68 protein-coding genes (2 of these 68 running past the window's edge) are annotated in these 55,833 nt (G+C 37.7%); 60 read left to right on the forward strand and 8 right to left on the reverse strand.

Annotation, left to right across the window (positions count from 1 at the left end):
* Nucleotides 1–502, forward strand: the 3' portion of a protein-coding gene (locus tag MBEAL2_RS09995) for a hypothetical protein (protein ID WP_047152141.1). The gene continues 14 nt to the left of window position 1, outside the view; the window shows 502 of its 516 coding nt (coding positions 15–516); its start codon lies off the left edge, out of view; its stop codon occupies nucleotides 500–502.
* Nucleotides 503–970: 468 nt separating this feature from the next.
* On the opposite strand, the gene MBEAL2_RS10000 is transcribed toward MBEAL2_RS09995, so the two are convergent.
* The 4 genes from MBEAL2_RS10000 to sleB form a co-directional block, all read right to left on the reverse strand.
* The gene (locus tag MBEAL2_RS10000) at nucleotides 971–2,563 is read right to left on the reverse strand and encodes a long-chain-fatty-acid--CoA ligase (RefSeq protein ID WP_047152142.1); all 1,593 of its coding nucleotides are present in this window, start codon (nucleotides 2,561–2,563) and stop codon (nucleotides 971–973) included.
* A gap of 322 nt (nucleotides 2,564–2,885) precedes the next feature.
* Nucleotides 2,886–3,380, reverse strand: coding sequence for a hypothetical protein (locus tag MBEAL2_RS10005; protein WP_047152143.1), 495 nt, complete (start codon nucleotides 3,378–3,380; stop codon nucleotides 2,886–2,888).
* Between the two features lie 18 nt (nucleotides 3,381–3,398).
* Nucleotides 3,399–4,454 carry a calcium/proton exchanger gene (gene cax / locus MBEAL2_RS10010; RefSeq protein ID WP_173427703.1) on the reverse strand — a complete coding sequence of 352 codons (1,056 nt, stop codon included), beginning with the start codon at nucleotides 4,452–4,454 and terminating at the stop codon, nucleotides 3,399–3,401.
* Nucleotides 4,455–4,693: 239 nt separating this feature from the next.
* Nucleotides 4,694–5,551 (reverse strand): spore cortex-lytic enzyme, encoded by an 858-nt coding sequence (sleB, locus tag MBEAL2_RS10015; RefSeq protein ID WP_047152145.1) that lies wholly within the window; start codon nucleotides 5,549–5,551, stop codon nucleotides 4,694–4,696.
* A gap of 113 nt (nucleotides 5,552–5,664) precedes the next feature.
* Here sleB and MBEAL2_RS10020 point away from each other — a divergent pair, with 113 nt between their 5' ends.
* From MBEAL2_RS10020 to MBEAL2_RS10030, 3 genes are all read left to right on the forward strand, one after another.
* Nucleotides 5,665–5,937, forward strand: coding sequence for an ArsR/SmtB family transcription factor (locus MBEAL2_RS10020; protein ID WP_052947640.1), 273 nt, complete (start codon nucleotides 5,665–5,667; stop codon nucleotides 5,935–5,937).
* An 89-nt stretch (nucleotides 5,938–6,026) separates the two neighbouring features.
* Nucleotides 6,027–6,413: an Asp23/Gls24 family envelope stress response protein gene (locus MBEAL2_RS10025; protein WP_047152146.1), complete on the forward strand. Its 387-nt coding sequence runs from the start codon at nucleotides 6,027–6,029 to the stop codon at nucleotides 6,411–6,413.
* Nucleotides 6,414–6,533: 120 nt separating this feature from the next.
* A complete protein-coding gene (locus MBEAL2_RS10030; RefSeq protein WP_047152147.1) occupies nucleotides 6,534–6,983 on the forward strand; it encodes a CBS domain-containing protein in 450 nt (149 codons plus the stop codon).
* Between the two features lie 258 nt (nucleotides 6,984–7,241).
* Here the strand turns inward: MBEAL2_RS10030 and MBEAL2_RS10035 are convergent, their stop codons facing one another.
* Nucleotides 7,242–7,730: a PaaI family thioesterase gene (locus MBEAL2_RS10035; protein WP_047152148.1), complete on the reverse strand. Its 489-nt coding sequence runs from the start codon at nucleotides 7,728–7,730 to the stop codon at nucleotides 7,242–7,244.
* Nucleotides 7,731–7,812: 82 nt separating this feature from the next.
* On the opposite strand from MBEAL2_RS10035, the gene MBEAL2_RS10040 reads away from it, so the two are divergent.
* The 5 genes from MBEAL2_RS10040 to MBEAL2_RS10060 are packed head-to-tail and all read left to right on the forward strand — an operon-like array spanning nucleotide 7,813 to nucleotide 12,021.
* Nucleotides 7,813–8,433, forward strand: a complete 621-nt coding sequence (locus tag MBEAL2_RS10040; RefSeq protein ID WP_052947641.1) for a hypothetical protein — start codon at nucleotides 7,813–7,815, stop codon at nucleotides 8,431–8,433.
* A 9-nt stretch (nucleotides 8,434–8,442) separates the two neighbouring features.
* Complete coding sequence (locus MBEAL2_RS10045; RefSeq protein ID WP_047152149.1) at nucleotides 8,443–8,640, forward strand: DUF3006 domain-containing protein; 198 nt, start codon at nucleotides 8,443–8,445, stop codon at nucleotides 8,638–8,640.
* Entirely contained in the window at nucleotides 8,624–9,505 is an 882-nt protein-coding gene (locus tag MBEAL2_RS10050) for a ComEC/Rec2 family competence protein (protein ID WP_047152150.1), read from the forward strand. Before MBEAL2_RS10045 ends, MBEAL2_RS10050 begins: the two co-directional genes overlap by 17 nt.
* Nucleotides 9,506–9,551: 46 nt before the next feature.
* Nucleotides 9,552–11,495, forward strand: coding sequence for a hypothetical protein (locus tag MBEAL2_RS10055; RefSeq protein WP_047152151.1), 1,944 nt, complete (start codon nucleotides 9,552–9,554; stop codon nucleotides 11,493–11,495).
* A gap of 55 nt (nucleotides 11,496–11,550) precedes the next feature.
* A complete protein-coding gene (locus MBEAL2_RS10060) occupies nucleotides 11,551–12,021 on the forward strand; it encodes a YlbF/YmcA family competence regulator (RefSeq protein ID WP_047152152.1) in 471 nt (156 codons plus the stop codon).
* 145 nt (nucleotides 12,022–12,166) lie between these two features.
* Here MBEAL2_RS10060 and MBEAL2_RS10065 read toward each other — a convergent pair whose 3' ends face one another.
* Complete coding sequence (locus MBEAL2_RS10065) at nucleotides 12,167–12,352, reverse strand: hypothetical protein (RefSeq protein WP_047152153.1); 186 nt, start codon at nucleotides 12,350–12,352, stop codon at nucleotides 12,167–12,169.
* Nucleotides 12,353–12,474: 122 nt separating this feature from the next.
* Here MBEAL2_RS10065 and MBEAL2_RS10070 point away from each other — a divergent pair, with 122 nt between their 5' ends.
* The 13 genes from MBEAL2_RS10070 (at nucleotide 12,475) to MBEAL2_RS10125 (ending at nucleotide 20,964) form a co-directional block, all read left to right on the forward strand.
* Nucleotides 12,475–12,795, forward strand: a complete 321-nt coding sequence (locus tag MBEAL2_RS10070; protein ID WP_047152154.1) for a YlbG family protein — start codon at nucleotides 12,475–12,477, stop codon at nucleotides 12,793–12,795.
* 190 nt (nucleotides 12,796–12,985) lie between these two features.
* Nucleotides 12,986–14,173 carry an HD-GYP domain-containing protein gene (locus tag MBEAL2_RS29180; RefSeq protein WP_052947642.1) on the forward strand — a complete coding sequence of 396 codons (1,188 nt, stop codon included), beginning with the start codon at nucleotides 12,986–12,988 and terminating at the stop codon, nucleotides 14,171–14,173.
* Between the two features lie 99 nt (nucleotides 14,174–14,272).
* A complete protein-coding gene (locus tag MBEAL2_RS10080; protein ID WP_047152155.1) occupies nucleotides 14,273–14,719 on the forward strand; it encodes a universal stress protein in 447 nt (148 codons plus the stop codon).
* 137 nt (nucleotides 14,720–14,856) lie between these two features.
* Nucleotides 14,857–15,687: a GspE/PulE family protein gene (locus tag MBEAL2_RS10085; protein WP_052947643.1), complete on the forward strand. Its 831-nt coding sequence runs from the start codon at nucleotides 14,857–14,859 to the stop codon at nucleotides 15,685–15,687.
* Nucleotides 15,688–15,779: 92 nt separating this feature from the next.
* A complete protein-coding gene (locus MBEAL2_RS29185; protein WP_052947644.1) occupies nucleotides 15,780–16,667 on the forward strand; it encodes a helix-turn-helix domain-containing protein in 888 nt (295 codons plus the stop codon).
* 204 nt (nucleotides 16,668–16,871) lie between these two features.
* Nucleotides 16,872–17,084, forward strand: coding sequence for a hypothetical protein (locus tag MBEAL2_RS10095; protein WP_047152156.1), 213 nt, complete (start codon nucleotides 16,872–16,874; stop codon nucleotides 17,082–17,084).
* A gap of 71 nt (nucleotides 17,085–17,155) precedes the next feature.
* Nucleotides 17,156–17,362: a helix-turn-helix transcriptional regulator gene (locus MBEAL2_RS10100; protein WP_047152157.1), complete on the forward strand. Its 207-nt coding sequence runs from the start codon at nucleotides 17,156–17,158 to the stop codon at nucleotides 17,360–17,362.
* Between the two features lie 347 nt (nucleotides 17,363–17,709).
* Nucleotides 17,710–19,047, forward strand: a complete 1,338-nt coding sequence (locus MBEAL2_RS10105) for an FtsK/SpoIIIE domain-containing protein (protein ID WP_047152158.1) — start codon at nucleotides 17,710–17,712, stop codon at nucleotides 19,045–19,047.
* On the forward strand, nucleotides 19,016–19,573 hold the full coding sequence (locus MBEAL2_RS10110; protein WP_161798198.1) for a replication-relaxation family protein: 558 nt from the start codon (nucleotides 19,016–19,018) through the stop codon (nucleotides 19,571–19,573). The genes MBEAL2_RS10105 and MBEAL2_RS10110 overlap by 32 nt, the downstream gene beginning before the upstream one ends.
* A 14-nt stretch (nucleotides 19,574–19,587) precedes the next feature.
* Nucleotides 19,588–20,031 (forward strand): hypothetical protein, encoded by a 444-nt coding sequence (locus MBEAL2_RS29190; protein WP_052947646.1) that lies wholly within the window; start codon nucleotides 19,588–19,590, stop codon nucleotides 20,029–20,031.
* A 2-nt stretch (nucleotides 20,032–20,033) separates the two neighbouring features.
* A complete protein-coding gene (locus tag MBEAL2_RS33565) occupies nucleotides 20,034–20,165 on the forward strand; it encodes a hypothetical protein (protein ID WP_269082459.1) in 132 nt (43 codons plus the stop codon).
* A gap of 13 nt (nucleotides 20,166–20,178) precedes the next feature.
* Complete coding sequence (locus tag MBEAL2_RS10120; RefSeq protein ID WP_047152160.1) at nucleotides 20,179–20,394, forward strand: DUF7678 domain-containing protein; 216 nt, start codon at nucleotides 20,179–20,181, stop codon at nucleotides 20,392–20,394.
* Between the two features lie 186 nt (nucleotides 20,395–20,580).
* Nucleotides 20,581–20,964, forward strand: coding sequence for a hypothetical protein (locus MBEAL2_RS10125; RefSeq protein ID WP_047152161.1), 384 nt, complete (start codon nucleotides 20,581–20,583; stop codon nucleotides 20,962–20,964).
* Nucleotides 20,965–21,549: 585 nt separating this feature from the next.
* On the opposite strand, the gene MBEAL2_RS10135 is transcribed toward MBEAL2_RS10125, so the two are convergent.
* Complete coding sequence (locus MBEAL2_RS10135) at nucleotides 21,550–21,819, reverse strand: helix-turn-helix domain-containing protein (protein WP_047152163.1); 270 nt, start codon at nucleotides 21,817–21,819, stop codon at nucleotides 21,550–21,552.
* 205 nt (nucleotides 21,820–22,024) lie between these two features.
* Between MBEAL2_RS10135 and MBEAL2_RS10140 the strand changes: the two genes are divergently transcribed.
* From MBEAL2_RS10140 to MBEAL2_RS10265, 26 genes are all read left to right on the forward strand, one after another.
* Nucleotides 22,025–22,234, forward strand: a complete 210-nt coding sequence (locus tag MBEAL2_RS10140; protein ID WP_047152164.1) for a hypothetical protein — start codon at nucleotides 22,025–22,027, stop codon at nucleotides 22,232–22,234.
* A 23-nt stretch (nucleotides 22,235–22,257) separates the two neighbouring features.
* Nucleotides 22,258–22,557, forward strand: a complete 300-nt coding sequence (locus tag MBEAL2_RS10145; protein ID WP_047152165.1) for a hypothetical protein — start codon at nucleotides 22,258–22,260, stop codon at nucleotides 22,555–22,557.
* A 29-nt stretch (nucleotides 22,558–22,586) separates the two neighbouring features.
* A complete protein-coding gene (locus tag MBEAL2_RS10150) occupies nucleotides 22,587–23,033 on the forward strand; it encodes a hypothetical protein (protein ID WP_047152166.1) in 447 nt (148 codons plus the stop codon).
* Nucleotides 23,033–23,353 (forward strand): hypothetical protein, encoded by a 321-nt coding sequence (locus MBEAL2_RS10155; RefSeq protein ID WP_047152167.1) that lies wholly within the window; start codon nucleotides 23,033–23,035, stop codon nucleotides 23,351–23,353. The genes MBEAL2_RS10150 and MBEAL2_RS10155 overlap by 1 nt, the downstream gene beginning before the upstream one ends.
* A gap of 1,972 nt (nucleotides 23,354–25,325) precedes the next feature.
* The gene (locus MBEAL2_RS10160) at nucleotides 25,326–28,817 is read left to right on the forward strand and encodes a hypothetical protein (protein ID WP_047152168.1); all 3,492 of its coding nucleotides are present in this window, start codon (nucleotides 25,326–25,328) and stop codon (nucleotides 28,815–28,817) included.
* Between the two features lie 63 nt (nucleotides 28,818–28,880).
* Entirely contained in the window at nucleotides 28,881–29,075 is a 195-nt protein-coding gene (locus tag MBEAL2_RS10165; protein WP_047152169.1) for a DUF5659 domain-containing protein, read from the forward strand.
* Nucleotides 29,076–29,097: 22 nt separating this feature from the next.
* Complete coding sequence (locus MBEAL2_RS10170; protein WP_047152170.1) at nucleotides 29,098–31,230, forward strand: hypothetical protein; 2,133 nt, start codon at nucleotides 29,098–29,100, stop codon at nucleotides 31,228–31,230.
* Nucleotides 31,231–31,578: 348 nt separating this feature from the next.
* Entirely contained in the window at nucleotides 31,579–32,010 is a 432-nt protein-coding gene (locus MBEAL2_RS10175; protein ID WP_047152171.1) for a GNAT family N-acetyltransferase, read from the forward strand.
* Nucleotides 32,011–32,398: 388 nt separating this feature from the next.
* Nucleotides 32,399–32,836, forward strand: coding sequence for a hypothetical protein (locus MBEAL2_RS10180; protein WP_047152172.1), 438 nt, complete (start codon nucleotides 32,399–32,401; stop codon nucleotides 32,834–32,836).
* 889 nt (nucleotides 32,837–33,725) lie between these two features.
* Nucleotides 33,726–34,457 carry a hypothetical protein gene (locus MBEAL2_RS10185; RefSeq protein WP_047152173.1) on the forward strand — a complete coding sequence of 244 codons (732 nt, stop codon included), beginning with the start codon at nucleotides 33,726–33,728 and terminating at the stop codon, nucleotides 34,455–34,457.
* Complete coding sequence (locus tag MBEAL2_RS10190) at nucleotides 34,450–34,704, forward strand: hypothetical protein (RefSeq protein ID WP_047152174.1); 255 nt, start codon at nucleotides 34,450–34,452, stop codon at nucleotides 34,702–34,704. The genes MBEAL2_RS10185 and MBEAL2_RS10190 overlap by 8 nt, the downstream gene beginning before the upstream one ends.
* 23 nt (nucleotides 34,705–34,727) lie before the next feature.
* Nucleotides 34,728–34,964 carry a hypothetical protein gene (locus MBEAL2_RS10195; RefSeq protein WP_047152175.1) on the forward strand — a complete coding sequence of 79 codons (237 nt, stop codon included), beginning with the start codon at nucleotides 34,728–34,730 and terminating at the stop codon, nucleotides 34,962–34,964.
* A complete protein-coding gene (locus MBEAL2_RS10200) occupies nucleotides 34,964–35,539 on the forward strand; it encodes a kinetochore Spc7 family protein (RefSeq protein WP_047152176.1) in 576 nt (191 codons plus the stop codon). Before MBEAL2_RS10195 ends, MBEAL2_RS10200 begins: the two co-directional genes overlap by 1 nt.
* A gap of 56 nt (nucleotides 35,540–35,595) precedes the next feature.
* Entirely contained in the window at nucleotides 35,596–36,456 is an 861-nt protein-coding gene (locus MBEAL2_RS10205) for an SU10 major capsid protein (protein WP_047152177.1), read from the forward strand.
* Nucleotides 36,457–36,714: 258 nt separating this feature from the next.
* Nucleotides 36,715–36,927: a helix-turn-helix domain-containing protein gene (locus tag MBEAL2_RS10210; protein ID WP_052947647.1), complete on the forward strand. Its 213-nt coding sequence runs from the start codon at nucleotides 36,715–36,717 to the stop codon at nucleotides 36,925–36,927.
* Nucleotides 36,928–37,086: 159 nt separating this feature from the next.
* A complete protein-coding gene (locus MBEAL2_RS10215) occupies nucleotides 37,087–38,046 on the forward strand; it encodes a hypothetical protein (RefSeq protein ID WP_047152178.1) in 960 nt (319 codons plus the stop codon).
* A gap of 20 nt (nucleotides 38,047–38,066) precedes the next feature.
* Complete coding sequence (locus tag MBEAL2_RS10220) at nucleotides 38,067–38,897, forward strand: hypothetical protein (RefSeq protein WP_047152179.1); 831 nt, start codon at nucleotides 38,067–38,069, stop codon at nucleotides 38,895–38,897.
* Nucleotides 38,898–38,959: 62 nt separating this feature from the next.
* Entirely contained in the window at nucleotides 38,960–39,154 is a 195-nt protein-coding gene (locus MBEAL2_RS10225; RefSeq protein ID WP_152667748.1) for a hypothetical protein, read from the forward strand.
* Between the two features lie 24 nt (nucleotides 39,155–39,178).
* Nucleotides 39,179–39,505: a hypothetical protein gene (locus MBEAL2_RS10230; RefSeq protein ID WP_047152181.1), complete on the forward strand. Its 327-nt coding sequence runs from the start codon at nucleotides 39,179–39,181 to the stop codon at nucleotides 39,503–39,505.
* Nucleotides 39,502–40,290: a hypothetical protein gene (locus tag MBEAL2_RS10235; RefSeq protein WP_047152182.1), complete on the forward strand. Its 789-nt coding sequence runs from the start codon at nucleotides 39,502–39,504 to the stop codon at nucleotides 40,288–40,290. Before MBEAL2_RS10230 ends, MBEAL2_RS10235 begins: the two co-directional genes overlap by 4 nt.
* Before the next feature lie 5 nt (nucleotides 40,291–40,295).
* Nucleotides 40,296–40,571 carry a hypothetical protein gene (locus MBEAL2_RS10240; protein WP_152667749.1) on the forward strand — a complete coding sequence of 92 codons (276 nt, stop codon included), beginning with the start codon at nucleotides 40,296–40,298 and terminating at the stop codon, nucleotides 40,569–40,571.
* Complete coding sequence (locus tag MBEAL2_RS10245) at nucleotides 40,564–41,334, forward strand: hypothetical protein (RefSeq protein WP_047152184.1); 771 nt, start codon at nucleotides 40,564–40,566, stop codon at nucleotides 41,332–41,334. Before MBEAL2_RS10240 ends, MBEAL2_RS10245 begins: the two co-directional genes overlap by 8 nt.
* Before the next feature lies 1 nt (nucleotide 41,335).
* Complete coding sequence (locus tag MBEAL2_RS10250) at nucleotides 41,336–41,593, forward strand: hypothetical protein (RefSeq protein ID WP_047152185.1); 258 nt, start codon at nucleotides 41,336–41,338, stop codon at nucleotides 41,591–41,593.
* Between the two features lie 69 nt (nucleotides 41,594–41,662).
* The gene (locus MBEAL2_RS10255; RefSeq protein ID WP_052947648.1) at nucleotides 41,663–42,067 is read left to right on the forward strand and encodes a hypothetical protein; all 405 of its coding nucleotides are present in this window, start codon (nucleotides 41,663–41,665) and stop codon (nucleotides 42,065–42,067) included.
* A gap of 128 nt (nucleotides 42,068–42,195) precedes the next feature.
* The gene (locus MBEAL2_RS10260; protein WP_047152186.1) at nucleotides 42,196–43,827 is read left to right on the forward strand and encodes a phage terminase large subunit family protein; all 1,632 of its coding nucleotides are present in this window, start codon (nucleotides 42,196–42,198) and stop codon (nucleotides 43,825–43,827) included.
* Complete coding sequence (locus tag MBEAL2_RS10265) at nucleotides 43,820–45,283, forward strand: phage portal protein (protein WP_052947649.1); 1,464 nt, start codon at nucleotides 43,820–43,822, stop codon at nucleotides 45,281–45,283. The genes MBEAL2_RS10260 and MBEAL2_RS10265 overlap by 8 nt, the downstream gene beginning before the upstream one ends.
* Nucleotides 45,284–45,791: 508 nt before the next feature.
* Here MBEAL2_RS10265 and MBEAL2_RS10270 read toward each other — a convergent pair.
* Entirely contained in the window at nucleotides 45,792–46,334 is a 543-nt protein-coding gene (locus MBEAL2_RS10270) for a site-specific integrase (protein ID WP_047152187.1), read from the reverse strand.
* Between the two features lie 1,117 nt (nucleotides 46,335–47,451).
* Between MBEAL2_RS10270 and MBEAL2_RS29195 the strand changes: the two genes are divergently transcribed.
* The 12 genes from MBEAL2_RS29195 to MBEAL2_RS10335 all read left to right on the forward strand — a co-directional run.
* On the forward strand, nucleotides 47,452–48,411 hold the full coding sequence (locus MBEAL2_RS29195) for a hypothetical protein (RefSeq protein ID WP_052947650.1): 960 nt from the start codon (nucleotides 47,452–47,454) through the stop codon (nucleotides 48,409–48,411).
* Nucleotides 48,412–48,449: 38 nt separating this feature from the next.
* Nucleotides 48,450–48,752 carry a hypothetical protein gene (locus MBEAL2_RS10285; protein WP_047152189.1) on the forward strand — a complete coding sequence of 101 codons (303 nt, stop codon included), beginning with the start codon at nucleotides 48,450–48,452 and terminating at the stop codon, nucleotides 48,750–48,752.
* 50 nt (nucleotides 48,753–48,802) lie between these two features.
* Nucleotides 48,803–49,006: a hypothetical protein gene (locus MBEAL2_RS10290; protein WP_047152190.1), complete on the forward strand. Its 204-nt coding sequence runs from the start codon at nucleotides 48,803–48,805 to the stop codon at nucleotides 49,004–49,006.
* On the forward strand, nucleotides 49,006–49,356 hold the full coding sequence (locus tag MBEAL2_RS10295) for a hypothetical protein (protein WP_052947651.1): 351 nt from the start codon (nucleotides 49,006–49,008) through the stop codon (nucleotides 49,354–49,356). The genes MBEAL2_RS10290 and MBEAL2_RS10295 overlap by 1 nt, the downstream gene beginning before the upstream one ends.
* Nucleotides 49,357–49,370: 14 nt before the next feature.
* Nucleotides 49,371–50,540: an Ig-like domain-containing protein gene (locus MBEAL2_RS10300; protein ID WP_047152191.1), complete on the forward strand. Its 1,170-nt coding sequence runs from the start codon at nucleotides 49,371–49,373 to the stop codon at nucleotides 50,538–50,540.
* A gap of 190 nt (nucleotides 50,541–50,730) precedes the next feature.
* The gene (locus MBEAL2_RS10305) at nucleotides 50,731–51,042 is read left to right on the forward strand and encodes a hypothetical protein (protein WP_047152192.1); all 312 of its coding nucleotides are present in this window, start codon (nucleotides 50,731–50,733) and stop codon (nucleotides 51,040–51,042) included.
* Between the two features lie 114 nt (nucleotides 51,043–51,156).
* The gene (locus tag MBEAL2_RS10310) at nucleotides 51,157–51,714 is read left to right on the forward strand and encodes a hypothetical protein (protein ID WP_047152193.1); all 558 of its coding nucleotides are present in this window, start codon (nucleotides 51,157–51,159) and stop codon (nucleotides 51,712–51,714) included.
* Nucleotides 51,715–51,808: 94 nt separating this feature from the next.
* On the forward strand, nucleotides 51,809–52,582 hold the full coding sequence (locus MBEAL2_RS10315; protein WP_047152194.1) for a hypothetical protein: 774 nt from the start codon (nucleotides 51,809–51,811) through the stop codon (nucleotides 52,580–52,582).
* 26 nt (nucleotides 52,583–52,608) lie between these two features.
* A complete protein-coding gene (locus tag MBEAL2_RS10320) occupies nucleotides 52,609–52,983 on the forward strand; it encodes a hypothetical protein (RefSeq protein ID WP_152667750.1) in 375 nt (124 codons plus the stop codon).
* Nucleotides 52,984–53,142: 159 nt separating this feature from the next.
* Entirely contained in the window at nucleotides 53,143–54,870 is a 1,728-nt protein-coding gene (locus tag MBEAL2_RS10325) for a recombinase family protein (RefSeq protein ID WP_047152196.1), read from the forward strand.
* An 11-nt stretch (nucleotides 54,871–54,881) separates the two neighbouring features.
* A complete protein-coding gene (locus MBEAL2_RS10330) occupies nucleotides 54,882–55,301 on the forward strand; it encodes an ATPase, T2SS/T4P/T4SS family (RefSeq protein ID WP_047152197.1) in 420 nt (139 codons plus the stop codon).
* Nucleotides 55,252–55,833, forward strand: the 5' portion of a protein-coding gene (locus MBEAL2_RS10335; RefSeq protein ID WP_082129880.1) for a type II secretion system F family protein. Its footprint extends 483 nt past the window's final position; only the first 582 of its 1,065 coding nucleotides appear in the window; its start codon is at nucleotides 55,252–55,254; its stop codon lies beyond the right edge, outside the window. The genes MBEAL2_RS10330 and MBEAL2_RS10335 overlap by 50 nt, the downstream gene beginning before the upstream one ends.

The following is a 55,833-nucleotide window of genomic DNA, read 5'->3' on the forward strand; positions in this document are numbered from 1 at the left end:
TCTGCACCGCATAAATGATTCTTCTCTTCAGGCGATTCGATATGTGTACCGGTTTGATGATCACGCCCTCTCCCCGGGCAACCTGGTCATTAGAAATCTTTTTTACGCGATGCTGGAAGCGGTAAAGGCAAGACTGGATCGCGTTGAGATCGAATATAGTGACATCGAGATGGTAAAGCGGATGGGGATGGAGCCGGCCGTTTCTTTTCTGAAAAAAATGGGAGCCGATCAGGTCAAACAGGAGGAGCGCAGGAAAGACGGAGTTTTATTGAGCCGGGTTTTTACGGCTCCGCTTACTCCTGAACGTCTGGACTACTTTTTTGGCATGAGGGAATTGGATGACGTATACCGCCTTCGCTTTCTTGCACAAGGGGAGGAGAAGGTCCACCTCTATTTTGCGGAGACGCTTTCTGCCCAGGTTCAACCGGATGAGGAAGAGGTTTTTCTCCAAAAATTACTTGAAAACCATGTGCCACACAAAATTTTGCAACAAAACGGGTGATTTTGTCGACATTTGTTTGAAAAACGACCATTTTCCTAAAAATTTCTATTGTCTATTGTCAGGTTTTATATTATTCTTTTTATGACAACTTATTCAATAGGTTGAGAGTTGTTGTTTTCATTGGCCCCGATTATCTCGGGGTCTTTTTTTATTTGCCGGTAAAGCGATGTTTAAAAAAGAGCAAACGTGGGTAGATTCGTGAAAGATAAGGGGAAACTTTTTGTTTTGCTTTTACGTATAGATATATAAATAGGCTGATAAACTATCCGAATGATCATATCTGTTAAGGGAGGAATTGGAAAATGGAGCAGCAGGCACGGCGCGCCCTTGGCCTGTTTTTATCTGCAGGCTTTGTAGTAGCTACGCTCGTAGTGATTACAGGAATTATTAAAGTGTCATTATAAAAGAGACCGGTACAAATACATATACCCCTGCGCGGATTTGGCGCAGGGGTATTTTAGTGGGGTCTTAGTTCACCCGGCGGCCGGCCTGCTTCCAGAACGGTTCCCGCAGGACAACCTTTTGTATTTTACCGGAAGCGGTCTTTGGAAGCTCCCGGACAAACTGTACGGATTTCGGGCATTTGAAATGGGCGATTTTCTCGCGGCAGAAGGCGGTGATATCTGCCTCTGTTGCTGTATGGCCTTCACGCAAAACGCAGACGGCGTGGGGGACCTCGCCCCATTTCTCATGGGGAATTGCGATAATGGCAGCTTCAAGAATGGACGGATGCTCATATAGCGCCCCTTCGATCTCAATGGAAGAGATATTCTCTCCGCCGCTAATAATAATGTCCTTCTTCCGGTCCACGATATCAACGTAGCCATCCTGGTCAATCGTTCCCATGTCTCCGGTGTGGTACCAGCCGTTTACAATGGAACGGGCCGTTTCTTCCGGCTGCTGCCAGTATCCATCCATTACGGAGTTAGAGCGGCAAATGATCTCCCCTGATTCCACGCCGTTTGGCTCGACATCTTCACCATCTTCATTGACAACCCGCACTTCCATGTTAAGCATGCTAATGCCTGCTTTCGCTTTGAGGCGGTGGATGCGGTCCGCGTTCCCTTCCTCCTGGATTTCTTTTTTAATATGGGAAACCGTCAGGAATGGGGAAACCTCGGTCATGCCGTATACTTGTGTAAATGTCCAGCCAAGCTCTTTTTCCACTGCTTTGACAAAGGATGGCGGCGGTGCGGATCCGGCGATAACCACACGGACGGGCTGTGCTATCTGCATATCCTTTGCAGCCGGCTCGTTCAAAATCATATTCAGCACGGTGGGCGCCATGCAGGCAACGGTTACCCCTTCAGCCTGGACGAGGTGTACAATGTGGGCGGCATCGATTTTCCGCAGCATAACGTGGGTAGCTCCCATGCCTGTAAAAGAAAACGGCGTACCCCAGCCGTTAACATGAAACATCGGAAGGGTGTGCAGCAATACGTCCGTATCGTCCGCACGCAAGTGAATAATTGTGTTCAGCGCATTCATATATAGGCTGCGGTGAGTCTGGATTACACCTTTCGGGCGGCCGGTTGTGCCGCTCGTGTAAAGAATGGTGGCCATATCTGTCTCTTCCATATGTACCGAAACAGGCTGATCAGAAGCAGAGCTTGTCCACTCATCGTACGCGAGCCACCCTTCCTGTACATCATGTCCGGGTACAGGTAATGAAACATAGGACTCAACGGTTTCTAACTGATGAAGCACCGGCATAATCAGCGGCGCAAGCTCCGCGTCAACGAGGAAGAGCTTGGCGCCGGAGTGGTTCACAATATAATCGTAATCGGAAGGCACGAGGCGCGTATTCAGAGGAACAAGTACGGCTCCCAGCGTAAAAGCGGCATAGAACGCCTCATACATCTCAAGGCGGTTAGGAGACAGGATCGCAATTCGATCTCCTTTTTCGATCCCTTTGTTACGGAAAGCGTTTGCAAGGCGATTTACACGCCTGCCGATTTCCGCATAGGTAAAGCGTCGGTCCCCATCCACTATAGCTGTTTTCTCCGGATAATGATAAACAGCTCTCTTTAGAAAATCATGCAATAACAAAGGTACGTGCATCCCATTCCACTCCTTTTTTTGTCTGTACAAAACTAAAATACCACAAAGGGAAAGGTTTGTGGTTATTTTGACAAAATTGTCGGAAGAATTCGAGATGAGAAAAAAGAAAGTTCATTCCACTTGCCTTTCCCTTCCGCGAGGGAGAGGGTACTGTCCGCTCCACCTCCCTGCGAGCAGCGCCCACCAAACATCTGGGTAACTCAGTGATGGAGACAATGGTGGGCTTCTTCTGCTCTCCGGCAGGTTCCGCTGGGTCAGGAAGGCCGGTCAGCGTGGACTGCCCTTCCTTTTTACAATCACCTGTTTGTAGTAAAATGCAGCTCTAACGGACAAAAAAGGACTGGATTCCGCGAATCGGGTGATCCAGGTTTCTGCCGTCACCATAGTAGAGAAACACAGGTCCATTCTCACGAATCGGCTTTCCATCAATGGCGAAACAAAGAACGGCATCTTTTGCATCTTCCAGCGCAATTTCTTCTTCCCCGTCCCCGGTCCGGCAAACAAGTGTTGTTGCTTCGCTTTCAGGTTCCGCGTTTGTGATGAAAGGCCAGAGGGCAATGCCGTAATCTCCGGCAATTTTCTTCTTTTCCACGAACAGCATTTCACTCTTCGCTGTTGGCGTAACCCCGTGCTTTAGCTCCTTGTCCCACTGCTCGCTAATCGACTTAATCGATGTATCTTCCGCCTCCTCGGCTTCTTTCCCGATGTTCGCAACGAAGTCCTCCATCTTGAATTTCCGGTCATCAAAAATCCAGACACCCGGATCGAGGGTGATTCCATATTTTACCTTCCCGTTGATTGTGATGACATCTGCCATGTTTTTCTCCCCTTTAGGCTAAATAAAATAAAACGCTGATCCAAGTATAATATAAACGACAAGAAGAAGAACTCCTTCATACCAGTTTGTGCTTCCATCCCTTGAAATGGAGGAGGCAATAAAGGCGCCGACTGCGATGGCGGCAAGCTCGACTGTCGAAAATACGAGGTTCATCTGCTTGCCGAAAAGCAAGCTGATAAATACGAGGGTAGGAGCCACAAACAGTGCGATTTGCAGGCTGCTTCCGACCGCGATTTCGACCGAGGTCCCGATTTTGTTTTTTAGAGCCATAAGGATAGCGGCACTGTGTTCGGCGGCATTACCGACGATCGCGATGACGAAAGCCCCGACAAAAATCTCCGACCAGCCGAGGCTGTGTGCGACTGCCTCGATGCTATGTACAAGCCATTCACTCGTAATAGCCACGAATCCCGTTGCCACAACGAGAATGAGAACAGATAAGCCTTTGCTCCACTGGTGCCCGGCCTCTTCGTCTTCTACAGCCGCCTGGTCTGCAAGTTCTGTTTTATGGGTAATCATAGAGAAGACGAGCCATAGAATGTAGGCGATAATAAGAAGGCCGGAAATAATCAGGCTCAATTCGTTATTTTGTGCCGGCTCCAGGTTTTTTAGAAAAACCGCCGGAACGAACAGGGAAATGACGGCAAGCAGCATAAGGGACGAGTTATGGCCGGCAAGCAGCGGATTAAACCTCTGTTGTTTAAACTTCAGCCCTCCCGCAATGACACTAAGGCCGAGGACAAGGAGAAGATTGCCGATGATAGAGCCGGTTATACTCGCTTTTACCATATCAAATAATCCTTCTTTAATTAGAAAGATGGCGATAATAAGTTCCGCTGCATTTCCGAAAGTGGCGTTTAAGAAGCCGCCGATTCTCTCACCCGCATAATGCGCCACGCTTTCGGTGGCTCTGCCAAGCAATGCGGCGAGCATAACGATGGCCGCCGCCGCCGTTACGAACTGCAGACCGGCAGAATGGGTGAAATAGTGGGCCCATGCACTAAGCGCTGTCAGTACAATGATGATTGTAAAAAAGAATTTTTGGTTCAACATTTCCACCTCTGTCTGGATAATTTATACTGTCCTCAAATAGTGTAAAGCATTGGCAAAGAAAAAAGCAAAAAATTCCTAAGATAAGGGTTCGTTCTCTATTATTCTATACCCATTTTGCTAAAGAAAACCCGGCTGGGAGCAGAGCGGAGGCGCTGGGGCTCGCCTTATCTACCAAAAAAAGCGCTGCTCCAACGTGAAGAGCGCGCTTTTTTCCTTCCTTACCGTATCATGCTTTCGTTCTATCTGCAGAAAATATGCCTGCCAATTTGTTTAATTTGCGGGCGTGTCCATATCCAGGGGGACGTTGCGGTTTCGGGGTTAAAGTAATAAAGCGCGCCGTTGGTCGGATCCCAGCCGTTCAGGGCATCCTGCACCGCTTTTCTTGCCGATGGATCTGGCTCGAGCCAGATTTGCCCGTCGGCTACCGCGGTAAAAGCACCAGGCTCAAAAATAACCCCCGTTGGAGAACTGGGGAAGGAACCGCTTCTTGTGCGATTTAGAATGACCGCGGCTACGGCTACCTGTCCAATATACGGCTCTCCGCGTGATTCACCGTACACGGCATTGGCCATCATCCGCAGTTCATTGTCGCTCAAAGAAGAGTTCGTTCTTGGGATCGCCCTTGTGGTTGGTGCGGCCGGGGCTGTTTCTTCGCCGGCCGTTCCCCCACCAGCCGCTTCTTCCCCGGTTGTACCTCCGGCAGCCGCTCCTTCGTTAGTAGTTCCTGTACCCCGGGCAGCGGCTTCTTCCGGACCTGGCCGGTAATTCTTAGTCGCTTCCCATAATTTAAGTTTTGTCTCTGGTCCCAGTACCCCGTCTATGTCCATGCCAAACTCATACTGGAAAAGCCGCAGGGCCCTATATGTACTCTCGCCAAAGACTCCATCGATGTCTCCATTGTAAAATCCGAGCAGCTTTAGGCGTCCCTGCGCTTCAATGACATCATCCCCGATGGCGCCCTTTGTCACAACCCAATCGCTGAAAGCATGACTGATTTGAGCAGGGACCCACGGGATGAAAAAACTGCCCGCAGTGAGAGTGCCGAACAACAGAGCCATAAGAATTCTTCTTTTTCTGTTTCTTTTTTTCCTGTTCATGGTGACCTCCATTTAAAATTTCAGGGTGGTTATCCATATTTTGAACGAGAACGCATAAAATCATGTGTATAATTAAAAATGATAAAGAAGGAAATGATTGGAGAACGATTTGTATGGAAAAACACATTGAACAAATGGCAGCTGTCCATAAAGCGCTCGGGCATCCGGTTCGTTTGCAGATTCTCTCATTGCTGGCGCGGCAGGAAGAATATTATTGCGGAGACCTTGTCGGCCTTGTCGGCCTGGCCCAATCCACTGTTTCCCACCATTTAAAAATATTGAAGGATGCACAGCTAGTCGTAACGGAAGAAAGAGGGACGTTCGTTTGTTACCGTGTTCAACGGGAAAAATTGAAGGAAGCAGCGGACATGCTCCTTTCCTTCTAGAAAAAATTCCGAGTTTGCAGGAAACAAGTTGCCAGAGCCAGATGAAAGAATAAAATGAAAACTAAACAGATATATAAGGAGGAATTCCGATGGCTGATGTAAAAGAAAACGGAGTTGTACGCATTGCCGATGATGTTGTTGCTGTTATTGCGGGTATTGCAGCAAGTGAAACAGAAGGGATTGCGGGGATGTCAGGAGGAATTACCGAGGGGTTAGCCCGCAGGGTGAGCGGTAAGAACGTCCAGAAAGGCGTTTCAGTTGAAGTAGGAGAATTCGAAGCAGCCATCGATTTAAGGATCATTGTGGCGTACGGTTCCAAAATTGATGAAGCGTGCCGCAGGCTCCAGCAAACTGTGAAAGATGCAGTAGAGTCCATGACAGGGCTTCGTGTCGTGGAAGTTAACGTAAAGGTAGAAGGCGTGGAGTTTCCGAAGGAAGAGAAAGAACTCCTTCCTGAGGTTCAGCGCGTAAAATAAAATGTGGCAGAGAAAGGCTGTTGACAAGAGATGTCGGCAGTCTTTTTTGAATGGAAGCGTGCATTATCTCCTCCCTGGAAGGAAAAACTAATATCGTATTCCAACAAGGAGGCACAGATAATGGCGAAAAAGCTTCGTGATATTATGACGTCTAACATTGCAACGGTTACGCAGAAAGATAACCTGTATGAAGCCGCAGTGAAAATGAAAGAACACAACGTAGGCATTATTCCTGTCGTTGACGAGCAGAACAAGTGTATAGGCCTGATTACCGATCGGGATATCGTTATCCGGGCAATAGCGGACAAAAACCCTCCGTCCACCTCCGTAGTTGACATTATGAGCGAGAGGCTTATCAGCGGAGAGCCGGACATGTCCGTTTCCCGTGCGGCTGAAATCATGGCGAAGGAAAAAGTCCGCCGCCTGCCCGTTCTTGAAAACGGCACGCTCGTCGGCATGGTCGCGATGGCAGACCTTACCCGGAACAAAGAAACGCAGGATGAAGCCGCCTTTGCTATTGAAGAAGTGTCGGAACCGACAACGATTCACAGCCAGGGATATATGCAATAAATAGGCGTTTGTCCCATTTCCTCCGCTCCTTCTCTTACATAGGATGATACAAGAGTGAATGGAAAGGGGGAGAGACGCGTGGGAGCTTTTGACGGTTTCTTCGATAGTGATACCGGACAGATCTTCGCGATTATTCTCATCATCCTGTTGCTTGTGTTTGTGTTTTCAGGATTCGATTGGTAGTATAAAGCAAAGAAGGGGAATGCAGTGCAGCTGCATATCCCTTTTTTTTCATACGGATGGAAATGGAAAATGCGGTTATTTCGGCTCCAGAAGAAAGAAATTTCCGCTTCCGGCGAGCACCAGCCGACCTTCTTCGTTATGTATTTTGCATTGGCACACGCACAGGTGGCTTCCTTTACGCAGGAGCTCGGCCGTTGCGATGAGCCGATCGCCGGTACCGGGAGACAGGTAGTGCACATTCATTTCCGTTGTCACTACTTTATGCCCGGAAACACGGCTGGCAAGCGAACCCATGACAGAATCGGCGAGAGAAGCTGTAATCCCCCCGTGAACGGTGCGGTGCCTGTTTAACATAAAAGGCGTGATTGGAACTTCGAAGCGGTACGTGCCGTCTTCGAGATATTCTCCCCGCAGACCCATAAATCCGGATAGATAGGAGCTTTTTCTATCCCTCATGTGCTCGATTGCCTGCCTTGTTAAGTAGAGCATTTGCTGCTCTTCCTCGTTTTCTCCGTTTATGATCTCATTGAAAAAGCCGAGCAAAGCCTCCTGATCTTTTCGCATATTCAGACACTCCTTTTTCTTTGTAGTATTCACGTCTCTCTATTATACTAAATAAAAGGAATGAAAAAGGAGACACGAAAACTTGGGGATGGAAGATAAGCAGAGTAGGAAAGGGAAGAGGCACCGCAGGGAAAAGGAGAAAAACCGGTTTGTTTCGCGCTGGAACTTCATTATTGCGTTGTGGACGTTTTGCACAGCCACTTCCATTAGTTTAATCAGCGATATTTTGCTTAGGGATTCCACTCTTCTCATTTCACTTTTAACGCTGTTCTCGATTATTGTGGTCGGTGCGACGGCAGATATTGTTGCGGTTGCAATTACGGCGGCCTCATCCGAAATGAGCCCGTTCAATTCTATGGCTGCACGTAAAGTGTACGGTGCGAAGCAGTGCATCCAGATATTGAAAAATGCGGCGAAATACAACACGTTCTTCGCTGATGTCGTTGGGGATGTTCTTGGCTATTTGTCCGGTTTTGCGGGGGCCCTCATCGTCGGCAGGCTTATTTTTATGAGCAATGCTTTATCGCCCTATGAGCGTGCTGTTTCCGTACTGGTGGCGGGCCTGACGAGCGCATCCGTCGTTTTCAGTAAATCGATAGGTAAAAATATCGCCCTTCATTACCGGATCGAAATCGTTCTGCTCATCGGGCGCGTGCTAACCTTTATAAAAGAGCCGGTTTCTCTTAAGAAGATAAAAGGATAAGGAGGCAGCATGTACATAATTGACAGCTTCGAGGAGGAGTGGGCGGTAATTGAAACGAAGAAAGGCCCGTTCCGCCTGCCCAGGGCATTGCTCCCGGTGAACGCAAGGGAAGGGGATGTTCTTCGCATTACTATTGAAAAGGACACAGATGAAACACAGAAAAGAAAAAACACCATGGAGAAGAGAATGAATGACTTATTTGAATAGACTCCGGCAGGTTTTTTTTGTTTTCCTGTGCGTTTTTTTTATGGCAGCCTGTACGGCTCAGCCTCCTTCTTCTCCACGTCCGAATTCTAAGCAAGCCCCGGCAGATTCAGGAAGCACACTGCTTGAGGTTCATTACCTGGATGTAGGGCAGGGGGACAGTACGCTCGTTCGCTTCCCCGGCGGGTTTACAATGCTTATCGACGGGGGGAACAATGCGGCCGGCCCAACGGTTGTAGAGGACATACGCAGACTCGGCATTGCCCGGCTGGATGCTGTCGTTGCGACCCACCCGGATGCCGATCATATCGGAGGCTTAGACGACGTGCTGCGAGCATTCGAAGTAAAGTCTTTCTATATGCCGCGCAAGAGCCACACTACGAAAACATTTGAGGACTTGCTGGACGCGGTTGCACAGGAAGGGCTGAAAATAAAGGAAGCGAAGGCCGGTGTGGCCATTCCGGGCGGCGGTGGCACGAAGACTTATTTTATTGCGCCTGTTAAGGCCTATGACGATAACAACAATATGTCGGCTGTCATAAAGCTGGCCTATAAGGAAAAAACATTTCTTTTTATGGGAGATGCGGAAAAAAAATCCGAAGCGGACATACTTAAAGAAGGGGAAGATGTCCAGGCAGATGTGCTAAAATTGGGGCACCACGGAAGCCGCTCTTCAACGTCGTCCGCATTTCTCGCCCGTGTTCATCCGCAGTATGCGATCGTATCAGCCGGAAAAAATAACGATTATGGCCATCCCCATGCGGAAGTAGTCCAGCGGGTGAAAAAGCAGGGGATTAAACTGCTTCGCACGGACCAGTTGGGGAGCATTGCAGTTGAAACAGACGGGCATACGCTTACGTTTTCGTAGTGATACGGAAATGAACAAAGTTACTTTATAAAAACGGAGTACAAACATGAAAGTAAAAGAGATGGTTAAACAGTTAAATATAAGGGTAGTGCAGCAGCTTATCCGGGAGAACGGATGGAAAATCCCGGCTGAAGCGGATGAAACAGCCGCAAAAGAAATGTTATCACGCGCTCTGCTTGACGAACCATCCATCCGGACAACGTGGGAATCACTTACCGCCCAGGAGAAAAATGTGCTGCTTTATTTTTTGTTTGCTGTAGGGCACGATATTGTCACCTACCGGCAGATGGAAGCTTTTGCTTATGCCTCCTCCCCGATTGAAGTATATGCGGGGCTGACAGGCATCAGGAGAAAAGGCATCGTGTATACGCTGCGCAGATTGTGGGGTGAAATGGCGTATTGCATACCGTATGATTTGCAGGCTGTCTGGCGTTCTTTTCTTCGCAATACGATAGCAGGCACGGATCCGGAAGAGAGCACAGCGCCATTCGCTCCCCCGCCGGCGTATTTTTCCGGACAGAGGGCAGCGGTGGTGCTGTTCCGCCTCCTTCAGCAGCACCGCCGCCAGGGCATTCCTCTCACAAAACGGGGGTTTCCAACTGCCAGAGTAAGGCGCCAATGGCAGGAACATATTCCTTACGACGAAGCTTTATTCCGGCCATTGTACAGTGAAACCGCCGGAGATTACAGTGCGTGCGAACATTTCTTCCTGGACATGATGGTGGCGCTGAAAGTTATTGAAAAGAAGGAGAGCGATTCGGGCCAGGTGTATTCCATTCAGGAGGAAGCGGTCCACGAACTGTTTCGTGGAAGTGAGACGAGTGTTCAGCAAAAGCTGTATGTGCATATGAAGAAAACCTGGAGGACCCTGCACCCTTTATACCCTATGATTTGGGAATGGCTCGAGCGGGGGCAAGGACCGGGAATCACATTTCAGTCTCTCGTTTTTGAATGGGAAAAACTTGTGGCCGGCCAGGAAGCAGAACGAGGGCGTACCGCATGGGATCAGTTTAGGGAAGAGATGCTTCCTATACTGGATGTGCTTGGATTTCTTTCCTCTATCACCGACCCACTGTCCGGAGAAATAACGCTTGGGTGGATGATAAATCCGGATGCGGAAGAGGAGGGGGAGGAAGGAAAACCAGCGAAGGCCGGTTATGTCCAGCCTACCTTTGAAGTGCTCCTGCTGCCGCATGCCCCTTATCAGGTCCGCTGGGAGCTCGGGCGATACGGGGAACTAAAGGAGCAGCAGGAAGTATGGACGTTTGAACTTACGAAGCAATCTGTCCGCAGGCCGGAGGAAGCGGATGCCACAGGCAAGCTGCTATCTCTTCTCTCCTGTATTCAGGGGGAAGAGATAGCCGGCAGCGTGGCTGATCAGATCAAGCAATGGCTCCACCAGGAACGCCAGGTTGAACTGCTTCACATTGCCCTTCTGCGCTGCCCCGATAAAGAGACGGCCGATTGGGTAGAGAGGGAGCCCGCACTCCGCGGCTGCTGGCAGGAAAGGATGAACGGTACGGATTTCATTGTGGATGAGCATAAAGAGGATGAGCTGCAGGCAGCGCTGGAGAAGTGGAGCATCAAAATGAAGAAGGCAAACAGCGGCCCGCCTGCAGTGGGACGAATGGTGAGTGAGCCGCTGCCGGCCGAGGAAGCGGCGGATAGGCTGGAGGAGGGATATAAGGTAGAATCCATTCTTCCTGTTCTTGAGGACGTTCTGCCGGAGCTTAAAGAAATCCCTGCCATCTGGTATAAGAACTGGCAGAGATATCATGGCTCTACTCTCCGCGCCCTCCTTGCTAAAGCGCAATCGCTCTCCATTCCTGTACGCATGGAGGCGGGCGGAAGAGAGTGGGAGCACATCCGCGTGGCCGATATGGCAATAACGAATGGAGAGCATCGAATCGCGATTCGCTGCAATGATAAAATGAGCCATGTTTCCCTGGAGGAAATCGGCCGAATTAAACTTGAATTGCCGCCCCTCTAAGAGATGGGCTAGGCAGCCTGTAGCGAACATGATACAATGGTTCAGAGGTGAAATCATGTTGAGTAATTTGACAACAACGTCTCCTATTAATACGCATGAGGTTTTGGAACGTGCCCATAGGATCGGGGAGCTTCTTGTTCAGTCCGACGAGATGAAGCGGTATTTACTGTCGAGAAAGAGCATGGAAACAGACCCTAAGGCCAACGAAAAAATAGAAACCTTCAATAAGATGAAGGAGAAATATGAAGATGTTCAGCGTTTCGGGAAGTACCATCCCGATTACAATAGCATCACGCGTGAAATCCGCCAGGAAAAGCGAGACATGGATAAGGTGCAAACGATCGCGGCGTTTAAGAAGGCTGAGAACGACCTTGACGAGCTGCTGTATCGTGTCAGCCGTACGATTGCGGATTCTGTTTCACAAAGCATCAAGGTGCCAAGCAATAACCCGTTGTATGAAATGGGCGGGGGCTGCGGCAGCGGGGGGTGCGGAACAGGCGGCGGCTGCGGCTGCAGCGTGAAATAAGCTTATTTATACAGCACACAGTCCGCACAGTTGCGCCCGCAGCAAACGGACGAAGGTGAGTCAAAGCGTATTTCGCAGCGGTATACAAGCTGCTGCTCCGTGCTTCGCACAAAGCGCGGGACAATGTGGTACGCGGCATTTTCTGTTATTGTACGGGCCCTTGGACAATCAAGCGGCCCGTTTCCTCTTGTACATCACCCGGACTTAAGGCTGAGCCGGGCTTCAACTGGAAGTAAAGAAAATAAGCCCCTGCGATTTTTTTGAAGAGCACCCGTTCGTAAAACGAGGGAAGGGACAGCCTCTCGCACAATAAGGAAAACGTTTGCTCCATCGTCTGTTCATTCCTTTCCTTATTAACCTTGATTAACCTTGTTATCTCCTCTATTATATAAACCCTTGCGAACGGTAACAACAGGTGATAGTATTCATACATGAAGGAAGGAGAGCAGGAGAATGAGAGAAAAACGTTTAGGCTTGGCTGTGTACGTGAAAAACGTAAAGTCAGCCCGAAATCTGCGAAAGTTTGGCAACGTGCATTATGTTTCCCGCCGTCTAAACTATGTATCAATGTATGTTCCTGAAGAGACGCTGGAACAGACGATTGAGCGCATCTCCCGACTGGATTTCGTAACGCGCGTGGAACGCTCCCACCGTCATGAGATTCCGATTTATTACGATAATGCCAAACCGGATAAGGCCAAAGAATTTGATTATAAGATGGAGGAAACACAGCTTTTATCTGTAGTCAAAGGAGAGCAAAAGCCGGATACATAAAAGCGATTAATGAGAGAAGAAGATTAAATAACGGCAAGCTGGCAACCTGTGTATGGTTGCTTTTTTATTTGCTGTTTTTCTTTCCTGATATGAACGTAAATTGAGAATTCACATTTGTGTATTCCGTTTACGAGACAAATGATATAATATACTGGCTAACACAACAAGCTTACTGGGGAGTCGTTTTTATATGAAAGAAAAGGGTGAAACAGTAACGCAGAACCACATTAAAAGCAAGCTTCGCTTTGCCTCCTTGACGATTATCACTCTATCCTGGTTTTTTGTACAGAATCTTCCAACCTTTGCTCCACTTATATTCTGGTGCTTAACGATAGCAGGATGGGTTATTGCCCTGGTCATATATAGTTGGAAAGGGAGGAAGGCTCCGGCCTTTCTTGCTTCAAACGAGCGAGTGCTGCGGGTTTTTGATTTTATCTTTGTCCTTGGCTACATATGGATAACGGGCGGGGCCGCGCAAAGCCCCTACCTCATTCTTATTTATCTTGGCATTGCTTCTGTCGGCCTATATGATGAAAAGCAGGTTGGCCTGCTGTACTCCCTGTTGGCTGTTGCGGTATTGCTCGTGTATGATCTATCTTATCAGCGCTTCTGGGCCGAGGAATGGAAAACATCGTACCATGTCGTTTCCCACATTTTTATGCTCCCGCTGTTCGGCATCATGGCCGATTTATTAATCGCCCATTTCAGGCATATTAAGCAAGAAGAGCGGGCGGTACTCGAAGAGCTTGTTGCAAGCCTGGCGAAAGCGATTGGAAGCAAGGATTCCTATACGCTTGGCCACTCAACGAGGGTGCAGCATTACGCAGTTGCCCTTGGTGAGGAGCTAGGCCTGAATCAGGAGGATATGTTTACGCTTAAATTCGGGGCCATGCTCCATGATATCGGAAAAATCCACATTCCATCCAGTCTGCTGAACAAACCCGGACGGCTGACGAAAGAGGAGTGGGATCAACTGCAGGAGCATGCTGTCGAAGGCGCACGTATTGTAGGAAGCCTAAAAAAGCTCACTGGTGTGCGGGATATTATCCTGTACCACCACGAAAAATACGACGGCCACGGCTATCCTCGCGGCTTGAAGGGGGATGAAATCCCGTTTCTTGCGGCGATTGTAAATGTCGCGGATTCCTTTGATGCGATGACGACGTCCCGAACGTACAACAAGCCGAAGACAGTAGAGGAGGGAATCGCTGAACTGGAACGGTGCAGCGGAACCCAGTTTCACCCGCTTGCCGCAGCGGCCGCCGTTTCGCTTTATAAGGAAAGTAAATGGCCCCGTTTTAAATCGGTGGAATATGCTGCGCAGCACCCCTTCGTTTCCTGGGATGAGCAGCCTATCTTCTCTTCCGGGCGGCAGTAACAGGATTGTCAAAACAATTTGTTTCCTCACCTATGCAACGCATCCAATCAGTTTTACAATAAAGATGAGGGAAGTGTTACTGACAAGGAGGGAAACTTTATGTTCAAGAAAATTATTGCGGCAATCGATGGTTCTGAGATGAGTGAGAAAGCAACAGAGGCCGCCATTCTTATGGCTAAGGAACAGGGGGGACAAGTTACTCTTCTTCACGTTATGAAAGATGTTGTCATCCCGCCATACGCGATGGGGGACATGGCGTATGTAACGAGAGAATACGACGAAGATATCAATGAAGCCATTCGCAAGGATGCGGAGGAGCTGCTGAATAAGGGCAAGGCCAAGGCGGAAGCGGACGGGCTGGCTGTCACGACGGTCCTTCGCAAAGGGGATGCCGCACGGGAAATTATTAATTATACGAAGGAAAATCGGACCGACCTGATTGTTATCGGCAGCCGCGGGCTCGGTGCTTTTAAGGAGATCATGCTCGGCAGTGTCAGCCATAAGGTGTCTCAATTGGCTGATTGTCCGGTACTTATTATAAAATAAAGACAACAAGTAAATTTGCTTTTTCATCGATGTCTCTCCGCCTTTCGGGCAGGAGGGGCATTTTTTTATTTATTATTTGGAAAATAATTACATTTATTATTTTTTATGGTATTATATGGGAAAGGAGTTGGTGATGAATGGCCGACGTTACCGGTTATGTAGCGCAATTAATTGAGAAAGGGGTCAAGCATGGAGCCAGTGATATTCATCTGGAGCCTACAGCAGATGGAATGGTTATTCGTTTCCGCATGGATGGGTATTTGCAGGAAATCGAATGGAAGGAAGAGAGCTGGGGTCCGCCTGTTGTTTCGAGAATTAAGCTGATGAGTGGGATGGATATTGGTGAAAGGAGGCTGCCGCAGGACGGGGGATTTTCCTTTGAAATTGAAGCGGACGGAGAGAAACAAAGCATCGATATTCGTGTGGCTACATTGCCTATTATTTACGGTGAGAAAGTCGTGCTTCGGCTCCTCCCCCATCACCCGCGGTTTCATTCGCTTTCATCGCTCGGGATGGAGGCTGCTGACATCCATCTTGTTCGTGCGATGATTTCACAGTCACAGGGAATGATTCTGATTGCGGGCCCAACCGGAAGCGGCAAAACGACGACGATGTATGCGATACTTCATGAACTGAGGAGGGAAGGCCGTAACGTCGTATCGTTAGAGCAGCCGGTTGAATACCGAATTCCGGGCGTTAACCAGGTTCAAATTCATCCGCGGACCGGGCTTTCCTTTCATGAAGGACTGCGGGCGGTTTTACGGCAGGATCCGGATGTCATACTTGTGGGAGAAATCCGGGATAAGCAGACGGCGGAGGTCGCTGTTCGCGCGGCCTTAACGGGGCACCTGCTCATTAGTACAATTAATGACATAAGCAAGATAAAAACGAGCACTAAAAAAAGAAAGCCCGGTGTTGGAAGCACCGGACAATCTGAGAACTCATTCGATTTGTTAATAAAATTATAGCACAAAATATAGAAATTCACAATTAGAATGTGCTGTTTAATGTGTTTTTAGATTAGCTTTCCTTTGCTTACGGTGCAAAAGGAGATATTGCTATGTCTATTATTCAATCTGCCCATTTTCCCTCATTTAAGGAATTATCCACATTTTCGTCTCTTGATGAGATGAACCTCGTAATAAGAAAATTTCTTTACCATCACTCCCATATTCTTAATGATTCCACAATAGCTGTATTTAAGACGATTGCCAAACACTCATGTAAGATTTTTGGTGTATGCTGGTTAAAAATCGACTCCTTGTCATCTATCCTCTCCTTGTCACGCTCTACTGTAGAGAGAGCTATCCGTATACTCAAAAAATACAATATAATCTCGACTAAACGAACCCAACGCAAACAGGGTGGATATGGTCACAATGTATTTATCCTACAGAAATTTGAATCAAATATTGAATTACAAAATTTAGGTGAAGTATCGGATGACAGATCGAATATGACGTATCGTCAATGCGCTGAAATTGTACATGGCACAAGCGTTCAACAATCAAAAAATGATACCGAAACTGGTTTTAATACTATGTCTTCTAAGAGAAATAAAAAAGATCGTATAGAAGAACGTAAAGAGAACGTGATAAATATCCCCGATAAATTGGATGAATCTTTTACACCTTCAAACGTACCGGAAGAATTTAAGAATGCTATTGCACCATTTTACCGATCTGCAAAAGAAATTTATGAGTTATGGGGAAAAGTCCGGCTTGCAGCAAAGGGGCTTATTCTTGATTATCCATTGGAACAATATGCAGATGTAGCAATTCAATCGTTTAAAGAGTCAGTTTTTGCACTCAAGAACAGTAGAATTAAGGCAGGAAGCAATGGTAAAGCGTTTATGGGCTACTATTATGGAACTTTGTTCAAGAAATTCAATAACGTATGCGAACAAGAATATTTATCTCTTGCCAAATCACATGAAGAGTTAGGTTAATAATCCTTATAGAGTAAAATTATTTAATTATTAGTTAATGTATCAATTTTAAGACGCTTAGAAAACCTATGTAGCTTTATTCTGGTATCTTGGTATATTTCTACTCCCGCCTATTTTGAATTGCTACAACACGTTTATATAAAGTCAGTGCTAGTACTTTTTTAGAACTTACGTAAATATCCTCTATAAAAAGGGGGAGAGTAGATGTTAGGTAGCATCTTATTTATATCGTTGTTCCTCATTTGCATAGGATTAGCTGGACATGCGATATTGTTAGTATTTCGTATGGTAAGGGCGGGTGGTTTTAGAAGGGAAGAAAAAGTTCCTAAATTGAGGGAGTTATCTTCTAAACTATTCCTTTATGGAGCAATTATGTTTGTTCTTTATGCATTTATGGACTGGTTAGCATCTCAATGAAAAACTGAGAACATTACTTATTAAAGGATTTTTCACTTCATAAAGCGAAATAGCATGATGAGGTGAGTGGGGTGACGGTTAAAAATAATCTCAAGGATTTAAGATATGAGCACAAAATGAATCAAATCGAATTTGCAGCACACCTAAATGTAAATCGGCAACTTTATAATCGATGGGAGAACCAAGCAACTCAACCTAGCTTAGAATGGATTTTGAAAATTGCTCAAAAATTAAATAAGCAAGTTGAAGATATTGTTTACCTAGATGAAGCCGAGTGAGAGCTTCTTTTTTTTGTGTTAAATGTCGCACATTAGAAAATTTTTGTCGCAGGACAGGCAAGTTTAAAAATTAGGCACATATCATTTAACAAATAAGCAATTCGCAATACAGTACAGAATCACTTGCGTTTGAGGTGACATTTTTGGTCTTATCAAACGAACTTAGAAAACTAGACATTTCAAGGGATTAAAACTTATCCTGATTGTTCGTTTTTACCCCAACTATAACTAATAGTTATACAAATGAGGTGGCGTATTCCCTTTTAAGTTTCGGTTTAATATCGAATCTAAAATTTTTCTTTAAAAAAATCAAACGGAAAGAAAAGAATGGAAAGGAGTTGATAATTTTGATTTTTGAAATTGTTTCCTCATCTGTTTTAGGTTCGATTGCTCTTTATGCCAAATTCAAACAAACGGGGCTAGGGAATGATTCTGATAAACTCAATAAAATTTTTACACTCACTGGTCTAAATATTAAAGACGGTCAAAAAACATATACTACTGAATTGTTGAAAAAAGTCAATCATTCATGGGGAACTGAATATAGGTATCGGATTCCATTGGGCAGAAGTTTTCAGGATTATCAAGCAAAGTTTAATCACATTCAGGATGGTTTAAACAATAGGAAAACCACATTTCAATTCACATTCGAGGACATAAAAGCAATTGACTTTAAGAAGAAGCTAATCCCACAAATAAAAAAACTCCTCACTAAGAAAAAATCCTCTAAAAAAGAAATCGAATTGTCTTATGATGGACTTCTAAAAATCAAAGTATATGACAAACCAATGCCAGAGCGTATCAATTATACCGATTTATCCTTTGTTGGAGACGGTTGGAAAATCCCCGTGGGCCAAATCAGAGAGAACAATGAATTAATCCTCCATGACTTTGAAACAATCCCACACTTAGTTTTAGGTGGGGCAACGAGATATGGAAAATCTAATTTTCTCAACATGCTTATTACAACACTTTTAATTACGCAACCAGACAACGTAAAATTCAGCTTGATTGACTTGAAGGGTGGCGTTGAGTTTTCTGATTATGAAAACATAAAACAAGTAGTGAATATTGCTTATGAGCCAGAAGAGGCAGAAGAAGCCCTTAAAGCCGTTATAGAAGAGATGAAGAAAAAACAGCGACAATTTAGAGGTAGGGGATTCAAAAACGTACAGGAGGCAAACGATTGTAGCCGTCATTTCATCATTATCGATGAGGTGGGCGAGTTAAATGTTGCCGAAGCGGTTACGAAAGAGGAGAAGGCGTTAAAAGAAGCTTGTCAGACATATATGAGTCAGATCGCCAGATTAGGTGCAGGTCTTGGCTTTAGACAAATTCTAGCTACTCAATATCCGACTGGTGACGTAATCCCTAGACAATGCAAGCAAAATTCAGATGCAAAGTTATGTTTCAGAGTTCAAAATGGAACAGCTTCAAGGGTTGTATTAGATGAAATTGGAGCAGAAGAATTACCGGAAATTAGAGGTAGAGCGATATATCAGACAGCATCTAAGAGACAGATTTTACAAACTCCTATAATTGAAACAAAAGAAATCAAAAAAGCAATTCAACCTCATATTGTCATTAAGGCGAGGGAGGAAAAGATTGATGAAGTCAAAGTTGAGCAGAACAGAGAGACAGGAACAGATTCTAATGAGTTTGGACAGATTCAGTTTCTTGACTAGGAGACATATTCAGCAGCTTCACCGTTTAGGAGGGGATAGGAATGCTCAAAAGGTTTTACAGCAAATGGAGCAATACTTACACACTTTCAAAGAAGGATATGATACTGTTCATTATTTAAATAAACTTGGCAGAGAAATGATCGGTTCAGAGAAACAAGTAAAACGGACACTGCAAGCAAAACACATTCTCATGAGAAATGATTTCTTCTTCTTTGTGGGATGCCCAATTACTTGGAAGAATGAGGTGAAGACAACGGATGGGAAAGTTACTATTAAAACTGATGCAATGTTTACAAGGAATAAACAACATAATTTTGTTGAAATTGACAATACGCAAACTATGAGTGAAAACCGAGTCAAGATGGATCGATATAAACAATTATTTGAAAATGGAGCTTTTCAAAAACAATTTGGCTATTTCCCAACACTTCACATTGTCACGGTTAATAAAAGCAGAATGAAGCGTTTTAAGGACATGTGCGAAGGTATGCCCGTTGAAGTTTATTTAGTCAACGACATTAAATAAGGGGAGTGGTTAAAATGGCAAAGGTTCAAACAATCAAGTTTGGTGAATTTATGGATAACTCTTATAAAATGCCGAAAATAAGCAAGAAAGACGTAAAGAAACTTAGAAATGTTCTTGTTAAAGCTGGTTGTATGGTTCCATTAGTAATGACTCCTACTTCTGTATTTGCGAATGGAATAGGGGATGCAGCAGGAAGAGTGGCAGAGGCAGGGGCAACAAAAGTGGCAGGTTCTTCCCTTTATATCTTGGCACACGCTCTTGATCCGGTGACTCAGATACTAATTGCTATATCCTTACCTATTGCCTCCGTTGTCATTATTGGTGGTTGCTTCTTCTTCATGTTCAATAGACCAGAAAAAGCATGGAGTACAATAATGAATGCCGGGTTAGGTTATATATTAATTCAATTATCCCCTCTATTTGTAGATATTCTTGAGCAAGTCGGAAAGAGTTTATAACAATGGGTGAAATGATTAAAAGAGTTATTATTTATGTGGGAAATAAGGCGAGTAAAATGGATGCTACCGATTATATAACACAAGATACTGTTCGTACCTTTATTGAGATTGCTAAGGAGATTGTAAAACCGTAATGAGGTGATTTCAATGTGGAAAACGTTTTGGTTTTTCGGGTACAAAATTTTTGTGAAAATTTATGATAATGATTTAGGCAGAGGCATGAAAGAATTACCCACGGTGAGTAAATTTTCTGTATGGAAGAAAGGTAAAGAGTTAGCTAATTATGATCGTGGATGGGATTTTAATGAACTTCCCTCTTTCACATATAAGGCAATTATCAGGTTTTTAGATTTAATCTTATAGGGGGTTGTTATGAAAACATTGATAATCGGTTGTTATATCGTTCATAAGATTTGGTGGAAGAGACATCACAAAGAGCGAAAAGTTGATTGGAATGGATTTTTTAACGAAACTAATTGAGTGACTTTATGTTTGCAGGAAATAACTCCCTTTTTGTCGTACTTAGTAAATAATGGGGAGGTGAAAAAAATGGATAAAGAAGTTAAGGAAATTATATCCAGGTATCAATATTCTAGGGATATAAAAAAGTATTCAAACCATTATTTTTTCCAAGATGATGACATTTTTTCAAGGGTTAACAATAATAGGGATGTGCAAAATGCTCAAAACAGAGTTGAATCTAACTTGCGAATGCTAAGTAAAGTATTCCCCCTAGAAAGAGTTGACGTAGAAGAACTAGAAAAAGATATGGGGCGATATGAATTAGCAGTTGCAAAAGTGATTCAATGTTTTGATAATCCACGTACTGATTTTAATTATACAGCAGAAGAACTCCAACAGCTTATTAATAGTGTATTTAGTTTTTACGATAAAATAGACAATGTTAACATGAGAAGATTATGCCAAGATTAATTTGCTTAGATTTATATAAATCTAAGGACACTGTTTAAACGGTGTCCTTTTTTTATAGGGTCAAATTTCTCTCTAATTATTCAATTCATTATGGGGGATCTCATTATTAAAAGACGGGGTCGCATTTCACGAGGTCATCTGTTTTCGGATTCACCGAAATCCCGAAACTGAACTATTCAAATCATCCATTTTGGGTAATCCGGCAGTCGCATAGGTAGACGACTAAAATTGGTTTTCCCATTATAGGGGAAATGAGAGCCAATCTTTGGACTGTGAGAATTTGCTCACTCCTGTTTCTTGTGGAGTCACCAGATATGGCTAGTCAACTTGATAATTCAAAATTGATTTTTCAAGGTGTGTCAAATTTGACGCTCCCTAAAATTACGAAAAACTTTGGGATAATGCAAAAGTTATCTTATAATGTCAGCCGTAACCTTTGGCGATTGAGATATGATAATCCAAAATTGGATTTTCCCATCCGACTTTTACACATTTATGAGTACCAGAACCACACTTTTACTCAACTTTCGGAAATAATTGTCCATAAGTAAAAAACACTCCCCATTTGGGGAGTGCGATTTTGTGTTATTCTTCTACCTCTACAATAGATACGATTTTATTTATGTCGTCAAGTTCTAACACTTCTGCTATTAATTCCAATGACTCCACTGGAATTCTCTTTGTTTTGCCATTGCACATTTCCGAAATGGTTGCTTGGCGAACTCCCCATCTTTCATTTTCCCCAATTACTGGCCTTTTTAACTTATCAACGATAACTGTTTTTTCATGTAGTTCCTTTTGTGTCATACGATTACGCCACAATAATTCCTCAAGATTAAATTGGATTTTCTTCATTATGTAATCACTCCACTTATTTATTTTAATTTTATTAATTTTATTATACTCGATCTTTAACGTATAGAAAATACGTAAAACGGAAAAATAGTCACAAAATAATTACGCTATACGTATTTACATTTCGTTTTGCGTATGATAAATTAAATTTAACAGCAAGATATGGCAGTATAGGAAAGATTATTTATGGAAGGAGGAAAAAGCAATGGATCATGTGATAAATGGAATAATGCAATACCTGGATATTGAAATAGGATACCTAAGAGAACAATGGGAATCTGGTCAATATTATAAGTTGTCTGACTGTCCATCTTACAAAGAGTGCAAAGCAATGGTGGATGCCATACATGTACTGGAGAAGTATTATTATGGCAAGCACGTAACAATGTCTGTGAAAGAAATGGTTAAATTTTAACTATACGTAGGAAGGAGGATACAATGCAGAAGTTTGACAATTATTTCAAACTCAATATCTTAGCGTTTTTTACTAATGAATCTGAAAGCAATGAGGAAGCATTACAGAAGGCAAGGGAGTTTATCAAAGAAAAAGGATTTAACATTCAAGCGGTTGTTGCTACAGATCATGCCGGGAACCTCTATGAACTAGAAATTCAAAAACAATACGGGTATGAAACTGTTGCAGGAAATTTAGTCACTGAATACAACATTGACAATGAAGTGATTAATCAAGTCGTTGTGCTTGAATCGCAGGATACTGTATTCCGTATTAAAAATTAAACTAATAATGAAAACGGGGGAGAAGAAAAATGGAAAACAAATATCAGGTAGTAGGGAATATTGAAGTTGCTTATACAATGGATGTTAAATCTGCTGACGTGGTACAAACTCTTATCAACGCAAAGGATATGTTCAGAACTGAGAAGGTTAAAGAGGTTCTTCTTCGGGTAACTGGTGGGAAGCAGCATATGGATTTAACTTCCGAGAATTTTGATATTGAAATTAAAGCAGAAGAGAACTGGCACATTATTGAGGATGAAGTAACGGTATACGGTAAAGTTACAGCGCAAGTAACAATTGAGATTGAAAGCCATTCTGCCGAGTTAGTCAATGAAATTCTACAGGGATGGTTATCTGATTCATTTGATGAAGAGAAACTGTATCTCTACCTTGAGAATGGAGGAATCCTTGAGTTAAGTGTATGGGATACCAATATTTCATGGTCTGATGCCGAACAAACGCAGGATGTAGCATAATGAAGAAAAGTAAATTCGGTAACTCATATCCTCTTGCCGTGAAAAAGATTGCTTTACAATATCCTGATTTCCTCATTGAAGATATCAATACAACGTACTGGTTTTACAATCGGGATGTAGCAGCTACTACAGAATGGCTTGATAAATGCAGAACAGGTGAAGCACATAGGGAAATGGGGATTTCCTTTGAAGAAGAACAACCAGCTTATCGTTCTTACACTGAACAAGAGCTTGAAGAATTATACCGTGATTATTATTCCGAAGAAATAAAAAGAGACGACTCTTTGGGGAAAGAAGTCGCCACTTGGGAAATTTCATAAAATTCGGTTAACTTAAATATATAAAAATTAGAGAAAGAAATCAAGTGGTGGACATAGTGTCTTCCACTTTTTATTTTGGCTTTGTGTGGGTTTGATACAGCCGTGTTAGGGTGTAGGGGAGTGTGTTTACCTTAGTGAGTCACAAAACGTCTGTATGACGCTTATACGGACTTTATAATGTTCATATTTTTTATAAGTGAAATTGCCGAATGTGTTTCTTGCTTATTTACGTATGCCTATGACTTTATATTAAAGTTTTGGAGCGTTGTGACGTTCTTCTGAATGTATTTGCCTTGCAGCGTTGTAAAATTGCTCTAACACTTTAATACAAAGTCATGGATATGTTAACGGTTTAGAATGGTATTTATCTAAACGGGTGGAACTAGATATTTAGAACGGTATATATCAGAACGGATTAAGACCGATATTTTTGGTATGTATCAAAGAGGATAGAATCCGAAGTTTAGAATGTTATATATCAGAACGGATACGCTTTACCATTTAGAATGTTATTTCTCAAAACGGATATGTCCAAGTTTAGAACGGTATGTATCTGGATAGGTTGATTCCAATTTATTTTAAATCTAAGCAATTAGAACGGTATATATCAGAACGGGTGAAAAATGAAAAACTAACGGTTTTTGAATCACCCTTCAAGCCAGTCATAGCAAGGACTTTCAGAAAAAATTTTAATACTGCTATTAAGGGGAGAATAAACCCAAAATTGAAAAACGAGAAAATGAAAATCGAAATGTCATAGTTTTAAAATGGGCTATTTGCTTAGCGTTTATCTACTGTTCCAGAAAAAATTTTAATACGTCTATTATGAGGGGCAAAATAAAAAATCGAGAAAATAGGATGGTATGTTTCTGATCGGAAGAAAAATGAAACTTTACCATTCAGAAAATGAAAATCCGAAGTTTTTAAATCCCACAATATCAATGATTTATAAGGGATGGAAGCACATGCCCTAAAAAGTATAGGTTGGTATAGAATGAAAAATGTTTGAAATGGAACATGCCACTGGAACGAAAATAAACATCTCATGTAGTGAAGCATAAGTGTTTGCGTGGCTTTAATCCAAATCCAATAATCGTATTTAGGGGAAGCAGATAATCGCCTATAGGGGAACATGTAGAAAAAAGAACAGGCATAAAATAGAAGGTGCGAAAAACCATTGATATTGCTGGGTTTTCGACATATCGAATCTATTTTTGTTAAGGGATAGGGTGAAAAATGAAGCGTGTATATTCTTGTTTGAAAAAGTCATGCCCTAAAACCCTTGAAAAATATAGGGTTTTGGAAAGGTGCATCTATTTTTATATATTGAATATAAGATGAAAATCATACTAGCGTGTTAGACAATTGCTGAAACCATTGGTATGTCATGTTCTGCGACAGAGTGAGTCCATTTTTGTATAGAGGAAAAAGAGTGGCGATAAAAATGACGAAAACGAACATCATGAACCTTCGATAAGTCAAGGTTTTATAAGGGTTATCTCAATATCCTTTAATCGTCTATAAGGGAAGAGGTAAAAAGTGAATATGTGAAGTAATGGTGAGCACCGATTCGTGCAGCTCTCGAAAGGGTTTGAGCAGTTTTGAAATTATTTTATATTATGAGAGGGATACACTTTCTCTTTATTTTTTTTAAATTCAATTTTAGTAATAAATTAATTGAAAATAAATATTAAATTAAATGTTGACGGTATTCTTAATAGATGATATATTTAAGTCACCAAGAAACAATTACGTGAAACAGGGGAACTCCACTCTATAGGGTAGAGGTGCTCCCTTTTTGCTATTTTTAATACTTTAAACGTATGAATTGGTTAGATATGGTGGCGTCCGCCACCAAACCAGCGGTGGATGAAGCATTAAGCTCTAACAAGAGAATATTTAAATCAAATGTTCTGCTGTTAGTGTTTAATATAAAAACACTAAAATAAAATTGTAAATGGAGTGATTACCAATGGACAGTAAAGTGCAAGTGAAGATTAACAAGTTTAATTTTGGTCATGTTCAAGAGGTTGATGGAAAGTTTGTATTAGATAGCAAAGACGCTGATCCTTGTACAAATAGTGAATCCATTTATCTTGATGCACTAGGGAAAGTAACGGGAGTCAATTATATTGAAAATAACAGGGGAAAGAAACTTGAACAAATCAAACCGATTGATTGTATCTTTGTTTTACGGAATAAGGGTATAACCAAGAAGGATGAAGAGAAGTTAGAAAAGATTGTTCGAGAAGGAATCTTCCTCAATGATGAATTATTTGTTGTAGATGATATTGAAACGTCATCGGAAACAAGAAAAGGTGATACGCCTTTCATTAAGAAGGCATATGCCGGTAAAATATATAAACGAATTACGTTAAATAAATTTAAAAACGATAAAATAAAAGTGGTTACATCGAAGGCAAAGGGTTCTATGGGGCTTGCTAAAAGTTCTGCATACCTGACAAAGAAAGTTCCTAAAATCATTGTTATTCCTGATTATGAGAAGGATATTATTGAAAAAGAAGTAAATGCAGTTTCTACATATAAGCCAACAGAAGAAGATAAGGAAAGATATAAACTTCATCAAATGGAAGTGGAAGCTGAAAAGGTTAAAAAGGAATTGTATTATGCAGCGGTGGAAGAATATCAACCTACACAAGACGATTTAAAGGGTATGTTGTGGAAACGTGAAAAGTACGAAGTAGACAAATATCAATCTAAATCAAAATGGTTAAGCCAAGGCAGGAGAGTTAAAGCAGATGAAGTAAAGAAACCTATCTGTTCTGCAAAAAATACATATACTGAAGAATGGTTTCCTTGCTACTCGGAAAAACAAACTGAGGAAATTAAAATCTTTCCTTCCGAACCTATGACGGTGGGATATCAAATTGAAACTAAATATAATTATCCAAATAAAATTAATTGTTTTGATGGAATGGGACTCGTTGATCCTCAATGGGTAGAAGAGAATGTAGAGAAGAAAACAAATGGTCTTCAGGTTAGAGGAATTGGCATTAAAGGTCTTGTTATAAAGGTAAATTTCAAAGAATACTACGCTAAACGTGGGGTAACTCATTTAGTGGATGTATTTGGGGAAAGTAGACCAGTGCAAGAAGCCGATATGATTATTGCAGAAAGCATGTTCAAAATGAAGTTAGATAAAGCAGATAACAATAATAACGGTGGCTGGTTGTTCAAAAACATAGATGAATATTATCAATTACTTACTACATATGAGCTTGATAAAGTGTTCGGAATCGTTTCATACATAAAAGATAAGAATGAAATCAAACAGTACGTAAAACTTACATATCAGCATTTGCTGGCCTTCAACCTTACATTTAAAGACATAATGACTCTTAGTAAAGATAGTTTCCGTATCATAAGTAAATTAATACAAGGTCAAGACGTTTCATACATAAAAGCAGTATTCAATATGCTCGACATAAAGAAAGAAGATGTTCAACATATCTCAACAGTAGAACAAGCCATTGAATACAACCATCGTATGTTGTTTGATCCATTTGTCCGTAAGACACTGATTACATATGCAAAGAATTTATTAGAAGGTATGAAATTGGGCGAAATCTTCTTAAATGCTCAATATTATTACATAACAGGTGACGTAATTGGATTCTTAGAGTGGGCTGAATATCATCAAGATAAAGAGAAAGCAAAAGAAAAAGTTATAGGGTTTTTGAATGCAGGGGAGTTTTACCAAGCAGGAGATACCGGAAGATATGGAATGTTAAGAAATCCTCTTACATTCTATGGTGAAGTAAAAGATGGAAGTTGGGTGAATGTCGATCATCCTGCCATTAAATATATTGAGCATCTTGATAATTTAATTCAATTTAATATGTACGATAGCTCAATGACTCAAATTTCTGGTCTGGATTTTGACGGAGATAAGGTGCTTAGATTCCATAGTCAATTACTATTGTCCAAAATGATTAAATCACCGCTTGTGGTTTCTGGTGATGAAGAATCAGAAATTATACCAGTGGAATACAACACGGAATCTCTTGTTAAGTTTAAGAAGGCCAATATGGACAATATGACAGGTTTAATTACGAATTATGCCACGTTCTTTGCTAATAAGGCATTAGAAAAGCATGGTGACTTAAAAACAAGAGAGTTTGAACTTCAGATAACCAAGCATTTGCAAGGGTTAGCGATTGACCAAGTTAAAACGTCAGTTATTCCGAATGTGCCAGAATTGTTTAAAGTGGTCGCAAGAAAGAAAGCGTACTTCTTATGCCATAAATATAAGAGTTACAATGAAAATGAATATCAAAAGAAAGAACTTGCGAAATCTCCGATGGATATGTTTGCAAAGTACGTTGAAAGAAAACAAAGGCATTTAGACATGGATAAGAGCGTTTCGAGTGAATATTTTTATGACATTCAGAACACGAAAGAGTTATTAGTGGATTACAAAAAATATTCTCTTCAAGACGAAGAAATCCAAAATATAATTAATGGTCTAAGATCAGTATGGTCAGCTTTCAATGAATCTAAAACAGTCATCGACAATACTAGAAGAAAATTTAATAAAAGAGAAGGTAAGTTTAAGGTTATGACGGATGATGAACGGAAGGATTTTCAAAAGAAGATACGTGATAATTATCGGATTCTAGCTCGGAGAACAAGAGAAGAGGCAATAAAGGTTTGTGACAATGAAAGTGTACTTGCTTCATTGTGTGCCGAAATCAGTTATAACTGGTCAAAACAGAAGAATAGTGATTTCCAATTTACTCATACAAAAACATACAATTTCTTTTGGGCATGTAGTCCGAAGGGAATCTTAGAAAACCTTTCAACGAATGAAGATGAAAATAAAATACTGGTTACAAATATTCTCCCCTTGAACGGAAGGGATAGAGAATATGAAGGAACATTGAAGATTAAAAACGGTACTGCTTCCATTAGTGACGCCAGCATTAAAACTAAAGGATTTTTAGAAGATGGTAATTACCGTTTATTCAACATCTTAGGAAGACACTACATCGACTACGACAAGAAATTGAAAATAGAGGATGTATCGTTTCCAGAAGAAAAAGAAGTTGTAATCAATGGTGAAAAGAAAATCATTAAGGAACTTGTCCCACTACAAACGAGTCCTTCAATGTTGAAAGATATTAAATTAAATCAATTTATTAAAGATTATAGCATCAAGTTAATCAAATTACAAGACATTATCATCCCTGATAGCACTAAATCACAAGAAGAAATCCTAGAAGCAGCCAGAGAAAGAATCAACGCTTTAGTGGGTCAGGAACTTGAATTAAGCAAGGATAAGGTAATGCTCAATGGAAAGTTAATCGGAACGATTAGACAGGAAGATATGTGTTCCAGCGAAGTTGAATTGTACAGATATAACAACAAAACAATCTATGTCAAAGAAATTGAGGATATCTCAAATACTTGCAAGAGTTTCACAATTAAAGTTGATATTCATTAATTTAAATGGTGGATGGGGTAGCAAATCACTATCCCATCCCAAAACAGATGGAGGTTATTTAATATGTTCACTTATCAACCAGAATTAAGCAATCTCATTATCAAGAATATGCGCTTGGCGGGGAAACTCATGTCTCGTGGCTTTGTACTATTAGACATTCAAAAAAATGTTGATGGAACACCGAGGAATGGTTATGTGTTTAGAAATTCTCCCGAAATTGTGAAAGCAATTAAAGAGGAATCAAGGACACTAAAATAATAAATTAATGGAGGTATTACTAATGAAAAAAGTTTACAACGTAGTAAATAAAATTAATAAATTTGATGTTGAGTCACTAAAAGAAGTAGCAATGAATGATGGACATATCAATTCTTTACATAAGTTAGCATTCAAAGAAATACATAACCATATCACACAATTTATTACTGATAGCGTTAAAGATTATAAAGAGCGTGAAGTAGATGGGGAAACATGGGAAGATGAACAACAATTTTTTGGTCGTGTTATATGTGGGTTGCCTGGACATGCAAAAACAACATCATTAGGAGTCATTGCAAAGCGGTTGATTAAAGAAGGGAATACACCTCTTCTGATTGCTTTTAAAACCAATCGTGATATGGATGATTTTAATAAAGATATTCTAAATTTCTGTGAGATTAAAGGGTTAAAGGATAAAGTTTTATTAGTCAATGAAAGTAATTTCAAAAGGGTAAAAAGCGAAATTAAAAACTATCAAATTGTATTAATTTCGGCAAGAAGATTTTTTGATTTGCAGCTTGGTTACGGAAGTTATAAGACATTTGATCAGTATTACAGTGAAGAAGAATCTTACAAGAGAACAGTTATTATTGATGAAATGCCAGAATTTCGTGATTGTGAAACCTTTAAAGGTGGAGATAAAGACAATTATACAAACTGGGTGGAAGCATATGCTGAATATGTAAATACCAATGAACAACCTACTAAGAAAGAAGAAAAGAAGGTTTGGGGGAAACCTAAACCAGAAAATAAAGAAGAAGAACAGATTATCGTATCCAAACAGGATTTATGGTCTGCACAAAATACAATCGAATTTGCTTTTAACTGCCTTAATACCGAGTACATTGATAATGCAAAAGATTCTGTTCCAATTGGAAATTTAAAGAAATATATTGAGAATAGTCCTACTTATAATACCTTTATTAAAGTTATGAAAAAATTCGAGACGTTAGAGCAGGTAAGAAGTGACCACAAAAAAAGAATGAAATGGTTTATGCAGTTACTTGATAACGAACAGGAAGATAAGAATGTTGGTGTGTTAAACAAAGATGATAAATATTTGTCCGTACTTTGTTCAAAATACATAAATTATCTATCTAAAGGAAACGTATTAATCTTGGATGGTACAGCAAAAGAAGTTGAAAATATTTATAATGCCAATGGGTTTGAAGTGGTTGAATGTAAAAATTATCATGATTATGCAAATAGATTACACATTCACCACCATGAAATTAACACAAATAAAAATAATAGGGGTTCTGAGAAAACAATCGAAATGATTAGCAATGATATTAAATGGATTAATGGTCGTTTAGGAGTCCAAAATAAAGAAATGTTTCCCCTTGTAATGAAATCTGATGTTGAGGCATTCAGAAAAACGGGTGTTATTTCAAGTGATATGTACAGGAAGTTTTACGCAGGGATTAAAAGTGACGATGATGAAAGCACATCAATTTCTTTGATGAATGCAGTAGGGACAAATTGTATTGGAGATAAGGCAGTTATGGCTATGGCCGGACTTCCTATTCGCCACGCTTCATTTTATAAACTACATGCAATCGCTATGTTCGATACTGGTATTAATGTATCTACATTTGATTCGTTCGATGAAGAGTATAAAACACAAAAGAAAAATGAAATTGTATGGTTTATTGATAACCGTGTACAACAAATTTACGAGAGTTTGTTTATTGCTGATTTTAGTCAAATTATGCACCGGATTAACATTCGTAATTTATCATTATCTAGTCGTGTTGATATTATTTTATATACACGTAAAAAAGGTTGGGTAGATCGTATTGTTAAATATTTTGGTGTGCCAGATAAGCATTACTCATTTCAAAAGGTTGTAGATGTAGAAAAATTTACAGAAGAATGTACAGCTATAATGAAGAAAGTAAAAGAGTTTATCAAGAAATCTAAGAAAAAAGAGTTGTTTGCACATGATATTGTTCTTGATGAAAAGAAATCAGCATTTAGAAGTTGGTTTAGACGTTCTTGGGATATGGTAATACAAGAGGAAACTGCAAGTGGTAAAACAGAAACACTGATTCCTGATATGGTGAAGCGAGAGATTATTTTAGACATTATGGACAAACAAAAATTAATGATTGAAATAAATGAGAAACAAGAAAGAATCTTCAAATTAAAATAAAAATCTCATGTTCAAATTAGAGTGTAAAATTAATTGAAAAATCGGGGATAAATTTTATACTCTTTTTTGTTGAAAGTCAAGTAATAATAAGGGTTTTAAGTGATTTTTCATGTTCGGAATTTCTATATATATTAGAAAAAATGGACATGAAATTTAATCATACCATATTTAAATTTTATAAGTCAATACATAAAATCATAAAAATTGGATTCCGAATAAAACAAATTCCCCTGCTTTTGGGGAATTTTTTTATGAGCGTTCTTTTTGTTTCTTTTTGGGCGAACAAAAGAAAGGTCTTAATCTTTTGAACTTATCTTTTAAAACTAAACTAATGGAGGAATACATAGTATGAACATAATTACAGAGCTAATTAAAAAGGTTAAGGCAACACCGGAACGAATTAGAACACCTATTTTTAGTGTGACTAATGAAGAAACAGGTAAAGTGACATATATGATTGATGCTGAAATTCGTGGAATGATTATCGGAAAACTTACTTTTGAATATGGGTATATGGAACATTTCGGCTGGACTAAGGAAGAAAGGGAATTTTTAAGGAACAACAAAATTATCTACATTACTAATATTGAGATAGACAAGGAACATCAAAGTAAAGGGTATGCAAGGCAGCTATATAAAAGATTTATTCAGAACTACAAAGCAGAATTTCAAGGGACAAAGATTAAAAGAGTTTTCCACAATCCCTATACTAGAGCGATTTGGGATAAAGCAAAGAAGGAAACAAACTTCAATGACCAGGGATTATATACTTTTGAATAAAAACCCTATTTTATTTGATCAACTTTTTAGAAGAAAAAAGAGTTAAGGGTGGCGTCCGCCACCAAACTAATGACAATTGTGATTAATAGGATTTAATTCTATTGTTGCTAATTGTGTCTTATTCATATAATCACTCTCACTTGTGGGGAAGGTTAGTCCTTTCCCTTAATTTTTATTCCTCTTATTAGGAGAACGGAATGTGATGTAAATATGCCGAAAAGGAAGGTATATATTCGAGTCGTCAATGACAAAGGGTTATCTTTTACCGTTGTAAAGGAAGTTGACGATGAAAATGTTAATTGTATTAATTCTGCAACAGTTATAAATGATCGGGAATTTCTCGAATGGGTATGGTCGGAGTGAAATTACAAATGGAGGTAAACTAATAATGGCTTATAGTTTTCAACATGAACTTAGATTAGTTATGTACAGTTACAATATCAGTATGGATGATATTGCTAGTGGATTAGGTTGCTTTTCATCTAAAATTGAATATTACATGATTGCCGAAACTATTGATAAAACGCCAGAATCAGAAGCATTCGTTTCGATGCTATATGATTTTGTACATGGTATTTGCAAGAAATCAACAGGGTTTGAATCATGGTTTAGTTATGTTACGGGTGTCTATGACAATGTTGAATTTGATGATTATGTCATTTTCAACTATCAAGCGAATACGGTTTCCTTCATGCAAAAAGGACGAACTCGTACAAGAGAAACGAAAAGTTTCAATTTCAGAGATACAGAATCAATTAAACTATATCGTAAATGGTTTAATGAAGAATTTAAAGAATCAGATATGCCGATAGAGGAGATTAAATGATAAAACTCTAATGAGGATTGTCTTAAATGTATGGGCAATCCTTAAAGCATATTGCATTTTGTGTCATGTCGAACGTGTTCTCCCACATTCTCCCTTTGGCATGGCATAAAATGGAATATGTTTTGTTCATATATCCAATCTCCCCTTTTTAGAATGTTCGATTCTAAGTATTTATGGGCGTGTTAGAGAGTGGTAATGGTATGTCATTCTCTAACACATTCATCCTTTTCCTTTCATTGTGTATCACTCTAATATAAAGCCAGTGATATAGAATGAAGGGAATTTGCGTGGAGTTCCCTTCGCTTGTTTGAAGAGCACAATAGTACCAAATAAAGCATGTGTGTTTCTTTTGTTGGAGCATTAGAAACTCATAAGTTTTAGACGATTTTAGATGTAGCAAGTTCAATAAGTTGTTAGTAGTCATTAGCATTATGATTATCCTTTGTTGGAGCATTGGATTTTATAATGTTAAGGCAGGAAGTTTCATTGACTTTTACGAGCAGGTTGATGACTTTTGTAAATACTTCCAGAATTTTTGATTCTTATGTATGTTCAATCCTATCCTTAGACAGTAGGAGCGAACAAAGTGTATAAATTTCAACAATATTGTTTTAATAGTTGAGTTTATCATTTAGATTTACCTCCAAAGTATGTATGTATAGGTGGGGTTCAACAGCAGGAATCCCACTCTATACGACTTTTTATAAGCGTGTCTTATTGAATGTTTAAGGTTAAGTAAGCATTGACTAATGGACGCTTCCATTGTCTCTGTAATAAATTCTTGAATGGCTATTAAGCGATGCATATCATTTGTATCGCCATTTTTTATAAGAAGGGGATTATTCCCGTTTAGTTTTATAGAGTTAAAAAATTAAAGGAGGTGAGTAATGTGGCGTTATTAGACCGGGAGAATATAGTCAATATTGTTTTCATGAATCGGAATGAAGTGATGAAAGAATTAAAGGGTTATATAAATTATCTTTCAGCAATGGATGAAGCGATTCGAGAAGATGAATCTAAAGAACTTTTTTTAAAAAAGTTAGCTTTTCAACATATGGTGTCAGATTATAAATCCATTGAAGAAGATATCCTTTCCTTTGAGAATTTCACAAATCCAAAAAGGGTTGATGATTTTGAAAATGGATTTGCCAAAAGTGTTTTTCATTCAACGAGTTTACCAAAGTCATTGAAAATTTTAGAGGATGGGGCTATTCGCCAGGTAAGGGAACCAAAACTATATTTCTCTCATGAATCACCGACTTATTTCTATCACGTTCTAACCTTATGGAGTAATGAATGGCTGGAATCCCTTAACTATACAGGTAACATGATTACTTTCAGTTGTAATATCAGTGATATTGACTACATGAAACATATAGGGTGGGAAGATTATAGTCCATTCTTGCCGGATAAAGTGTTACATGCCTATATAAAATCGAAGCATCCTGATCTTGAACGATCTCCACATATTGAGATTACTATTGAACAGGATTTGCCATTATCTAAAATAAATCGGTTTTATTTTATTAAAGGGTATCAAGTACATCAACTTTACAACAGAGTGGATGATGATTCATGGTCTGTTTATACATTTAAAGATAGGGTGGTTAGTCATGGCTAAAGCAAAAAAAGTAGTAGAACAAAAAGTTCAATTAGATGAAACACTGGTTGAAAGTTTATTTTCTAAAATTGATTCATTGAATAAATTAGATGGTCAATACGCTGGTTTAATGAAAATTATTCCGATTGATGACTATAAATATATGCAAACTCAATTGTCAAAGGAAGTAAAAGAAACCTATTCAACGATTAGAGAGCAAGTTGGAATCGAAGGTATTAAGGAAATATTTGATAAACATTTAAAATAGTGGAAATAAAGGAGAGTCATACAATGTCTGAATTTGATTACGGCGTAGGTTATATGGAAGGTGTAGGTCATAACTTTATTCTTGCTTTAAAAGAAGAAGGTGCAAATTTCAGTGATGGGCATTTGCATAAAATCAATGGACAAGATTATAAGAGTTCCATTGAAGAATTAAGAAAAGAAGGATATAAGATTTTTATTTTATTAAGAAATTTTTATATCGTTGATGATATTTTTGCCGAAAAAATAAAGGGGGTTAAATAATGGAGAACGAAGAAAAGCAAACAGAAGAGGTTATTGACCAAAAGCAAGAGGAGCAGGGTAAACAAGAAGAACAAAAGCAAGAAGAAACGCAGGAGCAGGGCAAGGTTGAGGATAAGAAAGAGGAAGAACAACCACCTTCTGATGAAGCGAAGGGTAAAACTTTCACGGAGGAAGAAGTCAATACTCTTGTTCAAGATGGTAAACAAGAGTTATTGAGCGAAATTGAACAGCTTAAAGCACAAATTAAGGAACTGGAACAATATAAACCAGTTGATAAAACTCCTGATCAATTACAAATTGAAAAGGATAGAGCAGAAATCTTCTCTGAAAAGGTTGATTTAGCTTTACAAAAGTCGGAACTTTCTGATTTTAAACAGTTTATCAGCGGTTCAACAATTGAAGAAGTGAATGCTTCTATTGATGCATTTAAGAAACTTCTCAATCAACGTGATTTAAACAATGGTTATCAGCCAGAAGGTGACGCCAATGCAGGTAAGAAAGCAGATGCTTATGAAACTGCAAAAAAGAATGGTGATTATAAAGGCATGTTTGGAGCGTTATTATCTAGGAAGTAAAATTTCTAGATTTTAATTATATATTCATTTAAAAAAATTATTGGAGGTATTATATTATGGGATTTTCTAGTAGCGATTATGTTGTTGGTCAGGTGCATGATTTAAAACAAGGGTTGATTGACGTTAACCCAGAAAGAACTCCTTTTCTTAACTTGCTTCTTGCTAAAACTGTATCAGCAGCAGGAGCAACGGTGAACTGGATTGAAAAAGAAATTGATGAGACAACAGCAGTAACAATGCAAGAGGGTGGAGATCGTCCAGCATACAAAAAGGACACTCTAAGCCCAATGAATAACAATTTGGAACTTTTTGGTGCTACAGCAGAAGTAACGCATACTGCACAAGCATCTACAGCGAGTGGTATTACAGATTTGATGAATTACGAAGTGGCGAACAAAACTTCTTCTCTTAAACGTCGAATCGAAGACAAACTTCTTCATGGTACAAAAGGTTTCGCTACCGGAACCTACACTACAGATGGAGTATTCAATCTTATTAATGCTGCAAACCGTGTAACTACTACGGCTCTTGTTGCAGATGATTTTGAAACTATGCTTTCTAAAACTTATGATGCAGGAGTTAACTACAATCAAATCGTTTTCTGTAATGCTTTCATGAAAAAGAAAATTAATAGTTTTGGTGTTGTTACGTTCCTTGCTCGTGAAAAGATGCTTGGTTTCGATGTTAGTATCTATTCTTCTGCTTTTGGAGATGTAACATTTATTGACGTTCCAAAAATGACTACAAACGAAATGTTTGTTGCGAATCCTGATTTCTTTGAGCTTCCTGAATTAATTCCTTTCCAAGGTGTTGTTCAAGGTGCTAATGGCTCTAAAACAGCAATCTACATTGAAACTCAAGTTGGACTTAAACTTCTTAATAGTAAAGCAGCAGCTTCTTTGAAAGTTACAGCTTAATTAATACATAACATGAGAAGGCAGGGGAAACCTTGTCTTCTTTTTATTTTTTTTTATTCAATTTTATAACTAAAGGTGTTGAAAAAGTATGAAATCCATTCGATTTTATTGTAGTCATTGTATGAACATTACAAGCATGTTGGAAACGGTTGATGAAATTACAAGCAAATTGAAAATGATTGATAAATGTTGTAATGACGGACAGTTGAAACCAATTATTTTAAATAATTTCAAAGGTAAAAATCAGGAGGCAAGGAAATGAAGAAAATTAGTCAGGTGGAAATGGAAAAAAGAGAACAATTTGTTACATTGCGTAGACGTAAAAAACTTCAGGCAAAAACCGTAGCAGAATATATAGGGTGTTCGCAAGCCCTTATTTCTAAGTATGAGCGTGGAGAATCATACATGAGTGAAGTAAAGGTTAAATTGTACGAGAAATTTATTACAGATTATGAAGAAAAAAGAGAGTGATAAATAAACCAATGGAGGTGAAAAAGTGAAGAGTGTTAAAACATAGTTCTCCTTATGTACCCACACATAAGGAGAATTTTTTATTTAATTTTATTTCAATGTCGTGTCTAGTGAACTTTGTGGGATAAGGGAATGCGTGTTTAGTTCTTCACGTATTCTATGCAACAAGATATCAAAGCTAAATATCCTGTTCATTGTGCCAATGAGGAAAAAGGGAAATACAAAATGATGATGAGTCCCGATATTGATTCATTCTTTTCATGTGCAATGCTGAATTGCTTGATGGATTATGAGACAAAATTTTTCTTTAATTATGGTAAATTATATGCCCATGAATCGGTTGATTTAAAGAGTTTTAATCTAGATCAGCTACTTGCCGTGGATTTAGATGTGATTTATCAATATGAAAAAGATAAATGGATTAAATGTTGGGGAAATCATTTAACGAAAATGTGTCCACAAGACATAGAGAATCCCGAATGTGCAAACTTAAATCAAATTGTCGGTGCAATGAGAAGTGACGGTAATCGAATTACATACAGTCAAAAGAAACGAGCGATTAGTACAGCCATACAAATTGCTTCTTACTATGATTTATTTAGAAGGGAAGATGGCAGCCCTAAAACGCTTATAGAAAGTCAGAAGATGTTTCTATGGTGTGTAGATGCTATGTTTGTCGCTGGTAAATCTGAATCGTTCGGACATATGGCAAAACAGTTTATGAAAGAGTTAGATTTTGAATGTATCTCAGATGTTTTAAATAAGCCCAGGAATGACTTTTATAAATTCATGGATCAATACAATATTACAGCTAGAAATGGACGTATATGGATTGATTCTGAGGGTTATATGCGTAGCACAATCAATTTAGATCAATTGCAGGAAGAGGTATTTCCTAGAATGGATTTATCTTTACCGGATGGCAAGTTTATTGAAATTGCTTCATTCAGAACACCAAGAATCAGTAAGAATGATAATAATTTAGACAATAACAAGATGAAATACGTTAGAAAAAGCCCAAACCTTTTTACAAGTGTACTGCCTTATAAAAATCAAATCAGATTTTCTATTCTTGAAGAAACAAAAAATGGTGGAGAACATTTATTAACAGTTCGATAAGCTAAACGGGAGGATTTATTATGGAGAAATTGAATGGTTCAAATTTGCGTCAATATAGGGAGCTATTAGGAATTAGCATTGAAACGATGGCAAAGAAAACAGGTATGGAAGAAAATGAGATTATTGAGTTTGAAAATGATGATTCAACGGAATTACATGGCCTCCAATATGCTTATTTAACAATCATCGGTATCGCATTAGATAATAAAAAAGGCAGGAAACCCATTAAGGATAGAATTGAAAGTACGAAAATCGTTCTTTTCGATGAAGTAAAGAAACAGTTTTTCCAAGATTCAATTCATTATGATGCAATGGATTTAGTTATTAAAAATACACCAGAATATAGGGAAACTTATGAGGCGAAATTGGTGATGAGTCCCCTATTTTATGCAGGATTAGAGAAGGATGTCGAGGAATTAGAGGCGTCTTTTTTTGTTGCAAAGGATACGGACAAATACCATTCTACTTTTTTAAATCGGGCATATCGAATCCTTAATGATGAAATGCTTCAATCGAATAGAAACGCAACGACGAATGATTATAACCGATTGTATTTTTCTCATTGGGCTACTTACTTTTACAATATGTTACTTTGGGCAATGTCCGAATATTGGGGATGTGCTAATTATCACGGAAATGTAGTTACCTTTGTCGCTGATTTAAGTGATGCTGATTACAAAATAAAAGATTTTGGCAATGGCAATATGGATTTATCTGAGTTATTTATAAATGGTGATTTACCTTTGTCTAAAGTGAAACGGATTTACCATGTAAAAGAATTAAATCTCTGTGAAGTATATGAGCAAATAGAAGAAGGTAAATGGAAACAATATAGATTTTTAAAAGGTTAACTAGATAAAGAGAAATTCAAGAATTTATTACAGGAACAATAAAAAATAAACAAGGAGATTTAATGATGAGCCAAAACAATGACTTACAGTCGGACTTAAAATTAATCATTAAGAAATTAGAAAGCATTGAGGAAGACATGTTTAAAATTCGTGACAATTTCAAAGAGGTTAGTGGTTATGTCGTAACTTTATCGCATTATGTTGAGGAATTGGATAGGAAAATTAATGGTCAAGGGGTTCAAAAATTCTTAAATTAATAAACTAATGGAGGGTTAAACCTAATGGATAAGAAATTAACTGAAGAATTTAAATCTTTGGAGCAAATAGCGAAGGAATCAAGAGAAGAACATGATGCTTTTCGTGATTACGTCAAGTCAAGAATCAATTCGATTCAGAAAGTAACAGAAGAAGTAAAGGAAAGTACAAAAGAGACGAGGGAACATGTAAAAGAAATGGAACTCAATCTTTCTCTTTTAAAGGAAAACAAGTCACGTTTAGATCAAATGCTTACAGATAGTGGGGTGGATTTAGAATCTATTCCAGAATATACAGATGAAGAATTATCCGCTACATTAGATCGTTTAATTGAGGAGACAAAAAGCAAATGAATACTAATGGATTGAATGTACAGGATTTAGGACTACAAAATAAGTGGGCATTGATGGGTTTATTTAAAAAGGAAATGGAACGTTCTGCTAAAGATGATGTTACAGTCAATACAGACCCGGAAAATAAAAAACATTATAAAACAAGGGTTGCTCAAGATTTTTATATCCATGCAAATCGTGTTATAACCGAGTATTTAAGCAAAGTAGAGGAAGAAATATTTAATACATCTTCTATACATGATGATATTCTTTACCATACTACACCAATAAGCCACGGCTTTAATATCCTTATGTCTCATAGTATTAAGACAAGAAATGATGAGAATGGCATTAAAAGAATAAACGATGATGACATGTTTTCCAGCATTGGGAAGGTGTTTTTATCTCCTACTGTTGGTTTTTTTATGAGTCAGATTTGTGGAGTAGGCAGCAAAAACTATATGGGTGATGCTCTTATTTTTTGTATTGATAAAAACAAAATAATGAATGACTTACATAAAAGATTTAGTTATGTCACAAAGGAAATTAAAGAAGCGTATCTTGAAACCCCTGCCAGTATCCCCAATGCAAAGGTTTTACAATATGTAGAGGAATATTTAGGGTGTCCAGTATTAAATGAGGTTGAATATTTTAGCACAAGTGATATTCCTCTTGAGTATGTAAAACGTATTTATCATATCAAATTGTTAGATACAAATTGTGTCATAGATTTATGTGGCGAAGATGAGTGGAAACTTTATAAATTAGGGAGTTCAAGAAATAAATTAACTGGTCAAGGGGTGTAATGAACATGGATAAATATGCTTCTGCTAATGAAATATTTGTCGCATACGTTAAAGAGAGGGAATATTTTGAATCATTAACTACGGATGAAGCCATTGCAAAGTTAAATGAAATGGGAGAAGAATTACAAACTGCCCCAAAAAAGAAAGCAGAGAAATTAAGAAAGAAAATACAACATCATGTAGATGAGGCAAGGAAAGCACGAGATTTTTATAGGTATGAGGTGACATATCTAACGGAAGAAGAAATAGATAAATGTTTAGGGGAATTGAGCAATGAATAGCAAAAGAATGTCAATGGATGCCTTTTATACATACATAGTGGACGAAAATAATCTATATGGTCTTATTGATGACCAGCTTAGGAATGATGAAGTATACAATCTTCCTGATAATATTAATTTTATGACGGAGCTTTATAAACAAAATAAAAAACGAATAGATAAATTTGTGGTGCATATGGAAACAAACGTATTTAAATCTAATCCAGACATTCTATATCATTCCACGAACTTAAAGAATGCTTCTCTTATTTTAAAGGATGCAGAACTAAAGGTAAAAGATAGAAGAATGAACAGTGTGGATATTGCCCAATCCGAATATTTCACCAGTAATGATTTAGGGCAATTATTTTTATCTGTTCATCCCACCTATTTTCTAACTCCATTAATCATGACATCGGGTAACAATTATTTAGGGAATGTAGTTACGTTCTGCATAGATACCTCAAAACTAAAAGAAAAATTGTACAAGGTGGCTGATTATATAACCCAGGAAGGTAAATGGAGCAGATTAGAAACAAGTGGTGATGTTCCATTTAAAACAATTATGAAATACATAGAAGACATTCTTCACGGATGCCCCGTAATGGATTTTGATTATGAATACTATATAAAATCCAATATTAATCTTTTTTCTTGTGTGAAAAGGATTTACTACTTTAAAGAGTGTGATACCCATTGTGTTATTGAAGTAAATGATAATCCTTCTAATTGGACTTATTATCAGTTTGATAAAATGGGTGACTCTCTATGGAAGGAAGCATAGTATGGGGAAAAAATTATATACAAAAGAAGAGTTAAGACATAGGTATTATAATGTTGTCGAGTTACGGAAAGCAGCGAAAGCCGAAATGGATAAAGCGAAGATACAAATGGATAATGTAAGCGACATGGAGCAGGTTGTTCATACTAAAAAATATTTAGAATCAGTTGATGAATATATGCGTTTATGTGATGTTGGAATGTTTGCTAATCGGACGTTTGTTGACAAGGAAACAATTGAAAAAGCATTAGAGAATTTATAAATCTGAGGACTCGGCAAATCTGCACAGTCCTCTTTTTTATTTTTCTTATTAAATTGGAGGAAGATATTTATGGATATTTATTCTATATTAAAGCATTTAGAGTTACAGGGAAAAAAGGAATACTGCCGAGCTAATTATTTTCGATGGAAGTTTGGTCTTTATTATCATAATGAGAAAAATGAAACACCTAAGACAGAAAAGGAATTTTTACATAGTATTGGACGGAAAAGTTTAGATTCCCTTCTTAAATGGGAGAGAACAGGGGAATATCGTGCATTGGTTAAAATTTATCTTGCTTCTCTTGTGGCTGATGATAGTAAGCAAGTGTATGACAAAATCACAGAACAAGCAAAATCTGGTGACGTTCAAAGTGCTAAATTACATAGGGATTTAACCAAACAAATTGAGAAAGAAGCAGAACAATTAATGGAAGCATTTGCAAGCAATCTTGAAGAAGATGAGGATACGGAGTAAAGGAGGTGATTAAATGAGTTTATTTACAAAACCAAAGGCAAATAAGAAATCTAAGATGCCTAAACATATCAAGGAGGCAATGGACAACCCTATAAAATGGGTGGAGACATTTATAAAAAATTCCTGATATGGCTGGTGAAATGGTTCCATTTAAATATCATGACCAACAAGTAGAATTAATGGAAAATAAACAACGTTTTTCAATTATTTCCAAGCCGAGACAATTGGGAGTTTCTGTAAGTGTCCTAAGTTATTTTGTAGCACAAGCAGCACGTAAGCCCAATTCTGCATATATGATATTTGTACATAACGAGAACAGTAAAAAGATTCTTGATGATAAATTACGTGGCATGATGGATTCCTTACCTAAGATGAAGAATAAAGCAGGGGAAAAAGATGAATACGCTGAGTTTGTCCCACAAGTTAAAGTAAGTCGAGAGGGACATAAATTTGATAATGGTTCAATCATCTATGTTGAAGAGGTGGGAAGTGGTCAAAAGGGTAGAGGGGGCAGTTTTTCGGGAATCCTTCTTTCGGAGTTTGCTTTTTATTCTGATGACCAACACGAAAAGATTCTTACCAGTATGGAGGACTCACTATTAAAGAATGATCCTGAAGCCGTTTTGTTTATTGAATCAACCTCAAATGGTTTTAATTATCACTTTGAGTTATTCCGTGATTCATGGAGTGGAAACAGTAAATATAAAGCATTCTTCTTTCCTTATTATTCTTCTGCTTACCGTATGTTAAATGAAAATGATCTAAAACTTGCGAAGGACTTATGTATAAAGAAATATGGTAGGGAATTAACTGAAAATGATCTTGAAGGTGATGAAGTCCGTATCTACAGAGAATGTAAAGATATGGACTTTATTTATTGGCGAAGAATGAAAACGAATTTTGGTAATCCAAAAGACATTAAGAAGTTTAAGCAAGAGAATCCAAGTCACTATATGGAGTCATTTATCGGAAGTTCTGAAAAATTCTTTGAAGAGGATTCAGTAATGGAGGCAATCAAGAATCTTGATAAAAAGCCATTACAGACCGTTGAGGGATTACCGGAAGAATTAAAGCCATATTTAAATAAATCGCTATTTATTTATGAATTGCCTAAACGAACGATTACAGATGAAGAAATGGACGAAATTAGATTGCAACGTGATGAACATATGAGGATTTTATATTGCAATCGTTTATTTGGTACATATATGGGCGTGGACGTATCACAAGGTATGGGACAGGACTCAAGCGTCGTTTCGATCTTTAATAAGGATAAAGAGCAGCTTGCCGTATTTAGGACAAATGTAATCCCACCTAGACAATTAGCAGACATTATTGCAGTATTAGCGACTTGGTATAATTATTCTCTTGTTTGTGTTGAAGCAAATGGAGTGGGATATACCGTTTTAGAAAAGTTAAAGCATGAAATCAAATATCGTAATCTTTACAAAATGAAGAGGCGATTAAACGATAAAAACGGGAAACGTCCAGAAGGATGGATTTCAAGTGCAACAGCCAGGAGTACCATGTTACATACATTTAAGGAAGAGTGGGAGCTTGGCAACATGGTTATTCATGATGAACCAACACTCAATCAGATGCTTACATTCTCCGAGAATGACAGGTCAAGAAAAGAAGGCCACCACTTTGATACTGTTTTCGGAACTGGATTGGCTCTTGAAGCAATCAGGAATGGTAAGCATCGTTTGAATATCTTCAACGAACTAGAAATTGATAAAGGGATGGTGTTAAATGCTTAGTTGGTTTAAAAGTAATCAAGAAGAAGTTGTTCCAGTTGAATTAAGTCCATTAGATCAATATATTGTTGATATGTGGGACGGTGATCCATTGTGGTTTATGCAAGAAGTGAATAGACGATATCATACAAACAGAATTAGGAATGTATTGGATATCAAAGCATATTTAAACGGTGAACATGAAATCCTGAAACGGGAAGGTTTCATTTATAATGGAGAAGAGTATAAACCTAAGAAATTAGTATTGGACTATGCAAAAAATATAGTGAATTTTCAAACGAATTACCTGTTAAAAATGCCGGTTACGATTACAGGTAAGGATTCAGTATCTAAAAAGTTTACTAAAACCTATAAGAAAGGAAAATTCCATCGTAAAGATTTAGACATTCTAAGTGATGTAATTAATTACGGCGATGCTTATGAATATCCTTATTGGGACAAGTATAAGAAACTTATTACATCTAAAATGATTCATCCTGAGAATGGATATCCAATCTATAATGATTTCTCCGAGTATGTAGGATTCATTGAATATTTTACGGTTGAAGGTATTTCTTATTGGACTGTCTATAGAGAAGATAAGGTTGAAAAATGGACAAATAAAGGTGGAGAAATTATTTCAAAGTCCATTCATCCAAATGTAGGTGGAAGATTACCTATCCACTATAAGTCCAAGAATGATATTGATCGTAATTTTGGTAAATCAGAAATTCTAGCTTGGATTCCTATTATAGATACCCTTGAGGAACTATTATCAAAATTTTCGGATGTCGTGTTCAAATTTTGCAATCCAGTTATTGTAATTTCTGGTGAGTTTAACTTTGAAGACCCGATTGACTCTTCTACTGTTGGTGTAGCAATCCATTTACAAGAAGGTTCGACATTTGAGTTTAAGCAACCAGACGTAAGTGATGCAGCGTTTAAAACAGCGTATGAAGCTGTATATCATGCTTTACTTGATATTTCTAATACGCCTTCAGTAATAATGGGCAACAAAAATTTAGCGAATGTAGCAGAAGTTACAGTTGCTATGATGTTTCAAATTGCCGATATTAAAGCAACATTGAATGAGCGTATGTTACGTGATGGAATAGAAGAACGTTTTGAGATTATGCGTAATCTTATGGTAAAGAATGGTGAGCAAGTTGGGGAAGATGCATATGATTCCCTTGATTTCGTTTGTATTACAGATAAGCCGAAGAATGTTAAAGAGATTGTTGATAATCTTAATAGTGCTGTACAATCCGGTATTCTTAGCATTCAATCTGCTATTGAACAATCACCTTATACTAAGGATGTTCAACAGGAATTGGATAGATTGGATGGTCAAGTTAATAGTAATGAAACAGGTAATGTGATCAAGAAGGATGGAATGACAATTATACATAAGAATAATAGTAATGGTGTGAATCAAGATAAGATGGGAAATAATTTAGGAAATAATCAAGGTGGTAATTAAGGTTGTTAAGGAATACATAGGGTAAAGTGTAGAGTTTATAAGGGTTTAGGGCATGTGAAAGAGTTAAAAATAGTTAAGGTAAATAGTGCGTGAATATTGTAAAAAGTATGTAATTCACCGCACACATGTTACCACAGTTGAAGGTGTCAAGTGTTTTTGCTTGACGCTTATTTTTATTTCACATATTTTTAGTTATTTTTTAGTTTTTTTAATTTTATTTCGAATTCCCCAAAATGGGGGGAACTGTTCAAGAATCCGCTGGTATTCGTCTTATTACTATGTATTAATCACTACTAAAATTGAATCAAATGTTTATTTTATTAGAAAGGAATTACCGTGAAAGTCCAAGAATTTATTTCAACAATTAATACAGATACATATATCACATTGCTAAATATGGCTATATATAAGGGATTATCTGAAGAGGATGCCCATTTATATGCAGTAAATACGATTAAACGAGTATATAAGGACAAATAAAAAAGGGTACGACATTATGTCGTATCCTCTAAGCAAAACTAAATGTTTTCATGAAATTATCCATATCTTCTTGTGTGATACCGATATAACTTAGTGTAATTGCAGGGGAACTATGACCATATAGTTTCTGTAAGTATGTTAAATCGTTTGTTTTCTTAAATACGTGATAACCGAATGTCTTTCTAAGGGTATGCGTTCCAATCTCTTCTAAGCCCAATTGAGCAGCTACAACATTAAGTATTCTATATGCTTGAATCCTTGTGAGTGGCTTATTCCCTTTACGGCTAGGAAACAATATATCTTCTGGTTGCATATCCTTAATATAAACGTCTAATTCTTCTTTAAGCGTATCGTTGATGTGGAACTTCTTATTCTTCTTTGTCTTCTGTTCTTTAAGCGTTATGTGGGTTCCTGTAACGTCTCCTACTGTTAATGGAAGGATATCACTTATACGGAGTCCACTATATAGGCCAAAGGAGAATAACAAAGCGTTACGGTTAGATTGTTCTTTAAGCATAGAGTGGAACTGGTTAATCACATTAACATCTTTAAGCGGTTGTACTGTTGACATGGGTATCATTCCTTTCGTTTATCGAACTATCCTTATATTCTTATTATATACCAATGTAACGTATTGAGCAATAGTATATTCAGATAATATACGTTAAACGAAATAATATACAGTATCTTATTCACTGGATATATATGGTTGTATTAATAAAAATAATTTATTTTATTTTTTATTTTCATTGACAAGTGAATGATGATGTGATCTATGTCATGTGCCTATGCTTAGATACCATCTATTGCCATAACTAGGAGTGTATATCCATTTATAGAGTACATAGTTGATTGATAATGTTCTTATTTGCTATTGACTTTGATATATGGTTATGCATTAATGATAAAATCAGCAATCCCAAAGAAACAATATATAGAAATGTTACATTCGGAAAAGAAATTTAGGATTTACGAAATAAAAAATAGGATTTCCTAAAATAAAATTGAGATTTATAAATGAAAATTTTCTAGGGAAATGTATAGAAGTGTATAAAATATACATATGTATGAATTGAGGTAATTGAGTATATTATGAATATTCCAAAGGAATATGAGGGAGTTTATCTGTATAGACGGAATGAACAGCAGCCGAATACAATCACCAGAACATTAAATGCAGAACAATATAATGAAGTGTATCCATTGGCTAGGTTATTTTTCATCGGACTATATAAAAAGTATAAACGAATACAGAGTTATCATGTGCCGTATGATGAGAAGCTATTGAAGATAAAGGACATATCACCGTCCAGCGATGGACTATATGGTATCAGTATCAGATATGGAACAAAATCTTATGAGAGATTCTATTTCAACCATGACATGAACTGGTACAGTGAGGATGGACAACCTATCATAGAAGGAAAGTTTAATGAATTAATACATATGATTACAGAAAATTATTTTAGAAATGGTTTCTGAATGACTTTTGATTAATATTGATTACTCAACATTCCCAAAAATTTCCCATGCTACTATACAAACACACACGCTTAAAATTCAGCATTTCCCCATATACCCCACTTTATCAACATATTGGGTGTTTTACTTTGTTGGAAAACATTTATTGAATTTTCTAAAATGAGGTAAAATTATCCTATAACAAATAACGTGTGGGGGTAAAAAGCATGAATTTAGATATCAAAAATACAATTAAATCACCTAAAATCGTTATTCCTTTAGTTGTACTATTGTTGCTTATAATTTCAGTAAGTATTTATTCTGGTTATAAAAGCTATAAATATAATCAAGCATTAACCTACATTAAACAAGGAAATTGGAATATGGCTAAAAGTGTTCTTTCTGATATTAAAAATTATGATAAGAGCCAGTCGCTTATTGTTTTAACAGATACTATGATTTCTTTTGAGCAACAAAAAGACAAAAACAATAAATCGGGCTTTTATAATAATACTGAAGGAATAATAAGTAAAACTTTAAATGAATGCGACAATGAGATAAAGCCAGTCCTAACTAATTTAAAAAATAAAATCTCCAAACAAAAAGAGGTACTTCTTCAAAAAGAGAAAATAGAGGCCGAGGCAGTCATACAAAAGAAGAAACGAGCAGTTGAAGCACAAATAGAGTCAAGCATAAAAAGCAAAGTTTATGATTATAGTAATTTAGATGAAACTGACGTCAAAATTATTAAAGATGATATTAATATGGACTCTATGTACAAATATTCCATAGCAAATTCTATTTATAACAGAAAAGTAGGAGAAACTGAGACAGCATTAGGGAATTTAAATCAAGCAAAAGAACAGCTAGACAGCATATCCCCTTCCTATAATGGTAAGTATGCGAATGATATAGAATCATTAAAAAATAAAATATCTAATAAAATGGTTGCAGAAGAAGATAAATCAGCAAGAGAAACTGAAATGTTAAACAATAAGGACAAAGAACAAAAAAGACAACAGGGAATACAAATGGGAATGACAGCCGAAGAGGTAAAATCAACATGGGGAAAACCAGAAGATATCAACCGTACAACAACAGCAAATGGTGTTCAGGAACAATGGGTTTACGGTATTGGAAAATATATTTACTTTGAAGATGGTATTGTAACAGCAATTCAAGAATAGCATTTGTTCAATAAAATGTGGAAGGGCTGGTTACAATTATGAAGAAATGTGGAAAGTGTAAGCGAACACTGACAGAGGAATTTTGTGAATATTGCACGTCAAAATATGAGGGAATAAACTCACAACAATACCAAGCTCAAATAAACGGCAGAGGCAAATTAATACTTATGTTTGTTGGCATTGGGGTAATCCTCGTACCGATAATTTTAATATCACTATTTTCTTCCCCACCACCAAAGAAAGAACTCAAGGATTTAACTAATAAAGAATACAATGAGTTTATGAAATGGGATCAAGAGCAGAAACAAAAGGAATGGGAAAATAAGAAAGCATTTCAATAGTCACCAAATCGGTGGCTATTTTTTTTATATAAAATAAGGAGGTTTCACCAATGAATAGTATTGAATATTTTAACCAATTACCAGTGAATCAAAGAAATGGAATTGCTAAAGAACTTCATCAAATCCTTACTATTATGATTGATGATAAATTTGAAACCCATGAGGGCAGTGAATTATGGGAAATCGTTCTTGAAGGATTAATCAGTGTACATAGGAAACGCAATATTGAAATGACTAAAGGGGGCAATAAATAATGGCTACAATTTTTGAACGTTTTGAAATGACAATTAAATCTAAACCTATATTTAATATGCTTACAGGAATAGAAATTGATATTTATTTAGAGGAACAAGGATTGAAGTCGGAAGACACGTATGATAATGCAGCGGCTACTTTAAATAAAATTGAGAAGGCAGCTTTACAAGCATTGGAAGACATTGCAAACAATCCTGATCTCATGAAGGACTATAAAGTGGACACAGAATCTTATTCTAATTTCCACACAAATCTCCGTAAACGAATTGACCAATTAAGAAATCGTGTAAACTCATTCAGCATTAATAAGAATACAGGCAATAGCAGTAGTTTTTTATTTTATAAATAAGGTGGTGAGGAAAAATGTATAATCCATTTCAACCAATAACAGGTGATTATGAGTATCTAATTGATACTATGGGTAAATCCGTTAAAATTGACGGTGAAACTCAAAATGTATTAATGCAAATGTCTAATCCCAATGGTAAATATGCAGATAGAATAATTCAATCACTTTCTCCCCTCTCTAGTGGCTCATTGGTTGAATATAATAATTCATTCTGGCTCATTATGTCTGATATTAATGATAATCGATATGAAGATAATAGATATAAAGGAGTAATTAAAAAGTGTAATATCCTTTTAAAATGGCAACAAATCCCCTTTGTTCGTCAAACATGGGCTATACTTGAAGATTCAACGACTATAGGAGTGAGCTATGGTCGAGATATGAATCTTGCACAAGGTAAATTTAAACTAACCTTACCTAAAAATCAATATACGGATGCCATAGAATTAAATAAGACATTTCTTCTCTTCAATAATAAAGGAAAGGTATCACATATTGATAAAACTAAAGAAGGCATTATTCAACTATTGCTTGATTTAGATACAATTGGAGCCAATGATCGATTTGATTTAGGTATTGCTGATTATCAAGCATCAACTATTACCCTAACCATCACTACAGGTGAAAGCAGCCAGTTACAAAAAGGAAATACATTGCAATTAGCTACTTCCGTAGCTATTAATGGAACTGTAGACAATACATATAAAGTTCTCTTTAAGTCAGACAATGAAACTGTTGCCACTGTTGATGCTACGGGTTTAATAACATCAAAAGCAGTAGGAAGTGCAATTATTACAGCTTCATTAGAAGCAGATTCAACGGTTACAGATACATATGCAATAAATGTTGTTGATGCTCCACCAGCTCCATCTTATAATGTAACTATTACGAGTACATCTACTACTCCTAATGAAATAAAGGATAGTCAAACTAAAACGTATAATGCTAACGTTTACAATAATTCAGTACAAATTACAGATGGCTCACAACCTGTAACGTGGTCACTATGGGACGACACAAAAACAACAACTACTACACTTGCACTTATAGATTCACAGACAGGAACAAGTTGTGTAGTGAAAAATAATAAAGCTATGTCGGGCTATGTGCAACTTTGTGCCACCCTCAATTCCAATTCTACGATTAAACAATGGATTAGAATTCAAATGAAAGCATTGTTCTAATAATAAAGAGTAGTCCTTATGGGGGCTACTCTTATTTTTAAATCTTAATAAAGTAATGGGCTTACGCAAATCTAAAATTTATATACCGTAATAATTATTGAATTCTTTAACTAATCTAACTACCGACCGTCATTATATGGTAATATAGTTTTGTTATTCTATAAATAAGTAGTTATACAGGAGGGAAGAAATGAGTAGCGAAAACAAGGTGAAAGTAAAATTTTGTGACGGAAACGGGAGAACCTTGAAAGAAATAAAATGTGGTTCGGAAATGCTCATGGCTATTCTAAATGTAAAACGTGGTACAACTGATGTTGTTATGTTCGATGAAAAGGAATTTAGCGTTAGTTCGATCAGAGTAGAACCACTTACAAACACAGTTTATATTTTTGGTTATTTGAATGACATGTCATCAGCAATCAGAAATAATATTTATGGCTCTAGAGAATATGATAGAGATACTGTTAAAGCAATGCAGAATATTATTGACCTCAATAAATAAAATTATATTTCAATGCGTTCACCAATACGGTGAGCGTTTTTTATTTTTACATTTAAAAAATGATGTGCTATTGTTTACATTATTACTAAACATATTACTACATAGGGTGATTTTATGGATTATGCTTCGAAAATAAAAATGTATTCTAAATTCGATTTCTATAATAGAAGAAAAAAAGAAGTGCTGGATAGTATGCAGTTGCAGTTTGCTTATTTAAGTGATTGTAAAATTGCGGATTTTGAAGATGGTTATTATGATGATAAAACTAAGGGTTATATGATTGGGTTTTCTGGGAAGGGATATTTAATTTACGACAAAGAGATTAAAGATTTAGAGATTAAAATAATGAAAAAGAGAAATTATCATTACGAAGATGAAATTTTAGTTTTACATCAAGCAGTTTTGCTGGTAATCATTAATAAAATAAAAGACACCGATAAATATAAAGAAATTTTAGGTAAGTTTTTAAATCGTGCCAAACATAAATTACAGGAATCCGGTATAGCATTTAAATATGAACTTGAAGATTTAATCAAAGCTAAAGGGGTAGCTTTTGACATAAATGTACTAGGTAATGAAATTTTTATTGATGTAGAGGATATTATACTATTTGAACTTAAATTTCCAGAGATTATAAATAGTATACAAATTTTTAATTCTAACCACTCCTAACGAGTGGCTTTTTTATTTATTGTAAAACATTTCCTCTTTAATTGTTGCGATGATAGAATATACCTAGTTAGCAATTGAGGAGGAGGGAATTAAAATGAGTGATTATCTTATTGTAGAAACCTCTACTTCCATGATAAAAGTTACACCATTGTATATAATTATCACCACGAAATTTGGCAACGGGGAATTAAAGATTCCGATAGACAGCATAACGCATATTACACTTAAAAGTTCCGTATTTGGCTTTGGGAAAATTGAATTTCATCACACAGGAAAAGGAGTTTTACAATCTGGTGTAGGCGTGCGTAATATTGTTAACTTCAGTAATACTTATGAAGAATCAAAAATACAGGGTGTAAAAAGGTTAACTGAGTTATATAAAAGCAAAAATTACGGAGAAGATGAAGTACAGAAGGTTATGATGCAAAATAAAGTGCTTGAAGATGAGGGGAAAATTAAACTCAAAAAACAGTGGAAAATCTCTGGTGTTGTTGTTCTGAGTATTGCGATAATTGGTGGTATGGCTGTTTATAATATGAATAATGAAAGTGATACATATTACATTCCTACGACAAACAATGAAGAAAAAGATAATTTTACACCTAACACACCTACATATTCAAACAATTCATCAAATAATATATCACCTTACACTAAAGAAGAGTTAGAAGCAAACCCAACAGCTCCTTCAACTGATCCAAGAGATTATAACGCTAATGGTGAATATGTTCCACATGATGGGCCTTCTAATAATCCAGCAGATTACGATATGAATACTGGGAAGTATAGACCGATTGAAGATATGACAAAAGAAGAAATTCAAGCGGAAGTTGTTGAGATGATGAAGAAAAATGGGGTAGGACAATAATGCTCATATCACTAAGGGGAATTTCTTTGAAAAAGGTATTCATTCCTTTTTTGTTATTTATCCTTTTGCTTGTTGGATGTAGTAGCAAACCAGATGATGTACGAAAAGAAATGTGGGACGAAGGATTGAAGGTTTATCAGGATATCTCTACTTCCATTCAAAATGGATCGCAAGTTACAGATGAGCAAATTCAAAGAGTAAACTTTTTCTATAATAAATATACTGGTGATACTTCTATAACAGATAACGAAGCAATGCTTCTTTTTAATTTAAATAAACTATTGCAGAATGCTATTGAAATAAAAATAGCAAAGCTTAAAATGGACCATACTGGAGTTGACGATGGTATTAAGGAATTTATAAAAACATCTGACAGTTTAAAAGAGATATTTAAAGGTTAAATAAATAGGAGATTATTTGGAAGAAGTGGAGTTTTATTATCCACTTCATTTTATTTGTATAGGAAAAGTAAAAAAATACTACGCATAAAATAACAAGGAAGTTATATCCAAATTTTGTGCTACAATATTTATATAATCATTAGTCGGGATGGTGGAGAAATGGATAAGGTAAGAGTTGCAGCATATTGCCGGGTAAGTACAAAAAAAGATGAGCAGTTAAATTCACTTGAAAATCAACAGAATTATTTTCAAACAGAAATAAGTAAAAACAAGGGTTATGAATTACACAATATTTATGTTGATCATGGTCTTTCTGCTGTAACTATGGCTAAGAGAAAATCATTCCTAGACATGGTGTATGATGCTGGAATTGATTATGTAATTAAAGGGACAAAAGAAGTTGATTTTTCTGTTAGCAATAGAACTCCAAAGTTCAACAGGATTTTTGTATCAAACACATCTCGTTTTGCCAGGAATATTGACGTTATCCCATTAATCCGTAAACTAAGGGAAAAAGGTGTCTTTATTCATTTCCTTGATATATCGAAAACAAGTGAATCTGTTGATGATGAAACATTTATAACTATTTTTATGACATTTGCTCAACAGGAATCAATAGACAAAAGCAAAAAAGTCAGGTTTGGGCAAAAGCAAAGTGCTGAAAATGGTGTAATAATGCTTAACTCTAAGATATACGGATATAAGAAAACTGAAGAAAATGAGCTAGAAATTATTGAAGAAGAAGCAGAAGTTATCCGTAAAATTTTCGAGTTACATGCTGATGGAGTAGGTATAAGAAGAACAACCAACATGATAAATGAGATGGGTTATCGTACTCGTGCAGGGAAAGGATTTTCCCAGGGAACGATTGCTGGGATAGTTCGAAACCCGATATATTACGGCACTTTAGTTCGTGGAAAAACAACATATGGAAAAGATTTATATTCTAAATACAATTCCAGAAGAATGAAAGACGAATCAGAATGGCATATACATGAAAATAGGGTGCAACCAATAATTTCTAAAGAACTATTTGAACAAGCCAGAAAACAACGAGAAGGAAACACTATTTCTCAAAAACAAAAAGGAGTAAATAAGGGAGTATCGGAGTTTGCAGGTAGAATTGTATGCGGAAAATGTGGTGCAAGATTTAATCATAATACAGAGCTTGTAAAAAAAACAGACGAAACAGAATGGCAACGAAATTTTTACGTTTGTTGCACAAAGAAAGTTGAAGGAATGAATAAGTGTAATAGTATTAATTTGCAACAATGGCAAATAGAAGCAATGGTTGATTATATCGCAAAAGAAGGAATGGATGCTGTTCGAAAGGAAGCGGGTAAACTTTTAAAATCGGGGGCCATAATTAAAAGGGACAAGCTTGAGAAAAAGTTGGCAGAAGAATTTGATGAAGAAAAAGTCAGACAATTATATGTTGAACTTGAAAAACGAGAACAAGAAAAAAATAGGTTGCTGGATATATTTGTAGACGGTGGATTCGATAAGAGTGTCCTTGAGAAAAAACGGATAGAGATTGAAGAGAAAATTGAAAAGGTTAAAAAAGAAATAGCACAAAACTCGAAAGATGAGCTAAAAAAAGAAATAGAAGAAACTAATCAACAAATTGAATTTTATGAAGAACATTCAAAACGAAAAAGATATTATACACCAGAAGAAATCAGGAAAGGATTAAATAAAATTACTGTGTATACGGGTAATGAAAAGAAAGGGAGATATTACTTACCGATTCTTCACTGTAATGTTTTTAAATTGCCTATATATTTGAAATTTACAAAGGATAATTCTGTTCTAAGAGCTGATCATACAGACCTTGTATTTATAGGTAAAGTCCGTGAATGGCCTGAAATTACACCTGTTAAAAAGTAGTAAATTTTATCTTGCTTTTATTATGCATAATAAGCACGATCCACACCCTTGACGCGATTGGAACGCTCATTCGCCTGCTGGATATGGGAATTGAACCGTATTTGGTCAGCTCTTCGGTGACAGGCATCATTGCCCAGCGCCTGATCAGGAAAATATGCACAGACTGCCAGGGGAGAAACAAGGAATGCCAGCACTGTCTTGGCAACGGATTTCGCGGCCGGATGGGAATTTATGAAGTGCTGCGCGTAGAAGAAGAGCTGCATCCATACATTTTGAACCGGTGTTCCGCTGATATGATGCGCGGTTATGTGAAATCTGGAGGATTCACCCCGCTCTATTCTGTGCTGCAGCAGAAAGTAGCCGCAGGCGTTGCGGAATCTGATGAGTTTCAACGGTATGTATGGTATGCGGATAAAACGACAGTGGTCTGAAAGGAAACTGGCGAACTTAAGTTACAGGCTATCGTATTTGCTGGATTCGGGCATTCCGCTGCTCGATAGTCTCGATTTTGCAATCGGACATTTTAACGGGAGGGAAAAAGAACAACTGCTGCATGTGCGCCAGTCGCTGGAAGAAGGGGATTCACTTTCCTGCGCCGTCGAGAGCATGAGCGTGCCGTCTCTTTTTGTTTCACTTATTGTAGCCGGCGAGCAGCATGGGCATTATGCATCCAGTCTGTCTTTCGCCGCAAGGTATTACCAGCGCCGCGCGGAGTGGAAGCATCAAATATATCAGCTTCTCAGTTATCCGTTTCTGCTCCTTCTTCTCTCAGCCGCAAGCCTCTGGTTTTTACTGCAGGCCATCTTGCCTCAATTGGCATCTATGTACAGTACACTCGGCCTTTCTCTCCCGTATTTCACTCGTGTGTTTATCGCGATCGTTTCATGTTTTTCATCATATGGGGTTCCTTCTATTGCCGTTATGCTGCTGTGTGCCGCCGGCTTTGCTATCGTCAGGCGCCGG

The sequence above is a fragment of the Aneurinibacillus tyrosinisolvens genome (assembly GCF_001015055.1).
Classification (GTDB): domain Bacteria; phylum Bacillota; class Bacilli; order Aneurinibacillales; family Aneurinibacillaceae; genus Aneurinibacillus_A; species Aneurinibacillus_A tyrosinisolvens.

What these genes read in the sequence shown, in the direction of transcription:
- MBEAL2_RS10190 (WP_047152174.1), top strand. Translation starts at nt 34,450, where the DNA reads ATGGCTAAAGCAAAAAAAGTAGTAGAACAAAAAGTTCAATTAGATGAA.
- MBEAL2_RS10195 (WP_047152175.1), top strand. Translation starts at nt 34,728, where the DNA reads ATGTCTGAATTTGATTACGGCGTAGGTTATATGGAAGGTGTAGGTCAT.
- MBEAL2_RS33565 (WP_269082459.1), top strand. Translation starts at nt 20,034, where the DNA reads ATGGGTGAAATGATTAAAAGAGTTATTATTTATGTGGGAAATAAGGCG.
- MBEAL2_RS10310 (WP_047152193.1), top strand. Translation starts at nt 51,157, where the DNA reads ATGGATTATGCTTCGAAAATAAAAATGTATTCTAAATTCGATTTCTAT.
- MBEAL2_RS10125 (WP_047152161.1), top strand. Translation starts at nt 20,581, where the DNA reads ATGGATAAAGAAGTTAAGGAAATTATATCCAGGTATCAATATTCTAGG.
- MBEAL2_RS10170 (WP_047152170.1), top strand. Translation starts at nt 29,098, where the DNA reads ATGAAAAAAGTTTACAACGTAGTAAATAAAATTAATAAATTTGATGTT.
- MBEAL2_RS10300 (WP_047152191.1), top strand. Translation starts at nt 49,371, where the DNA reads ATGTATAATCCATTTCAACCAATAACAGGTGATTATGAGTATCTAATT.
- MBEAL2_RS10045 (WP_047152149.1), top strand. Translation starts at nt 8,443, where the DNA reads ATGTACATAATTGACAGCTTCGAGGAGGAGTGGGCGGTAATTGAAACG.
- MBEAL2_RS10155 (WP_047152167.1), top strand. Translation starts at nt 23,033, where the DNA reads ATGAAGAAAAGTAAATTCGGTAACTCATATCCTCTTGCCGTGAAAAAG.
- MBEAL2_RS10000 (WP_047152142.1), bottom strand. Translation starts at nt 2,563, where the DNA reads ATGCACGTACCTTTGTTATTGCATGATTTTCTAAAGAGAGCTGTTTAT.
- MBEAL2_RS10150 (WP_047152166.1), top strand. Translation starts at nt 22,587, where the DNA reads ATGGAAAACAAATATCAGGTAGTAGGGAATATTGAAGTTGCTTATACA.
- MBEAL2_RS10065 (WP_047152153.1), bottom strand. Translation starts at nt 12,352, where the DNA reads ATGGAGCAAACGTTTTCCTTATTGTGCGAGAGGCTGTCCCTTCCCTCG.
- sleB (WP_047152145.1), bottom strand. Translation starts at nt 5,551, where the DNA reads ATGAACAGGAAAAAAAGAAACAGAAAAAGAAGAATTCTTATGGCTCTG.
- MBEAL2_RS10295 (WP_052947651.1), top strand. Translation starts at nt 49,006, where the DNA reads ATGGCTACAATTTTTGAACGTTTTGAAATGACAATTAAATCTAAACCT.
- MBEAL2_RS10020 (WP_052947640.1), top strand. Translation starts at nt 5,665, where the DNA reads ATGGAAAAACACATTGAACAAATGGCAGCTGTCCATAAAGCGCTCGGG.
- MBEAL2_RS10235 (WP_047152182.1), top strand. Translation starts at nt 39,502, where the DNA reads ATGAATACTAATGGATTGAATGTACAGGATTTAGGACTACAAAATAAG.
- MBEAL2_RS29180 (WP_052947642.1), top strand. Translation starts at nt 12,986, where the DNA reads ATGAAAGAAAAGGGTGAAACAGTAACGCAGAACCACATTAAAAGCAAG.
- MBEAL2_RS10305 (WP_047152192.1), top strand. Translation starts at nt 50,731, where the DNA reads ATGAGTAGCGAAAACAAGGTGAAAGTAAAATTTTGTGACGGAAACGGG.
- MBEAL2_RS10270 (WP_047152187.1), bottom strand. Translation starts at nt 46,334, where the DNA reads ATGTCAACAGTACAACCGCTTAAAGATGTTAATGTGATTAACCAGTTC.
- MBEAL2_RS29195 (WP_052947650.1), top strand. Translation starts at nt 47,452, where the DNA reads ATGAATTTAGATATCAAAAATACAATTAAATCACCTAAAATCGTTATT.
- MBEAL2_RS10260 (WP_047152186.1), top strand. Translation starts at nt 42,196, where the DNA reads ATGGCTGGTGAAATGGTTCCATTTAAATATCATGACCAACAAGTAGAA.
- MBEAL2_RS10095 (WP_047152156.1), top strand. Translation starts at nt 16,872, where the DNA reads ATGTTAGGTAGCATCTTATTTATATCGTTGTTCCTCATTTGCATAGGA.
- MBEAL2_RS10220 (WP_047152179.1), top strand. Translation starts at nt 38,067, where the DNA reads ATGGAGAAATTGAATGGTTCAAATTTGCGTCAATATAGGGAGCTATTA.
- MBEAL2_RS10245 (WP_047152184.1), top strand. Translation starts at nt 40,564, where the DNA reads ATGAATAGCAAAAGAATGTCAATGGATGCCTTTTATACATACATAGTG.
- MBEAL2_RS10160 (WP_047152168.1), top strand. Translation starts at nt 25,326, where the DNA reads ATGGACAGTAAAGTGCAAGTGAAGATTAACAAGTTTAATTTTGGTCAT.
- MBEAL2_RS10265 (WP_052947649.1), top strand. Translation starts at nt 43,820, where the DNA reads ATGCTTAGTTGGTTTAAAAGTAATCAAGAAGAAGTTGTTCCAGTTGAA.
- MBEAL2_RS10140 (WP_047152164.1), top strand. Translation starts at nt 22,025, where the DNA reads ATGGATCATGTGATAAATGGAATAATGCAATACCTGGATATTGAAATA.
- MBEAL2_RS10060 (WP_047152152.1), top strand. Translation starts at nt 11,551, where the DNA reads ATGTTGAGTAATTTGACAACAACGTCTCCTATTAATACGCATGAGGTT.
- MBEAL2_RS10200 (WP_047152176.1), top strand. Translation starts at nt 34,964, where the DNA reads ATGGAGAACGAAGAAAAGCAAACAGAAGAGGTTATTGACCAAAAGCAA.
- MBEAL2_RS10085 (WP_052947643.1), top strand. Translation starts at nt 14,857, where the DNA reads ATGGCCGACGTTACCGGTTATGTAGCGCAATTAATTGAGAAAGGGGTC.
- MBEAL2_RS10240 (WP_152667749.1), top strand. Translation starts at nt 40,296, where the DNA reads ATGGATAAATATGCTTCTGCTAATGAAATATTTGTCGCATACGTTAAA.
- MBEAL2_RS10055 (WP_047152151.1), top strand. Translation starts at nt 9,552, where the DNA reads ATGAAAGTAAAAGAGATGGTTAAACAGTTAAATATAAGGGTAGTGCAG.
- MBEAL2_RS10005 (WP_047152143.1), bottom strand. Translation starts at nt 3,380, where the DNA reads ATGGCAGATGTCATCACAATCAACGGGAAGGTAAAATATGGAATCACC.
- MBEAL2_RS10180 (WP_047152172.1), top strand. Translation starts at nt 32,399, where the DNA reads ATGGCTTATAGTTTTCAACATGAACTTAGATTAGTTATGTACAGTTAC.
- MBEAL2_RS10205 (WP_047152177.1), top strand. Translation starts at nt 35,596, where the DNA reads ATGGGATTTTCTAGTAGCGATTATGTTGTTGGTCAGGTGCATGATTTA.
- MBEAL2_RS10250 (WP_047152185.1), top strand. Translation starts at nt 41,336, where the DNA reads ATGGGGAAAAAATTATATACAAAAGAAGAGTTAAGACATAGGTATTAT.
- MBEAL2_RS10030 (WP_047152147.1), top strand. Translation starts at nt 6,534, where the DNA reads ATGGCGAAAAAGCTTCGTGATATTATGACGTCTAACATTGCAACGGTT.
- MBEAL2_RS10225 (WP_152667748.1), top strand. Translation starts at nt 38,960, where the DNA reads ATGATGAGCCAAAACAATGACTTACAGTCGGACTTAAAATTAATCATT.
- MBEAL2_RS10070 (WP_047152154.1), top strand. Translation starts at nt 12,475, where the DNA reads ATGAGAGAAAAACGTTTAGGCTTGGCTGTGTACGTGAAAAACGTAAAG.
- cax (WP_173427703.1), bottom strand. Translation starts at nt 4,454, where the DNA reads ATGTTGAACCAAAAATTCTTTTTTACAATCATCATTGTACTGACAGCG.
- MBEAL2_RS10110 (WP_161798198.1), top strand. Translation starts at nt 19,016, where the DNA reads ATGAGTTTGGACAGATTCAGTTTCTTGACTAGGAGACATATTCAGCAG.
- MBEAL2_RS10080 (WP_047152155.1), top strand. Translation starts at nt 14,273, where the DNA reads ATGTTCAAGAAAATTATTGCGGCAATCGATGGTTCTGAGATGAGTGAG.
- MBEAL2_RS10175 (WP_047152171.1), top strand. Translation starts at nt 31,579, where the DNA reads ATGAACATAATTACAGAGCTAATTAAAAAGGTTAAGGCAACACCGGAA.
- MBEAL2_RS10325 (WP_047152196.1), top strand. Translation starts at nt 53,143, where the DNA reads ATGGATAAGGTAAGAGTTGCAGCATATTGCCGGGTAAGTACAAAAAAA.
- MBEAL2_RS10315 (WP_047152194.1), top strand. Translation starts at nt 51,809, where the DNA reads ATGAGTGATTATCTTATTGTAGAAACCTCTACTTCCATGATAAAAGTT.
- MBEAL2_RS10050 (WP_047152150.1), top strand. Translation starts at nt 8,624, where the DNA reads ATGACTTATTTGAATAGACTCCGGCAGGTTTTTTTTGTTTTCCTGTGC.
- MBEAL2_RS10285 (WP_047152189.1), top strand. Translation starts at nt 48,450, where the DNA reads ATGAAGAAATGTGGAAAGTGTAAGCGAACACTGACAGAGGAATTTTGT.
- MBEAL2_RS10210 (WP_052947647.1), top strand. Translation starts at nt 36,715, where the DNA reads ATGAAGAAAATTAGTCAGGTGGAAATGGAAAAAAGAGAACAATTTGTT.
- MBEAL2_RS10165 (WP_047152169.1), top strand. Translation starts at nt 28,881, where the DNA reads ATGTTCACTTATCAACCAGAATTAAGCAATCTCATTATCAAGAATATG.
- MBEAL2_RS10290 (WP_047152190.1), top strand. Translation starts at nt 48,803, where the DNA reads ATGAATAGTATTGAATATTTTAACCAATTACCAGTGAATCAAAGAAAT.
- MBEAL2_RS10135 (WP_047152163.1), bottom strand. Translation starts at nt 21,819, where the DNA reads ATGAAGAAAATCCAATTTAATCTTGAGGAATTATTGTGGCGTAATCGT.
- MBEAL2_RS10215 (WP_047152178.1), top strand. Translation starts at nt 37,087, where the DNA reads ATGCAACAAGATATCAAAGCTAAATATCCTGTTCATTGTGCCAATGAG.
- MBEAL2_RS29185 (WP_052947644.1), top strand. Translation starts at nt 15,780, where the DNA reads ATGTCTATTATTCAATCTGCCCATTTTCCCTCATTTAAGGAATTATCC.
- MBEAL2_RS10255 (WP_052947648.1), top strand. Translation starts at nt 41,663, where the DNA reads ATGGATATTTATTCTATATTAAAGCATTTAGAGTTACAGGGAAAAAAG.
- MBEAL2_RS10035 (WP_047152148.1), bottom strand. Translation starts at nt 7,730, where the DNA reads ATGCGAAAAGATCAGGAGGCTTTGCTCGGCTTTTTCAATGAGATCATA.
- MBEAL2_RS10025 (WP_047152146.1), top strand. Translation starts at nt 6,027, where the DNA reads ATGGCTGATGTAAAAGAAAACGGAGTTGTACGCATTGCCGATGATGTT.
- MBEAL2_RS10230 (WP_047152181.1), top strand. Translation starts at nt 39,179, where the DNA reads ATGGATAAGAAATTAACTGAAGAATTTAAATCTTTGGAGCAAATAGCG.
- MBEAL2_RS10145 (WP_047152165.1), top strand. Translation starts at nt 22,258, where the DNA reads ATGCAGAAGTTTGACAATTATTTCAAACTCAATATCTTAGCGTTTTTT.
- MBEAL2_RS10120 (WP_047152160.1), top strand. Translation starts at nt 20,179, where the DNA reads ATGTGGAAAACGTTTTGGTTTTTCGGGTACAAAATTTTTGTGAAAATT.
- MBEAL2_RS29190 (WP_052947646.1), top strand. Translation starts at nt 19,588, where the DNA reads ATGGCAAAGGTTCAAACAATCAAGTTTGGTGAATTTATGGATAACTCT.